The organism is Acidovorax sp. FW305-C-20-28, assembly GCF_058783375.1.
Map to the genome: position 1 here is coordinate 55,285 of NZ_JBYSYM010000021.1, position 57,282 is coordinate 112,566.

At 69.1% G+C, this 57,282-nt stretch carries 46 protein-coding genes and 1 riboswitch (2 of these 47 cut by a window edge); of the genes, 18 read left to right on the plus strand and 28 right to left on the minus strand.

Annotated features, from left to right (window positions below; translation table 11 throughout):
* The 3 genes from AC3WOH_RS22470 to ypfJ all read right to left on the minus strand — a co-directional run.
* A protein-coding gene (locus AC3WOH_RS22470; RefSeq protein WP_492231544.1) for a DEAD/DEAH box helicase crosses the window boundary here: on the minus strand, window positions 1-836 show its 5' portion. Its footprint begins 652 nt before the window's first position; 836 of the gene's 1,488 nt are visible here — the first part of the coding sequence; the start codon lies at window positions 834-836; its stop codon lies off the left edge, out of view.
* Window positions 837-1,014: 178 nt separating this feature from the next.
* Window positions 1,015-3,186 carry a SulP family inorganic anion transporter gene (locus tag AC3WOH_RS22475; RefSeq protein WP_492231545.1) on the minus strand — a complete coding sequence of 724 codons (2,172 nt, stop codon included), beginning with the start codon at window positions 3,184-3,186 and terminating at the stop codon, window positions 1,015-1,017.
* The gene (gene ypfJ / locus AC3WOH_RS22480) at window positions 3,186-4,073 is read right to left on the minus strand and encodes a KPN_02809 family neutral zinc metallopeptidase (RefSeq protein WP_184856826.1); all 888 of its coding nucleotides are present in this window, start codon (window positions 4,071-4,073) and stop codon (window positions 3,186-3,188) included. The genes AC3WOH_RS22475 and ypfJ overlap by 1 nt, the downstream gene beginning before the upstream one ends.
* Window positions 4,074-4,219: 146 nt before the next feature.
* On the opposite strand from ypfJ, the gene pcp reads away from it, so the two are divergent.
* The gene (pcp, locus tag AC3WOH_RS22485; protein WP_492231546.1) at window positions 4,220-4,894 is read left to right on the plus strand and encodes a pyroglutamyl-peptidase I; all 675 of its coding nucleotides are present in this window, start codon (window positions 4,220-4,222) and stop codon (window positions 4,892-4,894) included.
* A gap of 101 nt (window positions 4,895-4,995) precedes the next feature.
* Window positions 4,996-6,714 carry a sensor domain-containing diguanylate cyclase gene (locus tag AC3WOH_RS22490; RefSeq protein WP_492231547.1) on the plus strand — a complete coding sequence of 573 codons (1,719 nt, stop codon included), beginning with the start codon at window positions 4,996-4,998 and terminating at the stop codon, window positions 6,712-6,714.
* On the opposite strand, the gene AC3WOH_RS22495 is transcribed toward AC3WOH_RS22490, so the two are convergent.
* Both AC3WOH_RS22495 and dcd read right to left on the minus strand, forming a co-directional pair.
* Window positions 6,645-6,980: a hypothetical protein gene (locus tag AC3WOH_RS22495; RefSeq protein WP_492231548.1), complete on the minus strand. Its 336-nt coding sequence runs from the start codon at window positions 6,978-6,980 to the stop codon at window positions 6,645-6,647. The two genes, AC3WOH_RS22490 and AC3WOH_RS22495, sit on opposite strands and share 70 nt — an antisense overlap.
* 135 nt (window positions 6,981-7,115) lie before the next feature.
* Window positions 7,116-7,688 (minus strand): dCTP deaminase, encoded by a 573-nt coding sequence (gene dcd / locus AC3WOH_RS22500; protein WP_492231549.1) that lies wholly within the window; start codon window positions 7,686-7,688, stop codon window positions 7,116-7,118.
* Window positions 7,689-7,801: 113 nt separating this feature from the next.
* Here dcd and AC3WOH_RS22505 point away from each other — a divergent pair, with 113 nt between their 5' ends.
* Window positions 7,802-8,104, plus strand: coding sequence for a hypothetical protein (locus tag AC3WOH_RS22505; protein ID WP_492231550.1), 303 nt, complete (start codon window positions 7,802-7,804; stop codon window positions 8,102-8,104).
* 21 nt (window positions 8,105-8,125) lie between these two features.
* On the opposite strand, the gene AC3WOH_RS22510 is transcribed toward AC3WOH_RS22505, so the two are convergent.
* From AC3WOH_RS22510 to AC3WOH_RS22560, 11 genes are all read right to left on the minus strand, one after another.
* Window positions 8,126-10,789 carry a bifunctional diguanylate cyclase/phosphodiesterase gene (locus AC3WOH_RS22510; RefSeq protein WP_492231551.1) on the minus strand — a complete coding sequence of 888 codons (2,664 nt, stop codon included), beginning with the start codon at window positions 10,787-10,789 and terminating at the stop codon, window positions 8,126-8,128.
* The gene (locus tag AC3WOH_RS22515) at window positions 10,786-11,895 is read right to left on the minus strand and encodes a TRAP transporter substrate-binding protein (protein WP_492231552.1); all 1,110 of its coding nucleotides are present in this window, start codon (window positions 11,893-11,895) and stop codon (window positions 10,786-10,788) included. Before AC3WOH_RS22515 ends, AC3WOH_RS22510 begins: the two co-directional genes overlap by 4 nt.
* Window positions 11,896-12,172: 277 nt before the next feature.
* Window positions 12,173-12,976, minus strand: a complete 804-nt coding sequence (locus AC3WOH_RS22520; protein ID WP_492231553.1) for an SDR family oxidoreductase — start codon at window positions 12,974-12,976, stop codon at window positions 12,173-12,175.
* A 112-nt stretch (window positions 12,977-13,088) separates the two neighbouring features.
* Window positions 13,089-14,021, minus strand: coding sequence for a DMT family transporter (locus tag AC3WOH_RS22525; protein WP_492231554.1), 933 nt, complete (start codon window positions 14,019-14,021; stop codon window positions 13,089-13,091).
* Between the two features lie 149 nt (window positions 14,022-14,170).
* Window positions 14,171-15,466, minus strand: coding sequence for a DUF3422 family protein (locus AC3WOH_RS22530; RefSeq protein ID WP_492231555.1), 1,296 nt, complete (start codon window positions 15,464-15,466; stop codon window positions 14,171-14,173).
* A gap of 125 nt (window positions 15,467-15,591) precedes the next feature.
* Window positions 15,592-17,103 (minus strand): tripartite tricarboxylate transporter permease, encoded by a 1,512-nt coding sequence (locus tag AC3WOH_RS22535; RefSeq protein ID WP_492231556.1) that lies wholly within the window; start codon window positions 17,101-17,103, stop codon window positions 15,592-15,594.
* 18 nt (window positions 17,104-17,121) lie between these two features.
* On the minus strand, window positions 17,122-17,610 hold the full coding sequence (locus tag AC3WOH_RS22540; protein WP_145695535.1) for a tripartite tricarboxylate transporter TctB family protein: 489 nt from the start codon (window positions 17,608-17,610) through the stop codon (window positions 17,122-17,124).
* Between the two features lie 130 nt (window positions 17,611-17,740).
* Window positions 17,741-19,549 carry a type IV pilus assembly ATPase TfpB gene (gene tfpB / locus AC3WOH_RS22545; protein WP_492231557.1) on the minus strand — a complete coding sequence of 603 codons (1,809 nt, stop codon included), beginning with the start codon at window positions 19,547-19,549 and terminating at the stop codon, window positions 17,741-17,743.
* A gap of 55 nt (window positions 19,550-19,604) precedes the next feature.
* Window positions 19,605-20,366 carry a class I SAM-dependent methyltransferase gene (locus AC3WOH_RS22550; protein WP_492231558.1) on the minus strand — a complete coding sequence of 254 codons (762 nt, stop codon included), beginning with the start codon at window positions 20,364-20,366 and terminating at the stop codon, window positions 19,605-19,607.
* Window positions 20,367-20,918 carry a DNA-deoxyinosine glycosylase gene (locus AC3WOH_RS22555; protein WP_492231559.1) on the minus strand — a complete coding sequence of 184 codons (552 nt, stop codon included), beginning with the start codon at window positions 20,916-20,918 and terminating at the stop codon, window positions 20,367-20,369.
* A gap of 72 nt (window positions 20,919-20,990) precedes the next feature.
* Complete coding sequence (locus AC3WOH_RS22560) at window positions 20,991-21,851, minus strand: TatD family hydrolase (RefSeq protein ID WP_492231560.1); 861 nt, start codon at window positions 21,849-21,851, stop codon at window positions 20,991-20,993.
* Window positions 21,852-21,952: 101 nt separating this feature from the next.
* Between AC3WOH_RS22560 and AC3WOH_RS22565 the strand changes: the two genes are divergently transcribed.
* From AC3WOH_RS22565 to AC3WOH_RS22580, 4 genes are read left to right on the plus strand one after another with little or no spacing between them, the layout of a single operon-like run.
* Window positions 21,953-22,888: a S1C family serine protease gene (locus tag AC3WOH_RS22565; protein ID WP_492231561.1), complete on the plus strand. Its 936-nt coding sequence runs from the start codon at window positions 21,953-21,955 to the stop codon at window positions 22,886-22,888.
* Between the two features lie 33 nt (window positions 22,889-22,921).
* Complete coding sequence (locus AC3WOH_RS22570) at window positions 22,922-23,938, plus strand: AAA family ATPase (protein ID WP_492231562.1); 1,017 nt, start codon at window positions 22,922-22,924, stop codon at window positions 23,936-23,938.
* Window positions 23,919-24,926, plus strand: coding sequence for a DUF58 domain-containing protein (locus tag AC3WOH_RS22575; RefSeq protein ID WP_492231563.1), 1,008 nt, complete (start codon window positions 23,919-23,921; stop codon window positions 24,924-24,926). The genes AC3WOH_RS22570 and AC3WOH_RS22575 overlap by 20 nt, the downstream gene beginning before the upstream one ends.
* Window positions 24,927-24,946: 20 nt before the next feature.
* Window positions 24,947-25,990 carry a VWA domain-containing protein gene (locus AC3WOH_RS22580; RefSeq protein WP_492231564.1) on the plus strand — a complete coding sequence of 348 codons (1,044 nt, stop codon included), beginning with the start codon at window positions 24,947-24,949 and terminating at the stop codon, window positions 25,988-25,990.
* Window positions 25,991-26,006: 16 nt separating this feature from the next.
* Here the strand turns inward: AC3WOH_RS22580 and AC3WOH_RS22585 are convergent, their stop codons facing one another.
* The 4 genes from AC3WOH_RS22585 to AC3WOH_RS22600 all read right to left on the minus strand — a co-directional run bounded on the left by AC3WOH_RS22585 (window position 26,007) and on the right by AC3WOH_RS22600 (window position 32,265).
* The gene (locus tag AC3WOH_RS22585; protein WP_492231565.1) at window positions 26,007-28,919 is read right to left on the minus strand and encodes a sensor domain-containing diguanylate cyclase; all 2,913 of its coding nucleotides are present in this window, start codon (window positions 28,917-28,919) and stop codon (window positions 26,007-26,009) included.
* Between the two features lie 116 nt (window positions 28,920-29,035).
* Entirely contained in the window at window positions 29,036-29,752 is a 717-nt protein-coding gene (gene lolD, locus AC3WOH_RS22590; RefSeq protein WP_492231566.1) for a lipoprotein-releasing ABC transporter ATP-binding protein LolD, read from the minus strand.
* A complete protein-coding gene (locus AC3WOH_RS22595) occupies window positions 29,745-30,998 on the minus strand; it encodes a lipoprotein-releasing ABC transporter permease subunit (protein ID WP_492231567.1) in 1,254 nt (417 codons plus the stop codon). The genes lolD and AC3WOH_RS22595 overlap by 8 nt, the downstream gene beginning before the upstream one ends.
* A 16-nt stretch (window positions 30,999-31,014) precedes the next feature.
* Window positions 31,015-32,265, minus strand: coding sequence for a lipoprotein-releasing ABC transporter permease subunit (locus AC3WOH_RS22600; RefSeq protein ID WP_492231568.1), 1,251 nt, complete (start codon window positions 32,263-32,265; stop codon window positions 31,015-31,017).
* 75 nt (window positions 32,266-32,340) lie between these two features.
* Between AC3WOH_RS22600 and AC3WOH_RS22605 the strand changes: the two genes are divergently transcribed.
* Window positions 32,341-33,297 (plus strand): phosphoglycerate mutase, encoded by a 957-nt coding sequence (locus AC3WOH_RS22605; protein ID WP_492231569.1) that lies wholly within the window; start codon window positions 32,341-32,343, stop codon window positions 33,295-33,297.
* Complete coding sequence (recJ, locus tag AC3WOH_RS22610; protein ID WP_492231570.1) at window positions 33,294-35,009, plus strand: single-stranded-DNA-specific exonuclease RecJ; 1,716 nt, start codon at window positions 33,294-33,296, stop codon at window positions 35,007-35,009. The genes AC3WOH_RS22605 and recJ overlap by 4 nt, the downstream gene beginning before the upstream one ends.
* Before the next feature lie 10 nt (window positions 35,010-35,019).
* Here recJ and AC3WOH_RS22615 read toward each other — a convergent pair whose 3' ends face one another.
* The 5 genes from AC3WOH_RS22615 to AC3WOH_RS22635 all read right to left on the minus strand — a co-directional run bounded on the left by AC3WOH_RS22615 (window position 35,020) and on the right by AC3WOH_RS22635 (window position 41,722).
* On the minus strand, window positions 35,020-35,526 hold the full coding sequence (locus tag AC3WOH_RS22615) for a chemotaxis protein CheW (RefSeq protein WP_492231571.1): 507 nt from the start codon (window positions 35,524-35,526) through the stop codon (window positions 35,020-35,022).
* A complete protein-coding gene (locus tag AC3WOH_RS22620) occupies window positions 35,526-37,256 on the minus strand; it encodes a methyl-accepting chemotaxis protein (protein WP_492231572.1) in 1,731 nt (576 codons plus the stop codon). Before AC3WOH_RS22620 ends, AC3WOH_RS22615 begins: the two co-directional genes overlap by 1 nt.
* A 186-nt stretch (window positions 37,257-37,442) precedes the next feature.
* A riboswitch (cyclic di-GMP riboswitch) is annotated at window positions 37,443-37,536 on the minus strand.
* 65 nt (window positions 37,537-37,601) lie between these two features.
* Window positions 37,602-37,826: a tautomerase family protein gene (locus AC3WOH_RS22625; RefSeq protein WP_492231573.1), complete on the minus strand. Its 225-nt coding sequence runs from the start codon at window positions 37,824-37,826 to the stop codon at window positions 37,602-37,604.
* A 101-nt stretch (window positions 37,827-37,927) separates the two neighbouring features.
* Window positions 37,928-39,706 carry a methyl-accepting chemotaxis protein gene (locus AC3WOH_RS22630; RefSeq protein WP_492231574.1) on the minus strand — a complete coding sequence of 593 codons (1,779 nt, stop codon included), beginning with the start codon at window positions 39,704-39,706 and terminating at the stop codon, window positions 37,928-37,930.
* 228 nt (window positions 39,707-39,934) lie between these two features.
* On the minus strand, window positions 39,935-41,722 hold the full coding sequence (locus AC3WOH_RS22635) for a methyl-accepting chemotaxis protein (protein WP_492231575.1): 1,788 nt from the start codon (window positions 41,720-41,722) through the stop codon (window positions 39,935-39,937).
* Between the two features lie 202 nt (window positions 41,723-41,924).
* Here AC3WOH_RS22635 and AC3WOH_RS22640 point away from each other — a divergent pair, with 202 nt between their 5' ends.
* Both AC3WOH_RS22640 and AC3WOH_RS22645 read left to right on the plus strand, forming a co-directional pair.
* Entirely contained in the window at window positions 41,925-42,791 is an 867-nt protein-coding gene (locus AC3WOH_RS22640) for a 3',5'-nucleoside bisphosphate phosphatase (protein WP_492231576.1), read from the plus strand.
* A 22-nt stretch (window positions 42,792-42,813) separates the two neighbouring features.
* Window positions 42,814-43,449 (plus strand): L-threonylcarbamoyladenylate synthase, encoded by a 636-nt coding sequence (locus tag AC3WOH_RS22645; protein ID WP_492231577.1) that lies wholly within the window; start codon window positions 42,814-42,816, stop codon window positions 43,447-43,449.
* Between the two features lie 168 nt (window positions 43,450-43,617).
* Here the strand turns inward: AC3WOH_RS22645 and AC3WOH_RS22650 are convergent, their stop codons facing one another.
* On the minus strand, window positions 43,618-44,817 hold the full coding sequence (locus AC3WOH_RS22650; protein WP_492231578.1) for a methyl-accepting chemotaxis protein: 1,200 nt from the start codon (window positions 44,815-44,817) through the stop codon (window positions 43,618-43,620).
* A gap of 186 nt (window positions 44,818-45,003) precedes the next feature.
* On the opposite strand from AC3WOH_RS22650, the gene AC3WOH_RS22655 reads away from it, so the two are divergent.
* Both AC3WOH_RS22655 and AC3WOH_RS22660 read left to right on the plus strand, forming a co-directional pair.
* The gene (locus AC3WOH_RS22655; protein WP_492231579.1) at window positions 45,004-45,672 is read left to right on the plus strand and encodes a site-2 protease family protein; all 669 of its coding nucleotides are present in this window, start codon (window positions 45,004-45,006) and stop codon (window positions 45,670-45,672) included.
* Between the two features lie 43 nt (window positions 45,673-45,715).
* A complete protein-coding gene (locus AC3WOH_RS22660) occupies window positions 45,716-47,020 on the plus strand; it encodes a tryptophan--tRNA ligase (RefSeq protein WP_492231580.1) in 1,305 nt (434 codons plus the stop codon).
* A gap of 6 nt (window positions 47,021-47,026) precedes the next feature.
* On the opposite strand, the gene AC3WOH_RS22665 is transcribed toward AC3WOH_RS22660, so the two are convergent.
* A complete protein-coding gene (locus tag AC3WOH_RS22665) occupies window positions 47,027-50,434 on the minus strand; it encodes a FecR domain-containing protein (RefSeq protein WP_492231581.1) in 3,408 nt (1,135 codons plus the stop codon).
* Window positions 50,435-50,451: 17 nt separating this feature from the next.
* Entirely contained in the window at window positions 50,452-52,431 is a 1,980-nt protein-coding gene (locus tag AC3WOH_RS22670; protein ID WP_492231582.1) for a CHASE2 domain-containing protein, read from the minus strand.
* A 153-nt stretch (window positions 52,432-52,584) separates the two neighbouring features.
* On the opposite strand from AC3WOH_RS22670, the gene AC3WOH_RS22675 reads away from it, so the two are divergent.
* The 5 genes from AC3WOH_RS22675 to AC3WOH_RS22695 all read left to right on the plus strand — a co-directional run.
* Window positions 52,585-52,842 (plus strand): hypothetical protein, encoded by a 258-nt coding sequence (locus tag AC3WOH_RS22675; protein ID WP_007856660.1) that lies wholly within the window; start codon window positions 52,585-52,587, stop codon window positions 52,840-52,842.
* Window positions 52,843-52,847: 5 nt separating this feature from the next.
* Window positions 52,848-53,924, plus strand: a complete 1,077-nt coding sequence (locus AC3WOH_RS22680) for a formylglycine-generating enzyme family protein (protein ID WP_492231583.1) — start codon at window positions 52,848-52,850, stop codon at window positions 53,922-53,924.
* Window positions 53,925-54,021: 97 nt separating this feature from the next.
* Window positions 54,022-54,720 (plus strand): response regulator transcription factor, encoded by a 699-nt coding sequence (locus tag AC3WOH_RS22685; protein ID WP_184863051.1) that lies wholly within the window; start codon window positions 54,022-54,024, stop codon window positions 54,718-54,720.
* A gap of 92 nt (window positions 54,721-54,812) precedes the next feature.
* Entirely contained in the window at window positions 54,813-56,519 is a 1,707-nt protein-coding gene (locus AC3WOH_RS22690; RefSeq protein WP_492231584.1) for a FecR family protein, read from the plus strand.
* Window positions 56,520-56,533: 14 nt separating this feature from the next.
* Window positions 56,534-57,282, plus strand: partial view of a CHASE2 domain-containing protein gene (locus AC3WOH_RS22695; protein ID WP_492231585.1) — the beginning only. It continues 1,612 nt past the right edge of the window; only the first 749 of its 2,361 coding nucleotides appear in the window; the start codon lies at window positions 56,534-56,536; the stop codon falls past the right edge of the window.

Sequence of the window (57,282 nt, forward strand, 5' to 3'; positions counted from 1 at the left end):
AGGGCCGCGGTCTTGAGGCCTTCGCGCTCCAGGCTGCGCGCCAGGCGGGCGCAGCCGAGCTTGCTGTTCACGAAGATGAAGGCCTGCTTGATGCTGCGGCTCTTGAGCACCTGGTGGATGGCGCGGCGCTTGTCGTCGTCATTGGCGCTGTAGAAGCGCTGCTCCACCGTGGAGGCCGTCTCGTTGGGGCGGGCCACCTCGATGGTGATGGGGTTCTGCAGGTAGCTGCTGGCCAGACGCTTGATCTCGGGCGAGAAGGTGGCCGAGAACAGCAGCGTGGTGCGCTGCTTGGGCAGGTAGGACAGGATGCGCTGCAGGTCGGGCAGGAAGCCGATGTCCAGCATGCGGTCGGCTTCGTCGAGCACCACGTACTCGACCTGGTTGAGCACCGCATTCTTGGCCTCGATGTGGTCGAGCAGGCGGCCTGGCGTGGCCACGAGCACTTCGACGCCCTTCTTGAGTTCCAGCGTCTGCGGCTTCATGTCCATGCCGCCGAACACCACGGTGCTGCGCAGCTTGGTGTGCTTGGCGTACAGGGCGATCTGCTGGGCCACCTGGTCGGCCAGCTCGCGCGTGGGCAGCAGCACCAGGGCACGCACGGGGTGGCGGGCCGGCGAGGTGGAGGTGTTCTCGTGCTTGAGCAGGCGCTGCAGCAGGGGCAGCGAAAACGCCGCCGTCTTGCCGGTGCCCGTCTGGGCGGCACCCATCACGTCCTGGCCGGTCAGCACCACGGGGATGGCCTGGGCCTGGATGGGCGTCATGGACTCGTAGCCCATTTCGGCCACGGCACGCGCCAGCGGCTCGGCCAGCGAAAGATTGGAAAAAGAACTTGTCATTTAGCCCTCTATTGTCGCACCGGCGGACCAAACACACCATGGGGGCGGCAGGCAAGGGTGAATCCACCGAGCCATGCCGCCAGCAGGCTGGATTCGTTGCTTTTATTTTGATAGCAATAAAGCAATAACCATCAAGCCGCAGATGGCAATTTTAGGGGCCGGGGCCCATGGGCAGGCCCTACTCCAGCACGGCGCGCAGCTGCCGCGTGGTCACGGCCAGGCGGCGCGCACCGATCTGGGCGATGTTGTTCATCACCGTGAGCGCGGCCTCGGGGTAGCGCCGGGCCCAGGCATCGAACTGTGCCCGCGACAGCCGCACCAGTTGCACCGGCCCCAGTTCGGCCCCGGCGCTGGCGGTGCGCGCGGCCCCATTGAGGAAGGCCATTTCCCCGAACGCCATGCCCGGCCCCACGGTGGCCAGGCGCAGGCCGCGCTCGGGCGGCCACTGGGTCACCAGGGTGATGTGGCCCGACTGCACGACGAGCAGGTCGCGGTCGGTATCCCCGGCGTTGAACACCACCCCATGGGCCGCCATGGGCAGCGCCTCGACCACCGCCTCCAGCGCCAGCCGGGCCTCGCTGGCCAGCCCCTCGCCGATTTCACCGAGCCTGTCCTGCTCGGGGTAGACCGGCCGTTCGTTCTCGGGCCGCTCGGCCAGGATGGCGGCCTCGGCCCATTCCAGGGCCCGGTCGCCGTCGGCAAAGCTGCGCACGCCAGGCCCCACGTGCTCGGCCGCCACACGGTCGAGCGCGGCCACGGCGCAGGCCACGCCCTGCTGCGCCAGGTCGCGCACCAGGGCGCGCAGCTGCGCCAGGGCCGTGCTGTCCCAGGCCGGAACGCGGCTCGCGTCCAGAATGACCCAGCGGTGGCGCGGCTGCAGCATCAGCCGCACCTGCTCGGCCAGGTGCGCTGCCACGCCGAAAGACATCACACCCTGCAGCTCGAACACCGCGACCTGGTTCATGCGCGGGGCCAGCCAGGTGTCCGAACCCGCCCGGCGCAGGCGGCGCGAGCGCAGTTGCCCGTCCAGCCGCACATGGCGCAGTACCTTGGAGGCCGAATCGCGCAGCAACACGAAGGTGGCCACCACCAGCCCGGCCACCAGGGCCCCCACACCGCCCATGACGGCAAACACCAGCGCCACCAGCCAGCTTTGCGCCCAGGTCACGCTGGAGCGGCGCGCATAGCCCGGCGACCACAGCAGGCCGGGCACCTGCATCAGCCCAGCCAGCACCAGCCCGCCCGCCAGGCAGGCCATGGGCACCCAGTGCAGCCACCAGGCCCCCGTGAGGGCCACGGCCAGCATGATGCCGGCATGCCAGCGCGGCGCGCTGGCCGAGGCGCCGGCCTGCGCCAGCACGATGCGCGAGCGCGAAGCACTGGTGGACGCCGGGATCATGCCCGCCAGGCCGCAAACCACGCCCAGCACGCTTTCGCGCCGCAGCGCCAGGTTGGGGTTGCCGCGCAGGCCGTGGTCGAGTTCCAGCTCCTGGTTGAAGACCAGGATCTCCAGGCTGTTGACCAGGGCCATCAGCAAGGCCAGCACCACCAGGGCCGAGCCGTGGCGGTGCGCCAGCTCCAGCCAGGGGATGCCCGTCCAGTCGGGCCACAGCGGTCCGGCAAAGGCACTCGGCACAACGGCCGGTGCGAACACATGGCCCATGCCCACACCCCACAGCCCCGCCACGGCCACGGCCAGCGCCACCAGCACCACGGCGCTGAGCAGGCCCGGCATGCGCGGCCAGCGCCGGCGCAGCAGCACCGCCAGGCCCACCACGGCCAGGGCGGCCACAGCATGCCAGGCGGTGCGCGCATCCCATTGCCACCCGGCGCCCGCACCCAGGCCATTGCGCAACTGGCCCACGACCATGGACAGGCCCACGCCCGCCGCAAAGCCATGGGTGACCGAGATCGGCAGAAAACGCGCCACCGAAGCCAGCCGCAGCACGCCCAGCAGCCACTGGAAGCCGAAGGCCAGCGCCACGGTGGCGCCGCTCACGGCCAGCACCTGGCGTGGCGAAAGGCCCAGCGAGCCCGCCGCACCGTGGGCCGTGGCCACCACGGCGGCAAAGAGCAGGGCCACCACGGTGGTCGGCGCATAGACGACGCCCGGGCGCGGCGCCAGCACGGTCAGCAGCAGGCCGGGCAAGGCAGCCGACCACAGGGCCAGGGCTGCCAGTGAATAGCCACCGGCCAGGGGCGCAAAGGCCAGCAGCCCCAGGCCCACCGCATGCGGTACCGTGACCGCCGCGGCGGACCAGGCGGCCGCCGCCCCCGAAGGCGGTGACGCCGCAGGCCCGGCGCCGGCCGTCTCCAGGCGAGCCGTGGGGGAAGACGGCTCAGGACCCATCACAGGCTGCGTGCGGAAAAGGTGTCGCAGCCCTTGACGCTGCCGTTCTGCAGGCCGTTGTTGAACCAGCGCTGGCGCTGGGCGCTGCTGCCGTGGGTGAAGCTCTCGGGCACCACCCGGCCACCGCCGGCGCGCTGCAGGGCGTCGTCGCCGATCTTGGCGGCGGCGTTCATGGCCTCCTCGACATCGCCCTGCTCCAGGATCTGGCGCGCATTCTGGGCATGGTGGGCCCACACGCCGGCAAAGCAGTCGGCCTGCAGCTCCAGGCGCACGGACAGGGCGTTGTACTCGGTCTGGCTCACGCGCCCGCGCATCTGGTCCACCTTGCCGCTGATGCCCAGCAAGTTCTGCACATGGTGGCCGACCTCGTGCGCGATCACGTAGGCCTGGGCGAAATCACCGGGCGCACCCAGGCGGTTCTTGAGCGTTTCGTAGAAGCCCAGGTCGATGTAGACCTTGCGGTCGGCCGGGCAGTAGAACGGACCCATGGCCGCCTGGCCCGCACCGCAGGCCGTGGGCGTGGAGCCGCGGAACAGCACCAGGCGCGGCTCCTGGTAGGTGCCGCCGCCCTGGCGGAACACGGCCTGCCACACGTCCTCGGTATCGGCGAGCACGGTGGAAACAAAGCGCGCCATGGTGTCGTCGGCCGGCGGGCGGTGGGCGGGCCCCGGGTGTTGCTGCTGCACCTGTGCAGGCGGACCACCACCGCTGAGCAGGCCCAGGATGGTCAGCGGGTTGATGCCCAGCACCCAGCCGCCCACCAGGGCGATGACGATGGTGCCGATGCCGATGCTGCGGCCCCCGAAAATGGGCGATCCGCCCCCTCCGCCCCCCTCGTCACGGCGGTCCTCGACGTTGTCGGACTCCCGGTTGCCTTCCCATTTCATCGCAGGTTCTCCAGCACCCCCTGAACGAATGGGGGCAATGGGCAGCATGTTACGCGCGCCCGGCCCTCCCGGGAGCCGGATGCAGGTAGGAAAGCAGCGCGCTACCATGCAGGGTTTCCGCCCCTGCCGCCACCGCCCTGCGCCCCATGCTGCCCCATCCCCACCACCTGCCCTCGGGCGCCAGCAACCCCGTCATCCTGCTCACGGGCTTCGACCCCTTTGGCGGCGACGCCGTCAACCCCAGCTGGCTGCTGGCCCAGGCGCTGCAGGGCCAGGCCATCGGCGGGTACACCGTGGTCTCGGCGCAGTTGCCCACCGTGTTCGGCCAGGCACTGGATCGCCTCGCCGCCCTGCACCGGCAATTGCGCCCGGCCCTCACCGTGTGCCTGGGCCAGGCCGGCGGCCGGGCCGCGCTGTCGATCGAGCGCATCGGCATCAATGTGGACGATGCCCGCATCCCCGACAACCGCGGCGCCCAGCCCATCGACCAGGCCATCGTGCCGGCCGGCCCGGCGGCCTACTTTGCCAGCCTGCCCATCAAGGCCATGCTGCGCGCCGTGCAGCGCGCAGGCGTGCCCTGCGAGGTATCGCAGACCGCCGGCACCTTCGTCTGCAACCACGTGCTCTACGGTCTCATGCACCTGCTGGCCACCGAGGGCGCGGCTGGCATGCGCGGCGGTTTCGTGCATGTGCCCTGGCTGCCGGGCCAGGGCACACCCAGCCTTCCCCTGCGCGATGCGGTGCGCGGCCTGCACCAGGCGCTGTGGGCGGCGGTACTGGCCCGCGAGGACATTGCCCTGGGCGCAGGCGCAACCCATTGAGGGCGAACACCCGGCCCCTGCCGGCGCGCGGGGCGCAAACACGGGCTTGACGGCTCCACCAGCGCGGGCGAACATTTCCCGGCAGGAAGCTGCCCACCACCATGACCCACCCCACCCGGTTCCGCGGCCAGAGCCTGCGCACCCAGATCTCCGTGGTGTTCGCAGTGCTGGTGATCGCCCTGGCGGCGACGATGTCGCTCGGCTTTGGCGAGCTCCTCAAGCTGCGCGTGCAGCGCGACGCCAGCCAGGCCCTGCACACCGTGGCCGACAACGCCAGCCGGCAACTGGCCCAGGGCCTGTTCGAGCGCAGCCGCGTGACCCAGGTGCTGGCCGATGCGCCAGGCATCTGGGAGCGTGGCCTGGACTCGGCCGAGGTGCGCCAGTTGCTGGCGCGCAGCCAGGCCATTGACCCGCACAGTCTGTGGATCGGCGTTGCCGACGCCCAGGGCGTGGTACGGGCTGCGACCAAGGGCCTGCTGGAAGGCGAGAGCGTGCGCGAGCGCCCCTGGTTCGTTGCCGGGCTGGCCCAGTTGCACGTGGGCGATGTGCACCCGGCCAAGCTGCTGGAGAAGCTGCTGCCGCCCAATGCCTCGGGCGAGCCCTACCGCTTCGTGGACTTTGCCGCCCCCATCCGCAGCGGGCAGACGACCGTGGGCGTGCTGGGCATGCATGGCAGCTGGGAATGGACGCGCGAGGTGCTGGAAAGCCTGGCCCTCATCGGCATCCAGGGCGCCTCGGTGGACCTGTTCGTCTTCGACCGCACGGGCAAGCTGATCTTCTCGCCACCCGAGTACCGCAGCCAGCTCGAGGCCGGCGGCCAGCGCCTGCCCGTGCCGCTGACCGTCGCCACGCGGGAATCGGGCACGCCGCCTGCCGCCGTGGTGGCGTGGGCCGATGGCAAGGACTACCTCACCGCCAGCGTGCGCATGGAGGCCCGCAACGCCCCCAGCGACCTGGGCTGGCACATCGTGGCGCGCGAGCGGGTGGAGGTAGCGTTCGCGGACGCCGACCGCGCGGTGCGCCTGGCCCTGGCGATCGGCCTGCTGGCCGCCGTGCTGGCGGCAGCCCTGGCCTGGATCGCAGCCCGCCGCCTGAGCGAGGACCTCTACGTCCTGGCCGATGCCGCGAGCCGCGTGGAATCGGGCAAGCCGGGGGCCACGATTCCGCTCGTCACCCACAACCGCGACGTGCACCAGCTGTCTTCGGCGCTGAGCAGCATGACCGAGCGCCTCATCGCAGCCCATGAAGCCATGGAGGACAAGGTGCGCCTGCGCACCCTGGAGCTGGAGGCCGCCAACCGCGCCCTGGACCTGCAGGCCCGAACCGATGCCCTCACCGGCCTGCTCAACCGCCGGGGCTTCGACAGCCGCATGGAGTTTGCGCTGGCCCTGGCACGCCGCAGCGGCCGGCCGCTGAGCCTGATCTCCGTGGACGTGGACCATTTCAAGCGCGTGAACGACAGCTTTGGGCACGAGGCGGGCGACGAGGTGCTGCGCCGCATGGCGCAGACACTGCAGCAGCGCCTGCGTGCATCCGACGTGATCGCCCGGCTGGGCGGGGAAGAGTTTGCAGTGGTGCTGCCCGACACCGACCTTGAAGGCGCGCGCGCCATTGCCCAATCCATCGTGGAGAGCATGGCGGCGCACGAGGACCCGCTGGTGGGGCGGATCACGGTGAGCGCCGGCATCTCCAGCCTGCGCGCGCAGCAGGACAGCGTGCACGAGATGCTGCGCCGCAGCGATGCGGCGCTCTACGAGGCCAAGGGCCAGGGGCGCAACAGGGTGTGTGTGGAGCCCGAGACCGGGCCGGCGCTGAAATAGTCGCCCAGCCGGTCCGCCAGCCCGGCGAGCTCGCTGTCGTGGTGCAAGCGCGCGATCGCCAGCTGCTCTCGTGCATAGGCCGGGTCGCCGAGCATCATGGCCGTGTTCACGCAGTGGCCGCGCTTGGCCATGTGCAGGATGAAGGCATCGAGCACCTCGCAGGGCCAGTAATGGATCTCGGCCTCGCCGGCGTGGGCGTCGGCCACGAGGGGCAGGTCGGCACCCGCCGTGGTGCGGGGTGCGGACGGTTCAACAACGGGGACCATGTTGGACTCCTTCACACGGGACCTGCGGGGTATCCGCAGGCATGCATCCATGCTAGAAAACTTACCAACACTTGCACTTCAGCCGAAGTGCATTGCCTTTGTAGGACAGCTCCAACAGGCCTTTGGTTCCCTGGCTCAGGCCTTGGGCAGGGTCACGCCCACCTGGCCCTGGTACTTGCCGCCACGGTCCTTGTAGGAGACTTCGCAGACGTCGTCTGGATCGCTTTCGAAGAACAGCACCTGCGCACAGCCCTCGCCTGCGTAGATGCGCGCGGGCAGCGGCGTGGTGTTGGAGAACTCCAGCGTCACATAGCCCTCCCACTCGGGCTCGAAGGGCGTGACGTTGACGATGATGCCGCAGCGCGCATAGGTGCTCTTGCCCAGGCAGATGGTGAGCACATTGCGCGGGATGCGGAAGTACTCGACCGTGCGCGCCAGCGCAAAGCTGTTGGGCGGGATGATGCAGCTGTCGCCGTGGAAATCGACGAAACTCTTCTCGTCGAAGTGCTTGGGGTCCACCACCGTGCTGTGGATGTTGGTGAACACCTTGAATTCGGGCGCACAGCGGATGTCGTAGCCGTAGCTGCTGGTGCCGTAGCTGATGATCTTGCGGCCTTCGGCCTCGCGCACCTGGCCGGGCTCGAAGGGCTCGATCATGCCGTGCTCAGCCGCCATGCGGCGGATCCATTTGTCGCTTTTGATGCTCATTGACTTCACTCCTGCCCGCATTTTAGGAGTTTGCCGCGGCGCCACGGCCCTGACACCCATGTTATGCATGCTTCTTGCTATAGCCGAAAGCTCCCCCTTCTTCTTCCAATGCCATGCAGCCCACCTCCCTTCAAGCCCTGACCTCCCTGGCCCTCGCCACAGTCCTGCTGGCCTGCAGCGCCGCGCGGGCCCAGCTGGCGAGCGAGTCCCCCGCCGCCAGGCAGGCGCAGGACGCCTGCCGCACCGAGGTCTCCAAATTCGAGGAAGCCATAGGCTTCGTGCGCCGCTCGCAAGGCAACCAGGCGGCTGCCGAACTCAAGGAAAAGCTGCTGCCCGCCAAGGTGGAGAGCGACATCCTTTTCAAGGACGGTTACTGCGGCCTGGCGCGCTACATCCGCGAGAAGAAGCTTCGATGAAGCCCCTTGAGAATCCGGCCCTCAAGCGGTGAGCGCGGTGCTGCCAGCGCCGAGCAGACTTTCCAGATCGGCCACAGGCACGGGACGACCCATGAGGTAGCCCTGGAAGAACTGGCAGCCGTGCAGGGCCAGGAAGTCCTTTTGCGCCTGGGTCTCCACGCCCTCGGCGATCACATCGAGCTCCAGGTTGCGCGCCATGCCGATGATGGTCTGCACGATCACGTCGTCGGTGTGCTTGACGCCCAGGTTGCGCACGAAGGACTGGTCGATCTTGAGCTGGTCCAGCGGTAGCCGGGTGAGGTAGGCCAGCGAGGAATAGCCGGTACCGAAATCGTCCACCGAGAAGCGCACCCCCTTGGTCTTGAGCAGGCCCATCTTGGCGATGGTGTCGTCCACATTGTCGAGCACCAGGGACTCGGTGAGCTCGAGCTTGAGCAGGTGGGGCCGGGCCCCGGTTTCGCGCAGCACCTCCACCACCCGGGCCACGAAATCGCGCTGGCGGAACTGGCGCGCGCTGACGTTGACCGACAACTGCACATGCCGGTAGCGCGCATCGCCCTGCCACGCGGCCAGTTGCTCGCAGGCGGTGCGCAGCACCCAGTGGCCCATGGGCACGATGAGCTCGCTCTCCTCGGCCACGCCGATGAAGTGGCCCGGGGTGAGCAGTCCACGCTCGGGATGGCGCCAGCGGATCAGCGCCTCGGCCCCGACCATGCGGCCGTCGAGGTGGAACTGGGGCTGGTAGTGCAGCACAAACTGGCGCCCCGTGAGGGCCAGCTGCAGGTCGCTCTCCAGCTGGGCACGCTGGCTGATCGCGATCTGCATCTGCGGATCGAAGAAGCACAGCGCATTGCGGCCCTGCGACTTGACCTGGTACATGGCGATGTCGGCCTGCTTGAGCAGGTCCACCGAAGGCTGCATGGCGCCGCCCATCAGCGTGGCTCCGATGCTCGGGGTGCTGTGGTAGGTGTGGGTGCCCAGCGTGTAGGGCTGGTTGAGCTTGCGCAGGATCTTCTGGCCCACCCGGCGGGCATAGGCGGCCGCCTCGCTGCTGTGCTCCGACAGGTCGCTGAGCATCACCACGAACTCGTCCCCGCCCAGGCGGGCCACCGTGTCCTCGCGCCGCACGCAGGTCTTCAGGCGCTGCGCCACCTGGCGCAGCAGCATGTCGCCGACCTCGTGGCCCAGGGTGTCATTGAGGGTCTTGAAATGGTCCAGGTCCAGGAACAGCAGCGCGCCATGCTGGCCGCTGCGCACGCTGGCGGCCGTGGCCTGCTGCATGCGGTCCATCAGCAAGCGCCGGTTGGGCAGGTTGGTCAGGGGGTCGAAGAAGGCCAGGCTCTCGATCTCGGCACTGGCCTGGCGCAGCGCGGTCACGTCGTGGTAGGTGATGACCAGCCCCGACTCGGGCGTCATCCGCTCGGTGATCTGGATCACGCGGCCATCGGGCAGCGATTGTTCGTGCGGCCCCTGGGGCTGTGCCTGCAGCGCCAGGCGGTGCTCTATCCACAAGGCACGCTCCGCATCGGAGGCATGCGGCAAATGGTGCCGGGCCTTTTCTTCGAGCACCTTGCGGAACGACACCTGGGGCGCCAGCATGGGCTGGAGCCAGGGGAAGATCTCCTCGAAGCGCCGGTTCCACTGCACCACGCGCTGCATGCCGTCGAGCAGCACGAAGCCGCTGACCATGGATTCGAGCGCCTGGTCCAGCGTGGCCTTGCTCTGGGCAATGGCCAGGCGGGCCTGCGTCATGCGGTCGATATAGCGCAGGGCAAACCCGCCCGCTGCCAGGATCATGGCCAGGAAGGCCAGCGCGGTGAGGGCCACGGCATTGCGCTCGGTGCGCCAGGAAGCCAGGGCGTCGCGCTGTGGGATGCTGGCCGAGATGCGCAGGTCCTGGTACAGGATGGGACGGTACACCACCAGCGCGACCTCGCCGCTCAGGCGCGCCGGGGCGCGCCAGTGCGGCCCGCTGTCGTCCAGGGTGTCGAGCGGCGGCGACAGGGTGTGGGTGACGGCGTCCTCACGGCCGGGCACGCTCAGCAGCATCTGCCCACCCGCGCGCTCCAGCGTGACCTGCAGGCCGCTGATGTCCACCCCCTGCACCAGCACCGAGCTGAGCGAGGTCACAGGCAATTCGGCCAGCGCCACCACACGCGAGCTGTCGGCCATCTTGAGATGGCGCGCAAAGTACAGAACCTTCTCGGCGCTGGCGAAACTCACCACGGGCTGGCTGACCATGAGGGTGGAAACCGGCTGGTTCAGCACCTCGTCGAGGAAGCCCGCCGGCAGGTCCAGCGCCAGCCGGCTGCCCGCTGCGTCCGAGGATGCGATCACCTTGCTCTGGGCATCCACCAGGGCCACATAGCGCACCATGAGGTTCTGGCGCGCCGAGCTGCGCAGGCGCTGGCTGGCACTGTCGGAGTCGATCCAGTCGACCATGGCGGTCGACAGGCCCAATAACTCATCCATGCTGGCCAGCAGCACATCCACCGAGAGCAGCGAACGGTTGAGCGCCGCCTCGGCTCCCGCCACGAAACGCGTGGCCTGCGTGGCGCTGTCGGCCAGTGCCACCTGGCGTGCATTCCAGACCAGCGTGGCGGCCACCAGGGCCACCGACGCGAGGAAGAAGGCAACCGCCCCCGAGACGTAGATCTTGATGCGCGCTGGCGAGGATGGGTTCATTTGCCAGGCGCCGCGGCCAGGCCGCGCACGGGCCCGATGGTTCGGTTCCAGATGTCCGCGCAACGCGGGCCGCAGCGCTGCACCCAGCGCGGCAGCACCGTGGAGGCCAGGATCTCGCGGCGGCTCTTCTCGTCCTGCTCCGACACGGGCACGACGACCATGTTGCCCTTGCGCCCCCCGGTGCAGTTGGCCGCTCCGCGGTTGCAGGCCATGCCATCGGCCGTCTCGCGCTCGGCCTCCTCCCAGATGGCAGCCTCCAGCCGCGGCAGCTCGCGGCGCAGCAAGGCGCGCAGATCCGGGGGCAAGGCCTCCCAGGCTGCCTGGTTGGCGGCAAACACCGCCAGGCCCCAATTCACCGGCAGCGCGTGCAGGTGGGAGGTCATGGTGTGCAGGCCCAGCGTGTTGCCCGACATGGTGCCGGTGATCGCGCACTCGGTGTTGCCGGCAGACAGGCTGGTCACGATCTGCGCAAAGCCGGTGAGGACGGGAACGCCGCCCAGCGCCCCGACGAAATCGGCCTGACTGGACGAGGAGACGCGGATGCGCCGGCCCGACAGGTCGGCCAGGTTGCGCAAGGGCTTCTTGCAGAAGACCACCTGGGCCGGGTAGACATAGATGGCCAGGGCCTCCACCCCATGCTGGTCGCGCAGCGCTTTCTCCAGGTAGGGGCGAAAAGCCGCGACCGTGGTCTTGAGCGTGGCGATGTCGGGGTTCAGGCCCGCCAGGTCGGGCGCGGTGTACTCCGGGTACTGGGCGGAGAAGGAGCTCATGAGCGTGGTGCCAAAGGGCACCACCCCGAGCTGCAGCAGGCGCAGCATTTCGCCCCCGGGCACGCCGGCGCGGTCGAAGGGCACGATCTCGGCGTCGAACTTGCCGCCACTCAGGCGTGCCAGTTCCTTGCTCCAGAAAGGCTCTTCCTGCCGTGTGTACTGGTTGATACCGGCCAGCCCTCCCACGATGCGCAGCTTGTAGGGCACGGCGGCCTTGGCGCCCGGCCCGACCCCCGCGGCATGGGCCCAGGCCGCACCGCTGCCGCACGCCCACAGGCCGAGTCCCAGCAGGGCCAGCGCGGCGAATCGGTTCGTCAGGACACGGGACAGGTTCATGGCGATGGTATCTCCAGCCTCATTGTTCGTCCTAGATTCCCAAAGTATGGGAAAAATGTGCGCAAAACACAACGGACCCTGGCAGGGCCATCAGCCCATTGTGCCTTGGCACCCCCCACCCCAAACCGGGAAAACACGCAGAAAAGCCCCCTGCAGCCCCCTGGACGCCCTTCATTCCAGCGACCTTGAGGGATATCAAGGCCCTGCATGCCGCAGCCGAGGGCGTGTACCTACCCGCGCGGACAGTGCCGATGCGGGCAGCCCAGGCCCCTACCGCTCAGAACGTTCCCTGGTACGCGCCCCCGTCCGCCAGCACATTCTGGCCGGTCATGTAGGCTGCCTGCATGCTGCACAGAAAGGCGCAGATGGCGCCGAATTCCTCGGCCGTACCATAGCGGCCGGCCGGGATCTGGGCCTGCTGCGCCCGGCGGAACTCTTCCACGCTGACGCCGGCCTTGGCCGCCCCCGAACCGATGGTGCCGGCCAGCCGGTCGGTATCGAACTTGCCCGGCAGCAGGTTGTTGATGGTCACGCCACCGGCCGCGAGCTTGCTGCGCGCGACACCGGCGACAAAGCCCGTGAGCCCGCTGCGCGCGCCGTTGGACAGGCCCAGGATGTCGATCGGCGCCTTCACCGCACTGGAGGTGATGTTGACGATGCGGCCGAAGCCGCGCTCTGCCATGCCGTCCACCGTGGCCTTGATGAGCTCGATGGGGGTGAGCATGTTGGCATCCACCGCCTTGATCCAGGCGTCGCGGTCCCAGTTGCGGAAATCGCCGGGAGGGGGCCCGCCCGCATTCGTGACCACGATGTCAAAGGCGTGCCCGGGGCCACCGGCCGCCGAGAACACGGCAGCGCGCCCCTCGGGGGTGGTGATGTCGGCCGCCACCGCCAAGACCTGCACCTTGCCGGCGGCACCCTGTGCCTGCAGGCGCGACGCGGCCTGGGCCAGCACGTCGGCATTGCGGGCATTGATGACGACGTGGACGCCTTCGTTCACCAGCGCCTGGGCACAGCCAAAGCCCAAGCCCTTGCTCGCACCACACACCAACGCCCACTTGCCTGCAATACCCAGATCCATGTCCAACTCCGTGATTCATCGGGAAGCGCACACCGCACTCCCCCTGCGCCAAATCATAAGTGGACTTGGGCAGCCCTGCCCACGGCGGGGCACTGCCCTGCCCCAGGGCCGTTCAGGCCACCACCCTGCGGGCGGGGCGGGTGAAGACAAAGATGCCCGCGACCACCAGGGCCGTGCCGCACGCCACCCAGACCGTGAAGGGCTCCCCGAGGATCCAGATCCCCATGAGGATGGTGGACAGGGGCCCCACCATGCCGATCTGTGCCGCCATGCCCGCGCCGATGCGCTCGATCGCCATCATCACCATGAGCACCGGCACGGCCGTGCACAGTGTGGCGTTGAGCACCGACAGCCAGACCACTTCGGGCGCGACGATGGCCGCCGAAAGCGGCCTGAGCACCACGAACTGCAGCAGGCAGCACAGGCAGGCCACGGTGGTGGCCAGGCCCACCAGGCGCAAGGCGCCGATGCGCTGCACCATCTCGCCGCTATAAACCAGGTAGATGGCGTAGCTCACCGCGCTCAGGAACACCAGCAGCGCCCCCAGGGCCACATTGCTGCCCTGCAGGTTGGCCTCGTGGCCGAAGACCAGCACCACGCCGCTGTAGCTCACCAGCATGCCCAGGGCCTGGCCCCAGCGGATGCCGCGCCGGTAGAGCACCCAGCCAAGCATCATCACCAGCGTGGGGTTGAGGTAGAGGATCAGGCGCTCCAGGCTGGCACTGATGTAGGCCAGGCCGGCGAAATCGAGAAAGCTCGCCAGGTAGTAGCCCGTGATGCCCAGTCCCACGATGCCCAGCCAGTCCTTGCGCGACAGCGGCGGCTTGCCCCGACTGGCCCACCAGCCCATGGCGGCGAAGATGGGCAGCGCAAACAGCATGCGGTACATGATGAGCGTGACCGCATCGACGCCGTAGCGGTAGGCCAGCTTGACGATGATGGCCTTGCCGCTGAAGGCGATGGAACCGAACAGGGCGAGCAGGAAGCCCGAGGCGAGGTGTTGGCTGCCGGCCTTGGCGGCCGATGGTGGCTGGGGGTTCGACAAAGGCTTCTCTCGCGCCGACGGTCGGACCCCTGCGGTCTGCAGACGCCCCCGGGCAGCCCGCCAGTGTGGCACGGGAGCAATAACCCGCGCCATCGGTCCTGCGTGCGTGGGCCACCGCCATCGGCGATGGCCGCGCGCGCGCTCCGCGGTCAGTGCTTGCGAAAGATCGTGTGGTGCAGCCGGCGCAGCGACCACCACACGCCCACGGCCACCAGCGGAATCGCCAGGGCCGCCGTGGTCTCGGCCGACAGGGGCCAGCCGATCTTCTGCGCGCCCTTGGCCAGGTAGCTCACCAGGCCCACGATGTAGTAGGTGATGGCCGCCACCGAGAGGCCCTCCACCGTGGACTGCATCTTGAGCTGCAGGTCCTGGCGGTGGTTCATGGTGGCCAGCAGCGCCTGGCTGCTTTGCTGCTGCTCGATCTCCACGCGCGTGCGCAGCAGGTTGCTCATGCGCGAGACGCGCTGCGACAGCGCATCCTGGCGCCGGGCCGCCCACTCGCAGGTGCTGCGGGCCGGGGTCAGGCGCCGGTCCATGAACTCGCGGATGGTCTGCATGCCCGCCAGGCGCGATTCGGCCACGTCCTGTATGCGCCGGTCCAGCAGTTCGAAGTAGGCGCTGCTGGCCGAAAAGCGCGAATGCGTGGCCGCATACTGGCTTTCCACCTGCCCGGCCAGCCGCGTCAACCGGTCGAGCAGCACGGGTTCGGAATCGCGGTTGGCCGTGCGGATGGCATCGGCCAGTTCAGCCAGCTCGCGCTCGGCAAAGGCCAGCACGCTGGCAGCTTCGCGTGCCGCGGGCAGGCCCAGCAGCGCCGCCATGCGGTAGGTCTCGATCTCCAGCAGGCGCTGCACCAGCCGGCCCAGGCGCCGTGGCGTCATGCCCCCGGCCAGCAGCACCATGCGCGAGAAGCCGTCGGCATGGATCGCAAAGTCGGTGTACACCTCGCCATGGCCATCGGCCACGGTGGAGGCGACCAGCGTGTCCTCGTGCAGCACATGCTTGACCAGCGAGCCCGAACCAAAGGTGTGTGTGGGCAGCACCCAGAGGTTCAGGCTGCACAGGCACTGGCCGGGCAGGGCTGCCAGCCACTCCTGGGGCACGGTCTCGGTGGCACCCACGGGGTCGCGGTCGCCAAAGGCGTCTACCTGCGCCGGCACCATGAAGGTCCAGGTGACGAACTCCGTGTGCAGTTCCCAGCGCATGCGAAACGCTCCCAGGTCCATGCGCAGGTGGGTGGTATGGGCATCGGGCAGGGCCAGGTGGTGGTTGCGCAGCAACGCGGCCACATGGGCCCGGCTGGCCTCACGCCCCGCTGCATCGGCCAGCATCACGATGTGGGCGATGGCCAGCGGTGCCGCCATGGCCTCGGGCGGGCGGGCATGGATCTCGTTGTGCAGCAGGGCCCGGTGCGGGTGCTGCTGGAAGCTGGTGGGTGTGGGCATGCGCTGGATCAAGAAGCGGTCATGCCATTGTGTACTGCGCCCCTGCCAAGCCCACACCGCGGACTCGCCAAAAAACAACGGCGCCCGAAGGCGCCGTTGCGGGGAGGTCAGGGACCGCCGAGGGATCAGTCCTCGACGAAGGCCTCTTCACGCTTGCTCTTCACCGCAGGGAGCAGCACGATGATCAGCAGCAGGGCGGCGGCAGCCAGCAGGCCGGCCGACAGCGGACGCGTGACGAACACGCTCCAGTCGCCGCGCGACAGCAGCAGGGCTCGGCGCAGGTTCTCTTCCATCATCGGGCCCAGGATGAAGCCCAGCAGCAGGGGCGCAGGTTCGGTGCCCAGCTTGTGGAAGATGTAGCCCACCAGACCGAAGGCACCCACCATCCAGATGTCGAAGGTGTTGTTGTTGGTCGAGTACACACCGACCGCGCAGAACAGCACGATGGAGGGGTACAGCCAGCGGTAAGGCACGGTGAGCAGCTTGATCCAGATGCCGATCAGCGGCAGGTTCAGGATCACCAGCATCGCATTGCCGATCCACATCGAGGCGATCAGGCCCCAAAACAGCTCGGGGTTGCTCGTCATCACCTGGGGACCAGGCTGGATGTTGTGGATGGTCATGGCACCGACCATCAGCGCCATCACGGCGTTGGGAGGAATACCCAGCGTCAGCAGCGGGATGAACGAGGTCTGCGAACCGGCGTTGTTGGCCGACTCGGGCGACGCCACGCCGCGGATGTTGCCCTGGCCGAACGGCACTTCGCCGGGCTTGAGCTTGGTCTTCTTCTCGATCGTGTAGGCAGCGAAGGCCGCCAGCAGCGCACCGCCACCCGGCAGGATACCGAGGGCAGCACCCAGGGCCGTACCGCGCAGCACGGCGGGGATCATGCGCTTGAAGTCTTCCTTGGTGGGGAACAGGCCCTCGACCTTGGCAGTGAACACTTCGCGCTCGTCGTCGGGGCGCGAGAGGTTGGCAATGATTTCGCCGTAACCGAACACACCCATGGCGATGGTCACGAAGCCGATGCCATCGGTCAGTTCAGGGATGTCGAAGCTGAAGCGGGCCACGCCCGAGTTCACGTCGGTACCCACCAGACCCATGAGCAGACCCAGCACGATCATGCCCACGGCCTTGAGCAGCGAGCCCGAGGCCAGCACCACGGCACCGATCAGGCCCAGCACCATCAGCGAGAAGTATTCGGCAGGGCCGAACTTGAAGGCCACTTCGGTCAGCGGAGGCGCGAAGGCCGCCAGGATCAGCGTGCCCACGCAACCGGCGAAGAACGAACCCAGCCCGGCCGCCGCAAGCGCCGGCCCCGCTCGGCCCTTGCGCGCCATCTGGTAGCCGTCGATCACGGTCACCACCGAGGACGATTCACCCGGCAGGTTGACCAGGATGGCGGTGGTGGAGCCACCGTACTGTGCGCCGTAGTAGATACCGGCCAGCATGATCAGCGCCGCCACGGGGGGCAGGGCGTAGGTGGCAGGCAGCAGCATGGCGATGGTGGCCACGGGGCCGATGCCAGGCAACACGCCGATCAGCGTACCCAAGAGGCAGCCGATGAAACAGTAGATGAGGTTCTGGAACGTGAACGCTACGCCGAAGCCCAGCGACAGGTTGTTGATCAATTCCATGGTGTGGATGCTCCTGGCTTAACCGGAAATGAAACTGGGCCACACCGGGAACTGCAGCTTCAGCGCCCAGACGAATGCCACGTAGCTGCCGACCGCGAGCACGGTGGCGAGCACGAACACATCGCGTGCCTTGAACTCGTTGCCGGCCAGGCTGGAGATGAAGGTCAGCGCGTAGATGCCGACGATCAGACCCATGGCCGGAATCCCCAGGCTGGGCAGGCCGCCCAGCAGGATGCCGAAGGCGAAGTTGGCAGCGAGGATGAAGAACAGCGGCTTCCAGGCCCACTTGCCGATCTTGTCACCGTCCACCGTCTCGACGGTGGTGGCCTTGAAGGTGATCACGGCACCGATGATGGCCAGCAGAATGCCCAGCAGCAGCGGGAAGTAGCCAGGACCCATGCGGGCACCGTTGCCGACGTTGTAGGTGGTGGCTCCCCACGCGAACGCGACACCGACACCCATGAACATGAGGCCAGAGAAAAAGTCTTTCTGACTTTTGATTTGCACGATATGTCTCCTATGCGGATTTCACGACCGTGCGATTGTGGGGGCAGCCAAGGCCCCGCTGGATGTGGATTCCACCTACACCCGGTAACACTCGGGACTGCGCGTTTTCCCTATGTACGGGGCCTGCAAATCAGTCCATAGGAGGCGTTGCAGACATCACCTCCTCGATGGTGGTGATGCCCTCGGCCACGCGCAGGGCGCCGGCCAGGCGCAGGGGCCGCATGCCGTCGGCAATGGCCTGGCGGCGCAGCGCTTCCATCGACGGCGCCGTGGTGACCTTGTCCTTGAGGGCCTCGCTCACCGTGAGCAGTTCGTACAACCCCATGCGCCCCTGGAAGCCGGTCATGCGGCAGTCCACGCAGCCCACGGCCTTGTAGGGCTGGTAGCCGCCGCTGAGCTTCCAGGGCTTGATGAAGGCACTGAGCGCTTCGCGGTCGGCCGACTCGTCCTTTTGCTTGCACTGCTTGCAGAAGGTACGCACCAGGCGCTGCGCGAGCACCCCGAGCAGCGTGGCATTGATCAGGTAGGAGGGTACGCCCAGTTCCATCATGCGGGTGATGGCCGAGGGCGCATCGTTGGTGTGCAGCGTGGAGAACACCAGGTGGCCCGTGAGCGCGGCCTGGATGGCCATCTCGGCCGTCTCCAGGTCGCGGATTTCGCCGACCATGATGATGTCCGGGTCCTGGCGCATCAGCGCGCGCAGGCCCTCGGCAAAATTGAAGTCGAGCTGCGGCTGCACCTGGGTCTGGTTGAAGCTCGGCTCGATCATTTCGATCGGGTCCTCCACCGTGCTCACGTTGACCTCTTCCGTGGCCACGCGCTTGAGCGTGGAGTAGAGCGTGGTGGTCTTGCCCGAGCCCGTGGGCCCGGTCACCAGGATGATGCCGTGCGGGCGCTTGACCAACGACTCCCAGCGCGTGGCGTCGTGCTGCGCAAACCCCAGGGCATCGAGGTCCTTGACGGTGTTGTCGGGGTCGAAGATCCGCATCACCATCTTCTCGCCGAAGGCCGTGGGCAGCGTGGACAGGCGCATTTCCACCTCGTCGCCGCGCTGGTTGCGGGTCTTGATGCGGCCGTCCTGCGGGCGGCGCTTTTCCACCACGTCGATGCGGCCCAGCAGCTTGATGCGCGAGATCATGGCGTTGTGCACGCCCATGGGCATCTGGTAGACCGGGTGCAGCACGCCGTCGATGCGAAAGCGGATCACGCCCTGCTCGCGCCGCGGCTCCAGGTGGATGTCGCTCGCGCGCTGGTCGAAGGCGTATTGCCAGAGCCAGTCCACCACCTTGACCACGCCCTGGTCGTTGGCGTCGAGCTGCTTGTTGCTGCGCCCCAGCTCGACCAACTGCTCGAAGCTGCTGCCGCCCGATGCGCCCCCGGCCTTCTGCGCTGCGCGCACGGATTTGGCCAGGGCGAAGAACTCGGCCGTGAAGCGGTGGATGTCCTGCGGGTTGGCCACCACGCGGCGCACCGTGCGGCGCGCCTGGCGCTCGACCTCGGCCACCCAGTCGTCGACGAAGGGCTCGGCCGTGGCCACCACCACCTCCTTGGCCGTCACCTGCACCGGCAGCACCTTGTGGCGCTCGGCATAGGTGGCGCTCATGGTGTCGGCCACCCGGCCCACGTCGACCCTGAGCGGGTCGATGCGCATGTACGGCAGGCCGGCGCGCTGCGCCAGGTACTCGGTGAGCAGCTCGATGTCCAGCGGCTTGCCATCGGAGGCGCGCGTCATGGCCACTGCGGCCAGCCGGACCAGCGCCGGCTGCGAACTTTCGGCCTGCGAGCAGCGGGCAATGGTGCGCTGCGCCTCCTCATGGGAGATCACGCCGTCGGCGCTCAGCCACTCGACCATGCGGCGCCAGTCCACGGGGCCGATGTGGTTGACCGGTTTGATGGCCGCCTTGGCGGTGGGAACGGGGGGCGTGAGGGTGGTGCTCATGACTGCAGCCTATCAAAGAAGGTGGACGGGCAGGATGAAAACGGGGCGGGGTGATTCAGGCGACAGGCTTGAACACCCGCAGCCATTTGGGGGCCGGCAGGTCCCAGCGGGCCTGGATGGCTTCGGCACGGGCCAGCAGCTCGGCGCGCTTGGGGCGCGTCGGGGTGCGCTGGGCCAGCACCACGGTGTTGCCTTCGCGCGTGGGCTTGAAGGCCCACAGCGCGTCTTCGCCAAAGGCGCTGGCCATGCTTTGGAGGCTCTTTTCGTAGCTGGAGGAGCGGCCGAACAGGTTCACGGTCATGCTGCCGTCCTCGGACAGCAGGGCCCGGCAGTCGGCGTAGAAGTCGGGGCTGTCGAGCACGGGCGCGGCCGCGTCGTGGTCGTACAGGTCCACGGCGAGCGCATCGACGGTGCCCAGCCACATGGGGTTCTGGATCTCCTTGGCCGCATCGGCCAGCACCACGCGCAGCTTGGGGCCGTCGGGCGGCAGCTTGAACCACTGGCGGCACACGGCCACCACCTGCGGGTTGAGTTCGATGGCCGTGGCGCACAGGCGCAGCTTCTTGTGGCAGAACTTGGTGATGGCGCCCGCCCCCAGGCCCAATTGCATGGCGTGGCGCTTGCCCACGGAGGCCGGCTCGACGAAGAGCAGCCAGGCCATCATGCGCTGCACATATTCGAGCTCCAGCGCAAAGGGTTCATCCACGCGCATGGAGCCCTGGATCCAGGGCGTGCCCAGGTGCAGGTGGCGCACTTCGCCATCGTCGGAGACGCTGACTTCGGGCAGTTCGGCGGTGCTGGTCTTCTTGCGGGTCATTCAGGTCAATCGGTAGCGGGCCATCAGTTCGGCCCACGCGTTCAGTTTGCGCTCGAAGCTCCACGAGGCATTGGCCGGGCTGGTGGAAGGCAGTTTGTGCACCGGCACGCCCAGGGCGGCGGTGCGTGCCGCGTGCTTGAAGCTTTCACCCCCATTGTGGGCGATGGCGGCCAGGCGCGGCGCCACGGCGCGCAGCGCAGCAAAATCATTCACCACGGCATGGCGGATGTCGGCGTCCAGGCTGCCCTCACGCTCGCAGCTGGCATACACGTCCCACAGGCCCAGGCCGCGCGCCAGCAGCCATTCGCAGCGCTCGGCATAGCTGGCGGGCCCGGGTAGGGGGTGCTGCGGCCAGAGGGCCTGCAGGATGCGCCAGAAGTGGTTCTGCGGGTGGCCATAGTACTGCTGCGAGCGCAGCGAGGCCGCTCCGGGGAAGCTGCCCAGCACCAGCACGACGGTGCGGGCGGAAACCACGGCCGGCAGTCCGACCAGCCGGGGGGCAGGGTCGTCCAGTGGCGGGGCGGTGGCGATGGCGATGGCGATGGCGGGCATGCAGCAATGGTCCAGGGCCGGGGCACCCGGCTTATCACTATCAAATATATAGCTAAAAACCGAGAGCGACGGTCAAGAATCGGTAAAAGAGGGTGACGGCCCCTGCGGAACCCCCAGAAGGGGCGCCAGGCGCGGCAGGGCCGCCAGCGCATTGGCGCTGGAGGCCTCGGCCAGTGCCTGCACCGGCATGCCGCGCAGCCCGGCCACCACCTCGCCGATGCGCGGCAGCTCGCCCGGGGTGTTGCGCCCCTGGGGCCGGCCCGCCTCGCGCTCGGCGGCGGTGGTGTAGAGCCAGTGCGGCGGGATGTCCGGAGAGTCGGTCTCCATCACCAGGCAGCCAAGCGGCAACTCGGTGGCCAGGCGGCGCAGCTGCAGGGCACGGTCATAGGTGACCGCTCCGCCGAACCCCAGCTTGAAGCCCAGGTCCACGAAGGCCTGGGCCTGCTGCGCGCTGCCATTGAAGGCATGGGCGATGCCCGACAGGCCCGGGACCTCGCGCAGGCCCTTGAGCAGCTTGTCGGCCGAGCGGCGCACGTGCAGGAGCACCGGCAGCCCGAAGCGCCGTGCCAGCTTGAGCTGCTCGCGGTAGAAATGCGCCTGCCGGTCCGGGTCGAGCCCCGGCACGAAGTAGTCGAGGCCGATTTCGCCCACGGCGACCAGGCGCGGGTCGTCGCGGTGCTGCGCCAGGGCCTGGGCCAGATGCGCCAGGTCCTCGTCGGCCGCTGTGGCGGTGCACAGGGGGTGGATTCCCAGGGCGTAGCTGTCCCCATGTTGGTGCGCCAGCCGGCGCACATCGTCCCAGTTGGAGCGCTGCACCGCCGGCAGTACGCAGTGCGCCACGCCGGCTGCACGCGCCTGCGCGCGCACGGCATCCACATCGGGCGCCAGCTCGGGGGCATCGAGGTGGCAATGGGTGTCTATCCAGAAGCTCATGCGAACATGATGCACGATGATGTCCCGGGGGATGCACAAGGGCGCGATCCGTGCTACTGTGAAACCATGCACCGCGCCAAGGTGTACCGGAAGGTGACAGGATGCCCAGACCCACTGTCTACAGCAGCTCCCGCCCTGCCCGCCGCCCGTCCGGGGCCGCGGACCCGGGCGGCGCCGCGCCGTTGGAACCGGTTGCCCAGGCGGCGCCTGCCCCGGAACAGCCCGCCGCCAGGCCCCAGGCGGTCAGCCTTTCGCGCCGCAGCCTCCATGCCCTGTGGGCGGCCCTGCTGTTGCTGGCCGCCCTGCTGGTCGCCAGTGTGTGGCTGAACCAGCGCGCCACGCCACGCAAGCTCACCCAGGAAGACATCGACAAGGCGGTGTTGCGCACCCTGGAGACCACCACCCTGCCCTCGGCGGCGGCACGCGCCGTGGAAACCATCGCCCCCTCGGTGGTGCGCGTGGTGGGCTTCGGGCGCAGCAAGAACGGCAAGGAAGAGGTGGAGCGCGGCGTGGGCACGGGTGTGGTGATCGTCGACAAGGGCGTGATCCTCACCAACCTGCACGTGGTGGCGGGCTCCGACCGCATCCAGCTGACCTTCCACGACGGGCTGCAGACCACGGCCACCATCACCGGCGTGCAGCCCGAGAACGACCTGGCCGTGCTCCAGGCCCACAAGGTGCCCGACGACCTGGAAGCCGCCTCCCTGCGCTCCACCAACGACCTGCGCCCGGGAGACCAGGTCGCCGTGGTGGGTTTTCCCTTCGGCATCGGGCCCTCGGCCTCGGCCGGCGTGATCTCGGGCCTGGGGCGCCAGTTCACCTCGCCCGAGGGCAAGCGCGAGCTCGGTAACCTGATCCAGTTCGACGCGGCGGCCAACCCCGGCAACTCGGGCGGCCCGCTGGTCACCATGGACGGCGAGGTGATCGGCATCGTCACCGCCATCCTCAACCCCACGCCGGCGCGCACCTTCATCGGCATCGGCTTTGCCGTGCCCATCGAGAACGCGGCCTCGGCCGTGGGCATGTCGCCCTTCTGAATCCCCACCGTCCACCGTCCCGCAAGGAATCCCATGGAACCGACCCCGCTGACCTCCGCCTCGAACGCCGCCACCGCCACGCTGATGGAGCAGGTGCTCTACGAAGTCAAGCGCGTCGTGGTGGGGCAGGACCGCTTCCTGGAACGCGTGATGGTGGCCATGCTGGCCCAGGGCCACCTGCTGGTCGAGGGCGTGCCCGGCCTGGCCAAGACCCTGACCGTGAAGACGCTGGCCAGCACCATCCAGGGCAGTTTCAAGCGCATCCAGTTCACGCCCGACCTGGTGCCCGCCGACTTGGTGGGCACACGCATGTACAACCAGAAGACGGGCGAGTTCAGCACCTCGCTGGGCCCGGTGTTCACCCACCTGCTGCTGGCCGACGAGATCAACCGCGCCCCGGCCAAGGTGCAGAGTGCGCTGCTCGAGGTGATGCAGGAACGCCAGGTGACGATTGCCGGCGAGACGCACAAGGTGCCCTCGCCCTTCCTGGTGATGGCCACGCAGAACCCCATCGAGACCGAAGGCACCTACGCCCTGCCCGAGGCCCAGGTGGACCGCTTCATGATGAAGGTGCTGATCGACTACCCGACCGAGGAAGAGGAGTTCGTGATCGCCCAGCGCGCGCTGGCCAAGCCCGTGCAGGTGCTGCCCGTAGCCACCACGGCCCAGCTGGCCACGCTGCAGGCCGAGTGCCGGGAGGTCTATGTCGACCCCTCACTGCTGCAGTACGCTGTGAAGCTGGTGGCCGCCACGCGCGCCCCGGCGCGCCACGACCTCAAGGACCTGGCCCCCTTCATCGCCTGCGGCGCCAGCCCGCGCGCCACCATCTGCCTGGCCGAGGGTGCCCAGGCCCTGGCCATGCTGCGCGGGCGCAGCTATGTGCTGCCCGAGGACATGACCGACCTGGCGGCCGACGTGCTGCGCCACCGCCTGTCGCTGTCCTACGAAGCCCTGGCCGAAGGCCTGGATGCCGACGCGCTGATCGCGCGCATCATGGCCAAGGTACCCGCCCCCGCCAAGCCATTGCACCATGAGCAAAAAGCCGCCTGACACCACCGGGGCCGCGCCGCCGCGTACGCTCCCCACCCTGCCCGGCCAGGCCGACCGCCTGCTGCGGCAGCTGGAGTGGAGCGTCATCCGCCGGCTCGACGGGCTGCTGCAGGGCGACTACCGTACGCTGATGCGCGGCGCCGGCCTGGACCTGGCGGACCTGCGCGAGTACCAGCCCCACGACGACGTGCGCCACATCGATTGGAACGTGACGGCGCGGCTGAACCTGCCCCACGTGCGCGTGTTCACCGAGGACCGCGAGATGTCGGCCTGGTTCCTGCTGGACCTGAGCCCCTCGGTGAATTTCGGGCCCGTGGGCAATGCCAAGCGCGACATCCTGACCGGCTTCGTGGCCGTGCTCTCGCGCCTGCTCACGCGCCACGGCAACCGCGTGGGCGCCATGCTCTACGGCGCCGGCGGTGCGCCTGCGCGCGCGGTGGACACCGTGCTGCCCCCGCGCAGCAGCCGTGCCCATGTGCTGCACCTGGTGCACCAGCTGCTCAAGCCTGCCCCCCAACTGCAATCGGGCAATACCGAGCTGCACCTGCTGCTGCAGGGCGCCCTGGGCACCTTGCGCCGCCGCTCCACGGTGTTCGTGGTGTCGGACTTCATCAGCGCCCCCGGCTGGGAAAAGCCGCTGGCCCAACTGGCCCGCCGCCACGATGTGGTGAGCGTGCGCCTGCTCGACCCGCTGGAACTGGAGCTGCCCGATGTGGGCCTGGTCACGCTGCGCGACGCCGAAAGCGGCGAGCAGTTGCAGGTGGACACCCACGACAGCGGCTTTCGCCACCGCTTCGCGCGCCTGGCGGCGCAGCGCGAGGCCGTGCTGCGCGAAGGCCTGGCCAAGGCCGGCGCCGATACGCTGGAGCTGCGCACCGACGACGACCTGGTGGATGCGCTGCTGCGCTTCATGGACCTGCGCCAGCACCGCGTGCGCCCGGCCACGCACCCCTCGTTCCAATGGACGGCCGCGCAGGCCGCCGCCTGACAACCACAGGACACGCCACCATGGTCTTTCTCTGGCCCACCCTGCTCTGGCTGCTGCTGGTCGCACCGCTCCTGATACTGCTGTACTGGTGGCTGCTGCACCGGCGCAAGAAAACGGCGCTGAGCTACTCCAGCCTGGCGCTGGTGCGCGAGGCCATGGGCCCGGCCCAGCACCTGCGCCGGCACATCCCGCCCCTGCTGTTCCTGCTGGCGCTCATCGCCCTGCTCGTGGCCGCCGCGCGGCCGCTGGCCGTGATCACCCTGCCCTCGCAGGACCAGACCATCATGCTGGCCATGGACGTCTCGGGCAGCATGCGCGCCACCGACGTGCAGCCCGACCGCATCACCGCCGCGCAGGATGCGGCCAAGGCCTTCATCGCCGAACTGCCGCGCCATGTGCGCGTGGGCATCGTCGCCTTTGCCGGCAGCGCCCAGCTGGCGCAACTGCCCACGCAGAGCCGCGAGGACCTGGTCAAGGCCATCGACAGCTTCCAGCTGCAGCGCGGCACGGCCACGGGCAACGGCATCATGCTCTCGCTGGCCACCCTGTTCCCCGATGCCGGCATCGACATCTCGGCCCTGGGCGGACGCCAGGCCATGAAGCCCAAGCCCCTCGAAGACCTCAACAAGCAGGACCCTGCCAAGCCCTTCACGCCCGTGGCGCCGGGCTCCTACAACTCGGCCGCCATCATCATGCTGACCGACGGGCAGCGCACCACGGGCGTGGACCCGCTGGAGGCCGCCAAGTGGGCCGCCGACCGTGGCGTGCGCGTGTACACCGTGGGCGTGGGCACGCTGCAGGGCGAGACCATCGGCTTCGAGGGCTGGTCCATGCGCGTGCGCCTGGACGAAGAGACCCTGAAGGCCGTGGCCAGCCGAACCAATGCCGAGTACTTCCACGCCGCGACGGCGGCCGACCTCAAGAAAGTCTATGAGACCCTGAGCTCGCGCCTCACGGTGGAGAAGAAGGAGACCGAGATCTCGGCGCTGTTCGCGCTGGTCGGCGCAGCGCTGGCCCTGATGGCAGCCGGCCTGTCGGTCTGGTGGTACGGGCGGGTGATGTAGACCGGGCGAGGCGCGCCTACGCGGCCGCCCCGCCCCGGAACTGGCCCCGGCCCGAGCGCTTGGCCAGGTAGAGCTTCTCATCGGCCCGGGCCATGAGGTCGGGCCAGCCCCGGCTGGCGTCCGTGCCCAGCGCCAGGCCGGCACTGGCACCCACCGACAGCCGCAGATCGCCGATCTCGAACGGCGTGTGCGCCGCCTCCAGGATCTTGCCGGCCACGGCCTCGGCATGGGCCGGCTCGCGCACACCGGCCAGCACCACGGCGAACTCGTCGCCCCCCAGCCGCGCCACCGCATCGCTGGGCCGCACCAGGGCCAGCAGGCGCTGGGCGAACGCCTGCAGCAGCAGGTCCCCGACGGGATGGCCATGCGCGTCGTTGACCGGCTTGAAGTGGTCCAGGTCGATGTAGAGCAAGGCCAGCAGCGGCCCTTCGGCCGCCAGGTCCTTCTGGCCCACGTAGGCCTGCAGACCGGCCCGGTTGAGCAGGCCCGTGAGCGGATCGTGCTGCGCCAGGTCCAGCAGCCGGCCGGCCTCCTGGTGGTAGCTCGTGACGTCCTGCGCCATGGAGACGAAGCCATCAACCGCACCGGGCTCGGACCACAGCGGAATGAAGTGGATGGTGACGTGGCTGGCCGGCACGCGCTGGGGATGGCCCTGGTCGAAGGTGAGGGTCTCGCCACCGAGCACCTTCTGCACCATGGGCCGGGTGCGCGCGTACTCTGCCGCGCCCAGGAAATCCTCCATGTTGCGCCCCAGGATCTGCTCGCGCGGCACCCGGTGCCAGCGCTCGAAGGCGCTGTTGACGAACTGGTAGCGCTCGTCCGGCCCCACCACCGCGACCAGCGAGGGCAGCGCCTCGGTGATGGAGCGCAGGGTAGCCGTCTGCTTGAGCAGGGCCGCCCGCGCCTGCGCCGCTTCGGAGATGTCGCGCATGATGGCCGAGAAATGCTGGATGCGCCCCTCGCCGTCGCGGTGCGCAATGACCATGTGGCTCACGGGCACCACGCGCTGCCCGGCGGCATACACTGTGGTCTCCCCCACCCACATGCCCTGGGCCCGGACCACCGGCAGGATGGTCTGCACGTACAGCGCATTGGTCTCGGAAGTGTTGAACTCCGTGAACATGTGGGCGCCCACATCCTCATCGGGCGCAAAGCCGAGCGCGCGCCGTGCCGCGGGGTTCATGTAGGTGACCCGCCCCTTGAGGTCGGTCTGCACCACGAAATCGGATGTGTGCTCCAGGATGGCCGTGAGCACGCGCAGGCCGCGCTCGGCGGCCGCGCGCTGGGTGATGTCGATGCCGGTGGAGAAAAACCCGCGCACCTGGCCATCGTCGGAGACATCGGGCACGAGCTGGCTTTCGATGCGGTGCACGACCCCATCACGCAGCTCATCGGCCTCATAGCGCTGTGCGACACCTGCCAGCACCTGCTGCACGCGCTGCGCCACCTCGGGCGGTGCGGGCTCGCCCAGCAGTTCCTCGCGCGTGCGCCCGATGATTTCCTCGCGCGAGCGGCCAAAGCGCTGGCACGCGGCCTGGTTGGCAAAGCGAAAGCGCAGCTCCCGGTCCACATAGCCGATGCGGATCGGCAGGCCGTCGGTGACCAGGCGCACGAAGCGCTCGCTGCTGGCCAGTTGCTGCGCCATGCGCCGGCGCTCCGTCACGTCCTGGAAGGCGCCGAACAGGCGCACCACGGCGCTGCCTTCGTACTCGGCCTCGCCGACGGCGCGCACCCAGATGCGCTGGCCCGCGGCGGTCACCAAGGGCACCTCCAGGTCCCAGGACAGCCCGGTCGCCATCGCCTGGCGCACGGCCGCCTCCATGGTGCGCTGGGCATCGGGCGGGTAGAAGTCCAGGGCCGTGTCCAGCGTGGGCGTGAAATCCGGCGGCACCTCGTGGATGCGCCGGGTCTCGCTCGACCAGGAGACCCGGCGGCTGCGCAGGTCCAGCTCCCAGCCGCCCACACGCGCCACCCGGCCTGTGCGCTCCAGCAACTGTTGGCTGGCCAGCAGCGCACGCTCGGCCGTCTTCTGCGCCGTGATGTCGCGCCCCACGGAATGCAGGTAGGGCCGGTGCTCGCTGTCGCGCAGAAAGCTGTTGGTCCAGGCCATCCAGCGCTCGGTGCCGTCGGCGCTGAGCATGCGGTTCTCGCCCTGGGTGGTGCCCTCGGTGCGAAAGACCTCGGCAATGCGCGCCCGCACCACCTCGCGGTCGGCCACATCGACGTAGGCGAACAGGTCCTTGCCCACCATGTCGCGCGGCGCGAGGCCGAAGTGGCGCGCATAGGCCGGGTTGACGTAGAACACCTCGCCATGCGGCCAGGCCAGCGACACCATCTCGGTCTGTGCTTCCACCATGGTGCGGTAGCGCAGCTCGCTTTCGGACAAGGCCGTTTCGTACTTCTGGCGCACCGAGAACGCGCGCGCGATCAGGTCGCGGCGCATGTCCAGGGCCTGGGACACCATGGCCGAGAGCGATCGCAGCGTGGCCCGCTGCTGCGGCGTCAGCGCGCGTGTCTGGCGATCGATGACGCACAGGGTGCCCACGCGGTCGCCGCCATCGCCGGCCACCAGGGGCGCACCGGCATAGAAGCGGATGTCGGGCGCCTCGGTGACCAGGGGGTTGCGCGCAAACCGAGCGTCCTGGGTGGCGTCGCTCACCTCCATGAGTTCGTCCGAGAGCACGGCATGGGCGCAGAAGGCCACATCGCGCGGGGTCTCGTTGACCCCAGGCAGGCCGACATTGGCCTTGAACCACTGGCGCTCGGCATCGACCAGGCTGATGAGGGCGATCGGCACGCCGCAGACATCGGCCGCCATGAGGGCGATGGAATCGAACAAGGGCTCGGCGGGGGAGTCCAGCACCATGAGGGCGCGCAGGGCTTCCAGCCTGCGCGCTTCATCGGAAGGAAGGGATGCCGGAACCGTCATCGGAAGAATCTCCTGAAGCCCACTGCGCGCATCTTAAAACGGGTTCGCGCCAACACGAACCCTTCCGTGGCCGCGCCAGGCCCTGCGCTGGTAACCAGCGGTTCCCTGCCTGGGACCTACCCCAGCTTGCCCAGCACCAGGTGCACCACGCGATCGCAGCGCGCGGCCAGCGATTCGTCGTGCGTGACCATCACGAAGGCTGTGCCCTGCTCGCGTGCCAGCTGCAGCATGAGTGCGAAGACGCCATCGGCGGTATTGCGGTCCAGGTTGCCGGTGGGCTCATCGGCCAGCACGCAGGCCGGCCGCGTGACCAGGGCCCGGGCAATCGCCACGCGCTGGCGCTCGCCGCCCGACAGCTCGGCGGGGCGGTGGTGCAGGCGCTCCTTGAGGCCGACCGCAGCCAGCACGCGCGCAGCCTCCTCATGGCATTGCTGCTGCGGCATGCGGCGGATGCGCAGCGGCATGGCCACGTTGTCCAGCGCCGTGAACTCGGGCAGCAGGTGGTGGAACTGGTAGATGAAGCCCAGGTGCTCGTTGCGCAGCCGGCCCTGTTGCTCGGGCGACAGCGACGGCAGTTGGTGGCCCTTGAGGCGCACGCTGCCGGCCGTGGGCGCGTCGAGCCCGCCCAAGAGGTGCAGCAAGGTGCTCTTGCCCGAGCCCGAGGCGCCGACGATGGCCAGGGTTTCGCCCGCATGCACCTGCAGGTCCACGCCGTGCAGCACGGTCACGTCGAGCCGGCCTTCGGTGAAGCGCTTGGTCAGGCCCTGTGCCTGCAGCACCACCTCGCCACGGACAGGCGGGGATGCAGTGGAGGGTGTGTTGTTCTTATTCATAGCGAAGCGCCTCGGCAGGGTTCACACGGCTGGCGCGCCAGCTGGGGTACAGGGTGGCCACAAAGGCCAGGACCAGGGAGATGATGGCAATGGGAATGATGTCCGAGCCCTGGGGGTCGCTGGGCATCTTGCTGATGAGGTAGATGTCCTTGGGCAGGAAGCTCGCATTGAGCGCCTGCTCGATGGCCGGAACGATCACGTCGATATGGAAGGCGATCACCAGGCCCAGCAACAGGCCGGCGATGGTGCCGATCACGCCCACCATGGCGCCCTGCACCACGAAGACGCCCATGATGCTCTTGGGGCTAGCGCCCAGGGTGCGCAGGATGGCGATGTCGGCGCGCTTGTCGGTCACCGTCATCACCAGGGTGGAGACCAGGTTGAAGGCTGCCACCGCCACGATGAGGGTGAGGATGATGAACATCATGCGCTTTTCGAGCTGCACGGCGGCGAACCAGGTGCGGTTCTGCTGCGTCCAGTCGCGCACCACCAGACCGCCGCTCACCGTGCCGGCCAGCTCGGCGGCGACGGCGCGTGCCTGGTGCACGTCGGCGAGCTTCAGGCGGATGCCCGTGGGGCCCTCCAGGCGGAAGATGCGCTGGGCATCCTCATGGTGCAGCAGCACCAGGGCCGCGTCGTATTCGTAGTGGCCCGAGTCGAAGGTGCCGGCCACCGTCATCTGCTTGAGGCGCGGCACCACGCCGGCCGGCGTGACCTGGCCTGCGGGCGCAATCAGCGTCACGGTATCGCCCGTGCGCACGCCCAGGGCACGGGCCAGCTCGCCGCCCAGCACCACACGGAACTCGCCGGGCACAAGGAGCTTGAGCGTCTTCTCGTTGCCGGCCGCCAGGTCGGTCACCGAGCTTTCGAGCGCCGGGTCGATGCCACGCACGAGGGCGCCGCGCATGTCCTGCCCGCGCGAAAGCAGGGCCTGCGCAGAGACGAAGGGGGCTGCCCCGGTCACGTGGGGGTTGCGCTTCACCTCGGCCAGGGTGGTGACCACATCGGGCAGCGGCGCGCCCTGGGGCGCCAGGATCTCGATGTGCGAGACCACGCTGAGCATGCGGTCGCGCACCTCGCGCTGGAAACCGTTCATCACCGAGAGCACGATGATCAGCGCCGCCACGCCCAGGGCAATGCCCAGCATGGACACGCCCGAGATGAACGAGATGAAGCCATCGCGCCGCGTGGCACGGCCGGCGCGGGTGTAGCGCCAGCCCAGGGCCAGTTCGTAGGGGATTTGCATAGGGTTCAGGCCGCCGTCATTCGTAGCGCAGGGCTTCCGCCGGATTCACGCGGCTGGCGCGCCAGCTCGGGTACAGGGTGGCGACAAAGGCCAGCGCCAGCGAGATCAGGGCGATGGGCACGATGTCGGTACTCTGCGGCTCGCTGGGCATGCGGTCGATGAGGTAGATGTCCTTGGGCAGGAAGGAGGCGCCCAGCGCCTTCTCGATGGCCGGCACGATGACATCGATGTTGAGCGCAATACCCAGGCCCAGCACCAGGCCGGCGAGCGTGCCGATCACCCCCACCATGGCGCCCTGCACCACGAACACGCCCATGATGCTCTTGGGGCTGGCGCCCAGGGTGCGCAGGATGGCGATGTCCGCGCGCTTGTCGTTGACCGTCATCACCAGGGTCGACACCAGATTGAAGGCCGCCACGGCGACGATGAGGGCCAGGATGATGAACATCATGCGCTTTTGCAGGCGCACGGCCTCGAACCAGGTGCGGTTCTGCTGGGTCCAGTCGCGCAGCAGCAGGTCGCCGCTCACGGTGCGCGCGAGCTGGTAGGCCACGGCATTGGCCTGCTCCAGGTCCTGCAGCTTGAGGCCAATGCCCGTGGGCCCGCGCAGGCCGAAGGTGGCCATGGCATCGTCCTGGTGCATCCAGACCAGGGTGGAGTCGTACTGGAAGTGGCCCGAGTCCACCGTGCCGGCCACGGTGAGCGGCTGGTAGCGCGGGCCGCCCTGGCTGCCCCCCTGGCCGGCCGGCACCACCAGGGTCGCGGCGTCACCCGCCTTCACCCCGAGCGATTTAGCCAGCTCGCTACCCAGCACCACGCGGAACTGCCCGGGCACCAGCGTGGCCAGCACCTCGGCATTCGAGGCGGCCAGCGAGGTCACCGCGCCTTCCAGCGCCGGGTCGATGCCGCGCACCAGGGCCCCTTTCATGTCGTCGCCATGGGCGATCAGGGCCTGGGCCGCCACGTAGGGGGCGGCACCGGTGACGGCCGGGTTCTGCCGCACCTCGGCAATGGTGCGCGCCGCATCCTGCATGGCCGCGCCCTGCGGCGCGAAGACCTCGATATGGGCGACCACGCCCAGCATGCGCTCGCGCACCTCCTTCTGGAAGCCGTTCATGACGCTGAGCACCACGATCAGCGCCGCCACGCCCAGCGCGATGCCCAGCATGGACGCGCCGGAGATGAAGGAAATGAAGCCGTTGCGCCGCGCAGCCCGGCCCGAGCGGGTGTAACGCAGGCCCAAGGCCAGTTCGTAGGGAAGTTGCATGGTGGAGAAACGCCGGGGCCACAGGAAATGGCCGAACACGGCGGGAGCGATTGTGGCATCCCGGACAATAGGGGGATGTCGGACATCCCCCATTTGCTCATCCCCTACGCTGCCGGCGCCTCCGAGGGGTGCCAGCAAACCCTGGCTACGCTCGCCCTGCCCCACCTGGACCGCCTGCTGGCGCGGCTCACTGCCGACCCGGCCCGCTCCAGCACGGCCGAGGAAACCAGTTTCTCGGCCCCCCATGAACGCGCCCTGGCCCAGGCCCTGGGCCTGCCGGCCGAAGACGGCCGCACGCCCTGGGCCGCCTGGCATCGCCAGCAGCAGGGCCAGCCCACCGAAGGCCAGGCCTGGGCCTTCGTGGCGCCCTGCCAGTGGCAGGTGAGCACCGACCACGTGACCCTGCGCGACCCCGAGGCCCTGGGCCTGGACGAAGCCTCCTCGCGCGCCCTGCTGGCCATCGTCTCACCCTGGTTTGCCGAAGACGGCATCCACCTGCACTACGAGCAGCCCACGCGCTGGCTGGCCGAAAGCCCCCTGTTCGCCGACCTGGCCACGGCCTCGCTCGACCGCGTGCTGCTGCGCGACGTGCGCGCCTGGATGCCCGATGCGGCCCGGGCCCGCACCCTGCACCGCCTGCACAGCGAGATGCAAATGCTGCTGTACACCCACGCCTTCAATGACGCGCGGGCCGAGCGTGGCCTGCCGGCCGTCAACTCCTTCTGGGTGCATGGCGCGGGCGGCCTGCCCGCCACGGCCACCGGGCACGCCTCGGCGCCGTCGGTACCCCCGGACCTGCGCGATGCGGCCCTGCGCGAAGACTGGCGCGCCTGGGCCACCGCCTGTACGGCACTGGACGCGGGCCCCGTGGCCGATCTGCTGCGCCAGGCCGAGCAGGGCCGCCCCGTGCGCCTCACGCTGTGCGGCGAACGTGCCGCCCTGGCCTTCCACACCGCCCCGCGCGGCCTGGTGCAGCGCATCAAGGCCCATTTCCAGCCCCTCCGCTTCGCGCAGGTGGCAAGCCAACTATGAAAATCACGGCAAGAGACATTCCCCCGCGCGCCGCCTGGGCGCTGGAGCAGGCGGGTGTACACCCCCTGCTTGCGCGCCTGTATGCCGCGCGCGGCGTGCGCGACAAGGACGAGCTGGACGACGGGCTGGCCCGCCTGCTGCCGCCCGCCGGGCTCAAGGGCATCAGCGATGCCGCCACCCTGCTCGCCGATGCCATCGCGCAGGACCTGCGCCTGTGCGTGGTGGCCGACTACGACTGCGATGGCGCCACGGCCTGCGCCGTGGCCGTGCGCGGCCTGCGCCTGCTGGGCGCAAAGCACGTGGACTACCTGGTGCCCGACCGCGTGACCGATGGCTATGGCCTGACCCCGCCGATCGCACGCCGTGTGAAGGAGCGCGGTGCCGACATGCTGATCACCGTGGACAATGGCATCGCCAGCGTCGAGGGCGTGGCCGAAGCCCGGGCCCAGGGACTCAAGGTGCTGGTCACCGACCACCACCTGCCCGGCCCCGAGCTGCCCGCGGCCGATGCCATGGTCAACCCCAACCAGCCCGGCTGCAGCTTCGAGAGCAAGGCCCTGGCCGGCGTGGGGGTGATGTTCTATGTGCTCATGGAACTGCGCTCCGAGCTGCGCCGCCGGGGACTATTCGATACCGCCAGCCAGCCCAAGCTCGACCCGCTGCTCACCCTGGTGGCCCTGGGCACCGTGGCCGACGTGGTGCGCCTGGACGCCAACAACCGCCGCCTGGTGGCCCAGGGGCTGCGGCGCATCCGCGCAGGCGCCATGCCGGCCGGGGTGGCCGCGCTGTTCACGGCCGCGGGCCGCAAGGCGCCGGCGGCCACCACCTTCGACTTCGGCTTTGCGCTGGGCCCGCGCATCAATGCCGCTGGCCGGCTGGCCGACATGACGCTGGGCATCGAGTGCCTGCTCACCGACGACGCGGGCCGGGCCAGCCACCTGGCCGGCCAGCTCGATGCCATCAACCGCGAGCGCCGCGAGATCGAAGGCGGCATGCGCGAGCAGGCCATGCTGATGGCCGAGAACCTGTTCGACGAGAGCGAAGACCCGCCGCCCGCGATCAGCGTCTTCGACCCCGACTTCCACGAAGGCGTGGTCGGCATCGTGGCCTCGCGCATCAAGGACAAGCTGCACCGCCCGACCTTCGTGTTCGCGGCCAGCAGCGCACCGGGCAAGGAGCACGAGCTCAAGGGCTCGGGCCGCTCCATCCCGGGCTTTCACCTGCGCGATGCGCTCGACCTGGTGGCCAAGCGCCACCCGGGCGTGCTGCTCAAGTTCGGAGGCCATGCCATGGCGGCCGGCTGCACCGTGGCCGAAGAGTCCTTCGAGACCTTCGAGCAGGCCCTGGCCCAGGTGGCGCAGGAATGGCTCGATGCCTCGACGCTCACGCGCCGCATCGAGACCGATGGCCCGCTGGCGCCCGAGTACTGCCGCGCCGACCTGGTGGACACGCTGCACCGCGAGGTCTGGGGTCAGGGCTTTGCGCCGCCGACCTTCAGCGAAGAGGTGCAGGTGCTGAGCCAGCGCCTGGTGGGCGAGGCCAAGAACCACCTGTCGCTCAAGCTCATGCACCAGGGCAACCCCGTCGACGCGATCTGGTTCGGCCACACCGAACAGCTGCCGGCGCGAGTGCTGCTGGCCTTCCGCCTCGATGTCAACGAGTGGCGCGGCGAGCGCAGGGTGCAGTTCCTCGTGGAAGGCGCGGAACTCTGACGCGGCGCGCTCAGCCGACGCTCGCCACCAGCCCTTCGCCGGCCAAGGCCGGTGCCGCATCGCCCAGCAGGGCCTCGATGTCGAGCAGGATCAGCAGGCGCTCGCCCACCTGTGCCAGGCCCCGGATGCAGGCCGCATCCGGCGCGCCCGACACCCCCGGCGCAGCGTGCACCATGCCGGCCTCCAGCGTGACCACATCGCTGACGGCATCCACCACCACACCCACGACGCGGGCCCCCAGGTCGATCACGATGACCACGGTGGATGGGGTGATCCCACTGTCGGCGCAATGCAGGCGCACCCGCAGGTCGAGGATGGGAACGACCACGCCGCGCAGGTTCACCACCCCGAGCAGAAAGCCTGCGCTGTCGGGCATGCGCGTGGGCGGCTCGTAGGAGCGGATCTCCTGCACCTTCAGGATGTCGATGCCGTAGTTCTCTTCGCCCAGGCGAAAGCTCAGGTACTGGCCGGCAGCGGCCAGCGGCGTGCGGGTGGCGATCGCGTTCGGAGCATTCATCAGAAGCTCGTCCATTGGTCATCGTCCGGTGCGCTGGCGGGTTTGTCGGCCAGACGGGGCGCAGCAGCCTTTCGGGCCGGCACCGCGGCTGCCTTGGCCAGCGCCGCCTTCGGCGGCGTGGGGGTGGCGGCTGGCGGCTTGATCGCCGGGGGCACGGCAGGTGTACTGGCGTAGCCGATGGCTGCGCTGCCGACGTTGAAGATGGAGACCACCTCGGCCAAATGCTGGGCCTGGTCGCGCAAAGCGGCAGCGGCGGCTGCCGACTCTTCCACCAGCGCGGCGTTCTGCTGCGTCATCTGGTCCAGGTTGGTCACGGCCTGGTTCACCTGCCCGATGCCGTCGCGCTGTTCGCTGGCCGAGGCCGCGATCTCTGCGATCAGGTCGGTCATGCGGCGCACGCCGCCGACGATCTCGCCCATGGCCTGGCCCGCCTGGCTCACCTGGGCCGAGCCCTTTTCCACGGTTTCCACCGAGGCGCTGATCAGGGTCTTGATCTCCTTGGCCGCCTGGGCGCTGCGCTGCGCCAGGCTGCGCACCTCGCCGGCCACCACGGCGAAACCACGCCCCTGCTCACCGGCCCGGGCCGCTTCCACGGCGGCATTGAGCGCCAGGATGTTGGTCTGGAAGGCAATGCCGTCGATCACGCCGATGATGTCCGCGATGCGCCGGGAGGAGTCGCTGATCTGCTGCATGCTGACCACGACCTGGCCCACCACCTCGCCGCCATGCGTGGCTGCCTGGGCGGCCCCCACCGCGAGCTGATTCGCCTGCTGCGCCGTGTCCGAGGACTGGGACACCGTGGCCGTCAGCTGCTCCATGCTGGCCGCCGTCTCCTCCAGGTTGCTGGCCGTCTGCTCGGTGCGGCTGCTCAGGTCGTGGTTGCCATTGGCGATCTCGGTCGAGGCCGTGGACACCGAGTCCACGCCGCGGCGCACCTCCGTCACCACGCCATGCAGCTTGCCCACCATCAGCGACAGCGCCTGCAGCAGTTGGCCGAACTCGTCCTTGCGCGAGGAATGAACCTGCTGGGTCAGGTCACCGCCCGCAATCGCGCCGGCCACGGCCACCGCGCGGTCCAGCGGGCGCGTGATCGAGCGCACCAGCAGGGACGCCAGCAGGATGCCGATCACGAACACCACGGCGGCGCTGGACAGGCCCAGCAGCGTGGCGTTGCGCTGCGCATTTCCGGCCTCGATCTTGGCCGCGTCGCGCTGGGCCTCCTGTACCTTGACGAAGCCCTTGAGCGCATCGACGTAGGCCACCGAGGTCGGCAGGAATTCCTTGAGCGCAAAATCCTTGCGCGCACCGGGCTCGGCCGAAGCCTTGACCGCGGGGAGCTTCTTGAGGGTGTCGAGCAGGGTACCGCGGGCCTCGCCCACCTTGGCCAGGGCGGCCTTGTCGGTCTCCGAGATGGCGCCGGCGCGCACGCTGGACTGGACTTCGCTGATGAGGGCGGAGCCGGCATCCTGGCGGCTGGCAAAGAACTTTTCGATCACCTCGTCGGTGCTCGCCATGCTGGCCAGCGAGCGCTCGGTATTGGTCTCGGTCAGGCCCTGCCAGCGCACCGCCGCCGTGATGTTGGACTCGTAGCGCTGCACATCGGCCAGTGCCCGCTCCATGGCCAGGCTGGAGCGGTACTGGGTGAAGACAAACACGCCGAGCATCAACACCAACAGGCCCAGGATCGTGCCCCACATCTTGGTGGCCACCCGGATATCGTTCAACTTCATTGCTTTTCCCTGGGATTCATCGTGAGGACTGGAACAGGGGCGCCCAGCCCCGTCCATCCCGGGAGGGGCGCCACAAAGGCAGTCAATGCAGGGGGAAAAGAAGAAGCGGGCGCGCGATCAGCGGCGCGCCCTGATGGGGTGCCCTCGCCTGGCGGCAGGTCACCCGAGGACGCAAGTCATCCGGAAATCAGCGGCCCCGCTGCCATACCCCCTCGCGCACGAGGTCTCAGACCGGAAGCTTTGCGACCCCGACTTTCGTACGGGTGTGCCTTTGTTGCGCGCATCCTACCTGTAAGTAAATATGTCAGGAATATGGTCGGGAATAGGCCGCCGCCCGCCCCAGGCTCAGGCCTGGGTGGGGCCCTTGCTGCGCTGGCGCACCACCGTCACCTGCTCGCCGCCCACGCCCCAGTTGTCGGGGTCGATCTCGTCGATGATGACGGTCACGGTCTCGGGCTTCTTGTCCAGCACCTCCTGCATGAGGCGGGTGGCGCCGGCAATGAGCGCAGCCTTCTGGGCCGACGTCGTGGGGATGTCGCGGTTGGCAAGGCGGATGGTGACCAGGGGCATGGCAGACCTTTGGGGCAATGGAAGGGCGCCCATCTTGCATGAAAAAAGGGCAGCCTGGGCTGCCCTCGGGGGTGTCTGGGTAGAAACGCTTGGCAAGCCGGTCAGAAGCTTTCCCAGTCGTCGTCGCCGCCCTTGGCCGTTGCGCGCGGGGCCGGCGCAGGGGCCGGGCCGGCAGCCGCGGGCTTGTGGGCCGCAGCCGGCCTGGATGCCGTGAGCCGCGCCGCGGCCGGGGCGGAAGCTTTGCCGGCAACGGCCGCGCGGGCAGGGGCCGCCACCGGCCGGGCGGCTGCAGCAGCAGGGCGTGGTGGTGGCGCCACCGGTGCCCGCGCAGCCACAGCACCCACGTTGAACATCGACACCACCTCGGCCAGCTTTTGCGCCTGGTCGCGCATCGAGGCCGCCGCTGCCGTCGATTCCTCCACCAGCGCCGCGTTTTGCTGCGTCATCTGATCGAGGTGCGTCACCGCCTGGTTGACCTGGGCAATGCCATCGCGCTGCTCCGTGGACGAAGCCGTGATCTCCCCGATCAGGTCGCTCACGCGCTGCACGCTCGAGACGATCTCTTCCATGCTCTGCCCGGCCTGCGCCACCTGGGCCGAGCCCGATTCCACGTTCTCCACGCTGGCGCTGATCAGGGTCTTGATTTCCTTGGCCGCCTCGGCGCTACGCTGCGCCAGGCTGCGCACTTCGCTGGCCACCACGGCAAAACCACGGCCCTGTTCACCGGCACGCGCCGCTTCCACGGCCGCATTCAGCGCCAGGATGTTGGTCTGGAAGGCAATGCCGTCGATGGTGCCGATGATGTCGCTGATCTTGCGCGAGCTGTCGGTGATCTGCTGCATGCTGCTGACCACCTGGCCCACCACCTCGCCGCCGCGTGCCGCGGCCTGCGCTGCCGTGCCCGCCAGTTGGTTGGCCTGGCGCGCCGTGTCGGCCGATTGCGATACCGTGGCCGTCAGCTGTTCCATGCTGGCCGCCGTCTCTTCCAGGTTGGAGGCCGTCTGCTCCGTGCGCGCCGACAGGTCGTGGTTGCCGTTGGCGATCTCCACCGAGGCCGAGGACACCGAGTCCACCCCGTGGCGCACCTCGCTCACCACGCTGCGCAAGCGCGCCGACATGGCCGAGAGCGAACGCAGCATGTGGCCGAACTCGTCTTTGCGGGTGGAACTCAGCTCGCGCGTGAGGTCGCCCGCAGCGATGGCGTCGATGGTGGTCACCGCCTGGTTGAGCGGGTCGCTGATCGAATGCACCAGGCGCCAGGCCAGGAAGATGCCCACCGCCAGCAGCACCATGGAAAGGACGATGCCCGAGATGGCGTTCTGGATGCGGCGGCTCGTGGCATCGGCGCGGATGGCATCGCGGCGCTTTTCCAGCACCGCCACGAAATCGTCCTGGGCCTTGAGGTAGACCGTGACCAGGGGTGCGAACTCCCTGTCCGCAAACTGCTGGGTGGCCACGGCATCGCCCGCGCCCTTGAGCTCCCAGGTCTTGGCGGTGGCGGCCAGCACGGCCTTGCGCGCATCGAGCACCTTGTCGAGCGCGGCCTTTTCCTCGGGCGCCGTGGCCGATGCGACGATCTTCTCCTGCACCTTGTTGATGGCGCCGATGATCTCCTTGACCTTGGCACCGTACTGCTCGGCCAGCACGGCATCGGTGGTCACCGCACCGCCCATGACCATGTTGACCGCGGTCTCGGTGGCGCCGCGCCAGCGCACGGCCGAGGAGATGCGCCCCTCGATCTCGATGATGTCGTCCATCGCCGCCGCCATCGAATTGTTGCCGCGGTTCTGGGCGAAGCTGGAGAGCAGCAGCATCGCGATCATCAGCCCCAGGAATGCGCCCCACAGCTTGCGGGAGACGCGGATATTGTCGAATTGCATGCTCTTTCCTTGTGAACCTGTGGTGCATGGCGGCTCCGCACAGGCACCAGCGGAAACATTCCATTACATCCAGACAGGCCATAGCCTACGCCAGCCAATGGGCCGCCGACGGCTTCGTTTCACCGGGAAAAACCCGCATTCACGCGAGCCGGCAAGATCCTCGCCACGGGTTTGACCCCGCTCAGACCCTGGGACTGCCACCCAACAGCCTGCGAAAGGCGCGGTCTGTCAGAAGCTTTCCCAGTCGTCATCCCCACCACCAGCCGCTGCGCGCGGTGCGGCGGCCTTGGGCGCTGCCGCGGGGGCGGTTGCTGCGGGCGCTGCCTTGGCGGCGCTGCCCAAGCGGGGCGTGGAGGCCTTGGCAGCCTTGCCGGCGGTCGAGGCGCCGACAGCCGCGGGGCGTGCACCGACAGGCTTGCCGACCGCAGGCACCGGCCGTGGTGGTGGCGCAACCGGCGCCCGCGCAGCCACAGCACCCACGTTGAACATCGACACCACCTCGGCCAGCTTTTGCGCCTGGTCGCGCATCGAGGCCGCCGCTGCCGTCGATTCCTCCACCAGCGCCGCGTTTTGCTGCGTCATCTGATCGAGGTGCGTCACCGCCTGGTTGACCTGGGCAATGCCATCGCGCTGCTCCGTGGACGAAGCCGTGATCTCCCCGATCAGGTCGCTCACGCGCTGCACGCTCGAGACGATCTCTTCCATGCTCTGCCCGGCCTGCGCCACCTGGGCCGAGCCCGATTCCACGTTCTCCACGCTGGCGCTGATCAGGGTCTTGATTTCCTTGGCCGCCTCGGCGCTACGCTGCGCCAGGCTGCGCACTTCGCTGGCCACCACGGCAAAACCACGGCCCTGTTCACCGGCACGCGCCGCTTCCACGGCCGCATTCAGCGCCAGGATGTTGGTCTGGAAGGCAATGCCGTCGATGGTGCCGATGATGTCGCTGATCTTGCGCGAGCTGTCGGTGATCTGCTGCATGCTGCTGACCACCTGGCCCACCACCTCGCCGCCGCGTGCCGCGGCCTGCGCTGCCGTGCCCGCCAGTTGGTTGGCCTGGCGCGCCGTGTCGGCCGATTGCGATACCGTGGCCGTCAGCTGTTCCATGCTGGCCGCCGTCTCTTCCAGGTTGGAGGCCGTCTGCTCCGTGCGCGCCGACAGGTCGTGGTTGCCGTTGGCGATCTCCACCGAGGCCGAGGACACCGAGTCCACCCCGTGGCGCACCTCGCTCACCACGCTGCGCAGGCGGGTGGACATGCCGGACAGCGCCCGCGTCAGCACGCCCAGCTCGTCCTTGCGGTCGTCGTGGATGTTCTGCGTGAGGTCGCCAGCGGAAATGGCCTCGGCCAGCGACACAGCCCGGTCCAGCGGGCGCGTGATGGAGCGCACCAGCAGGGCTGCCAGCAGCATGCCCAGCGCCACCACGGCAACCGCGGCGACGGCACTGATCACCACCAGATTGGCGCGCGAGTCGTGGGCGGCCTGCACCGCCGCGTCACGCTGGCGCTCCTGGGCGGCCACAAACTGGTCGATGGACTCCAGGTAGGCCACGGCCTTGGGGCGGTAGACCTTGGCCAGGTAGTCCTGCTTGGCAGCGGCATCGCCCGCATCGGTCAATTCCTTGAGCTTGTCGGTCTGGCCGCGGATATCGGCGCGGGTGGCGGCCACCTTGGCCAGCGCGGCCTTGTCCTCGGGCGAGACCGAGGTCTTGCCGATCTTTTCCTGCACCGGTGTGATGCGTGCCGTGAGGGCTGCCACGCGCGCGTCGAAGTCGGCCTTGAGCGCCTGGTCGGTGGTCACGAAGCTGGACATGGACATGGTGACGGCCACTTCGGCCAGGCCGCGCCAGCTCACCGCCGTGGTGATGGCCCCCTCGTACCGGCTCACGGCCTCCTCGGTCTCGGCCGTCACCTTCCGCCCATACCACTGGGTCCAGATGGCGGTCACCAGCATCAGTGCCAGCAGGCCCAGAATCACGGTCCACATCTTGTGGGCCACGCGCAGGTTGTCGAATTTCATGGTCGATCCTTAGAACAGGTTCTTGCGCTTTGCATAAGGCAGGGTCTGCCTTCGCTTTGTAAGTTTTCGCCTCAGGAAACCGTCGTCCAAACGTCCACCGCTGCCATGCCCGTCCGGGCAGTGCAGCAGAGCCCACGCCCTCGTAACCAGTGTTGCTGGAATCCACACACCGCGTTATCGGTACAAGCCCTAAAATGGTCTGGTGACCACCCTGCTCAACGCCGACCTGCACTGCCATTCCGTGGTATCCGACGGGACCATGACCCCCGAGGAACTGGCAGCGCGCGCCAAGGCCAACGGGGTCGCGCTATGGGCCTTGACCGACCACGACGAAATTGGCGGCCAGCACCGGGCCGCCGCTGCCGCCCGGGCACAGGGCATGGCCTACCTCACGGGCGTCGAGATCTCGGTGACCTTCGCCGACACCACGGTGCACATCGTGGGCCTGGGCTTCGACCCCGACGACGCGCAACTGGCCGAGGGCCTGGTCGCCACGCGCGGCGGGCGCGGCGAACGGGCCCGGGACATGGCGCAGCAGCTGGCCCAGGTGGGCATCGAAGGCGCCTACGAGGGCGCACTGAAGTTCGTGGGCAACCCGGCACTGATCTCGCGCACGCACTTCGCGCGCTTCCTTGTGGAATCGGGGGTCTGCAAGGACACCTCCGAGGTGTTCCGCCGCTTCCTCACCGAAGGCAAGCCCGGCTACGTGCCGCACCGCTGGGCCCGCCTGGGCGACGCCGTGCGCTGGATCACCGAAGCCGGCGGCATGGCGGTGATCGCCCACCCCGCGCGTTACAAGTTCAGCGCCAATGAGGAGTTCGCGCTGTTCTCCGAATTCAAGGCCCATGGCGGGCGCGGTGTCGAGGTCGTGACCGGCAGCCACAGCCCGCCAGAGTACCTGACCTATGCCGCCATGGCGCAAGAGTTCGGTCTGGCCGCCTCGCGCGGCAGCGATTTCCACAGCCCCGACGAATCGCACACCGACCTGGGCACCCTGCCCCCCCTGCCTGCCACGCTGACCCCGGTGTGGGAGCTGCTGGCCGACCGCATCCGCCCGGCCGCCGCTTGAACCGCCCCGCCCCGCCCGCACCATGGCCCAGTATTTCGAAGTCCACCCCGACAACCCCCAACCCCGGCTGCTCAAGCAGGCCGCCACCTTGCTGCAAAAAGGCGGCATCGTCGCCGTGCCCACCGATTCGAGCTATGCCTTGGTCTGCCACCTGGACGACAAGGACGCCGTGGACCGGCTGCGCCGCATCCGCCAGGTGGACGAAAAGCACCACCTGACCCTGCTGTGCCGCGACCTCTCGGAGCTGGCCAACTACGCGCGCGTGGACAACCGCCAGTACCGCCTGCTCAAGCTGGGCACGCCCGGGCCCTACACCTTCATCCTCGAAGCGACCAAGGAAGTGCCGCGCCGCGTGAGCCACCCCTCGCGCAAGACCATCGGCCTGCGCGTGCCCGACCGCAAGGGCCTGCAGATGCTGCTGGAGTTGCATGGCGAGCCGCTCTTGGCCACCACGCTGATTCCCGCGGGAGAGAGCGAGCCCCTGAACGACCCGCAGGAGATCCGCGCGCGCTACGAAAAGCTGCTGGACGCCATCGTCGACGCAGGCGCCTGCCCGCTGGAGCCCACCACCGTGGTGGACCTCACGCCCATGGGCACCGGCGGCGACCCCGAAGTGGTGCGCGAAGGCCGCGGCAGCCTGCAGGCGCTGGGGATATAAGGGCGTTTCAAGCTCTCATCACGTGCCACTGTTCGCGGCGCATGAAACCGACGCGGCCAAGACCAGTGCCCCCGTGCAAGGGCCGCCCCGCCGCACTGGGGGCGTCCCCCTCCCGACTCGCGCAGCGGGTCGAGAGAGGGGTGAAGGCGCGAAGCGACTCAGGGGGTGTCAATCCAGCTTAAAGGCACCGACGGCGCGCTGCAGTTCCTGGGCGCGCGAGGACAGGGCCGAGGCGGCGCTGGCCGCCTGCTGCACCAAGGCCGCGTTCTGCTGCGTGGCGCTGTCCATCTGCGCCACGGCGCCGTTCACCTGCTCGATGCCCGAGCTCTGCGCGTGCAATGCCCCCGAGATCTCTCCCAGCAGCGCCGTGACCTGGCCCACGGCCCCCACGATTTCCTCCATGGTCTTGCCGGCGCGGCCCACATGGCCGGCACCGCTCTCGACCTGGTCGACCGACTGGCTGATCAGGGTCTTGATCTCGCGCGCCGCCACGGCACTGCGCTGGGCCAGGTTGCGCACCTCGCTGGCCACCACGGCGAAACCCCGGCCCTGCTCACCGGCACGGGCCGCTTCCACCGCCGCGTTCAGCGCCAGGATGTTGGTCTGGAAGGCGATGCCTTCGATGACCTGGATGATGTCCACGATCTTGCGCGAGCTGCCGCTGATCGCCTGCATGGTCTGCACCACGTCGCCCACCACGGCACCGCCACGCTCGGCGATCTGCGAGGCATTGACGGCCAGGCTGCTGGCCGAGCGCGCGCGCTCGGCGTTCTGGCGCACGGTGGAGGTCAGATCGGCCATGCTGCCGGCCGTATCGGCCAGGGAGCTGACCTGGTCTTCGGTGCGGCGCGCCAGGTCGGAATTGCCCGAATCGATGTCGGCCGCGGCTTCGGTGATCGAGTCTGTGGACTGCTTGATGCCCGAGACCAGTTCGGTCAGCGTGTCTTCCATGGTGCCCAGCGCCGTGAGCAGGCGCCCGAAGTCGCCTTCGAGTTCCGACGAAAACTCCTGGCTCAGGTCGCCCGCCGCCACCGTCTCGGCGATCAGAATGGCCTGGTTCAGCGGGTGCACGATGCCGCTGCGCAGCAGCACGAAGGACACCAGCGACACGATGAACACACCAGCCCCCAGCAGCAGCACCCACAGGCGCGCACTCTCGAGGTGTCCATGGCCGGCCCGCAGGGCCTGCTCCAGGGGCGCGCGCTGCTCCGCGGTGAGCCCGGTCGCCGAGCCCACCGCAGCGCGGTAGGCGTCGTCGGCCTGGCCGATGCCCGAACTGGCCACCACCATCAATACCGCCACCAGGAAGGCAATGGCACCAAACGCCAGAATGAGGCGCGTTCCAATCTTCAAACGATCCAGGCCCATGGAATTCATCTCCGATATCAGTGTTGTATGTGTATGGCGACCGTTGCGTTCAACAATGTAGCGCGGGCATAACCTCGCCCGAGTCTGCCACGCCTGTATCCATTTGAAACAACGGAAGCATCGTAACAATCCTGGAAAGTGACTGTGTCAAAGGGTTGTTGTCGCGTGTCTGAGACAATTGGCCGGGTGGACCCCTCCAATCTCATCCAAACCGTTCTGATCTATGCCTTGCCCGTGCTCTTTGCGATCACCGTGCACGAGGCGGCCCATGGCTACGCGGCGCGCCATTTTGGCGACAACACCGCCTACATGATGGGCCGGATCACCCTCAACCCGATCAAGCACATCGACCCCATCGGCACCATCCTGATGCCGCTGCTGCTGTACTTCGCCACCTCGGGGGCCTTCCTGTTCGGCTATGCCAAGCCGGTGCCGGTCAATTTCGGCAACCTGCGCAACCCCAAGCGGCACATGATCTGGGTGGCCCTTGCGGGCCCGGCTTCGAACTTCTTCCAGGCCATCTTCTGGGCCGTGTTGCTGGTGGTGCTGGTGGGCATGGGGGTGGACGAGCGCTTTTTCATCGAGATGGCGCGCGCCGGCATCCTGGTCAATCTGGTGATGTGGGCCTTCAACCTGTTCCCGCTGCCGCCGCTCGACGGCGGCCGCATCCTTGTCGGCCTGCTGCCCTGGAAGGCGGCCCACCTGGTCTCGCGCATCGAGCCCTTTGGCTTCTTCATCGTGATGGGCCTGGTGATTGCCGGCGTGGTGGGCACGATCTGGCTGCGCCCGCTGATGTCGCTGGGCTACAGCGCCATCAACCTGCTGCTCACGCCGCTGATGGCCTTGCTGCGCTGACCAGCCCCCTGATTTCCTCCCTTTCGCTGAATCCGTCTTTCCCATGAGCACCACGCGCTTTCTCACCGGCATCACTACCACGGGCACGCCCCACCTGGGCAACTTCGTGGGTTCCATCCGCCCCTCGGTGGCGGCCAGCCTCACGCCCGGCGTGCAGAGCTTCTATTTCCTGGCCGACTACCACGCGCTCATCAAGTGCGAAGACCCGGTGCGCATCCAGCGCTCCACGCTGGAGATCGCGGCCAGTTGGCTGGCCGCGGGCCTCGACCCCGAGAAGGTCACCTTCTACCGCCAGTCCGACATTCCCGAGATCCCCGAACTCACCTGGCTCCTGACCTGCGTGACCGGCAAGGGCGTGCTCAACCGCGCCCATGCCTACAAGGCCAGCGTTGACAAGAACACCGCGGCCGAACGCGATGCCGACGATGGCGTGACGGCCGGCCTGTTCATGTACCCCGTGCTCATGGGCGCCGACATCCTGATGTTCAAGGCGCACAAGGTGCCCGTGGGTCGCGACCAGATCCAGCACATCGAGATGGCGCGCGACATGGCATCGAGCTTCAACCACCTGTATGGCGAGTACTTCGTGCTGCCCGAGGCCGCCATTGACGACCACGTGGCCACCCTGCCAGGCCTTGACGGCCGCAAGATGAGCAAGAGCTACGACAACACCATCCCGCTGTTCAGCTCGCGCGAGCAGCTCAAGAAGCTCATCGGCGGCATCCTGACCGACTCGCGCGCGCCCGGTGAGCCCAAGGAGGTCGAAGGCTCGGCCCTGTTCCAGATCTACCAGGCCTTCGCCACCGAGGCCGAGACGGCCGCGCTGCGCCAGCAGTACGCCGACGGCATTGCCTGGGGCGATGCCAAGCAGCTGCTGCTCGAACGCGTGGACCAGGTGGTCGCGCCCATGCGCGCGCACTACGACGAACTGATCAACAACCCCGCCCGCATCGAAACCAGGCTGCTGGCCGGTGCCGAGCGCGCCCGCGCGCTGGCCACGCCCTTCATCCGCGAGCTGCGCTCGGCCGTGGGTCTGCGCACGCTGGTGCAGTCCGGCACGGCCACCAAGGCGGCCAAGGCCACCAAGGCCGCCCTGCCCGCGTTCAAGCAGTACCGCGAGGCCGATGGCAAGTTCTACTTCAAGTTCGTCGCCGCAGACGGCCGCCTGCTGCTGCAGAGCACGGGCTTCGACGCGCCCAAGGAAGCGGGCCAGGCCATTGCCCAGTTGCAGAAGGGCGGCGATGCCCTGCAGGCGCTGGCGCCGCGGCTGGCCTCGGTGGAGGGTGTCGCGCAGGCCGATGTGGTGGCCGCACTGCAGGCACTGGCCGAGGCTGCGGCAGCCAGCTGAGCCGGGTCAATCCCGGTAGCGCAACCGGGCCCACAGCGTGGGTCGGGTGTCGCCGTTGAGCGATGCCTGTACCGAGGTGATGAAGGACCAGCGCCGATCCGTTGAATCGCGCGAGTGCACCAACGCCAGGCGCCAGCCTGGCGAAAGGTTCTCGCGATTGGCCTCATCGGAAAAGCGGGAACCGCGATAGACCAGGTGGGCTGCGGACAGATCCCGGCCCCCGTGCTTCCACACGCTGGTCAGCACCGCGGTGTGCCGGGAAAAACCCGGCAGCGCATTGCCCGCAAACTGGCGGCCCAGGTTGCGTGACTGGGCCCATGTGTAGCTGCCTGACACACTCCACTGCGGCCCCAGCACCCGGTTCAGTGCCAATCCAGCCTGGTGCAAACGCCCCGCGCTGAATCGAGGGCTCTCCATGTACGGGTCCACCGTGACCTGGCCGGTCTGGATCTGCGCCCCCAGGCCGTCCACATTGTCCGTGTTCACCCCGTCCCGGGGCGGAAGCACCAGGCTGCCATTGGCAAACGTGGCGTTCACGATGTCCTGGCTGGAGAGGCTGGCAAATCCGAAGGTGCGGGCATCGAACTCCCAGTCCAGTTGCGCGGCGCGCTTGCGCCCAAAGGCACCGGGCAACTGGTAGTGGTGGTCGATGGCGATGGCCCCCAGCGCTACAGGCGACAGCGTATGCGCGCTGGGAGAGCGCAGGTTCTCGATGTAGGCCAGGTGCAGCGCACGGCCCGGCCCCATGCGGTAGGACATGCCCACGCGCGGCAAAGGGCGGCGCGGGTGACCGCCACGATCGGCCAAGGGGTCCTCCAAATCTTCACCGGTAAGGGAATCGTAGTAGCGATCACGGACGCTCACGGCCAGGCGGGGCCAGTAGGCCTCGGCGTGCCAGGTCCACGCGCCCTCCTGCCATTGGCCTGCAAGCCAGGGCATCTGGAAGTGCGCCTTGGAGTGGGAGTCCGAGGTGATGAACGGGTCGGACAAACCCGACCCGGCCAAAAAGCGCGTGCTTTCCAGCCCCAGGCTCAGGCGACGAGTGCCCCACTGCAGGGTATGGCGCAACAGCACACCATCATCGGCATCGGCAATGCGCGAATCCTGCGGCCCCCACATGGCCTGGTCGATCACCTGGGCCTGGCCAAAACGCGCCCGGTGCAGCTTGAGCCAAGTCTGCGCATCGGGCGACCAGCGCCATGAGCCCCCCAGATCAGTGCGCTCGCTGCGCTGGCGCGCGAGGCCATTGGCGACAAAGCCATTGCCATAGTCAAGCCCTCCGGGAAAGCTGTAGCGCAACTCCCCCTGCGTATGCAGCATGAACAAACCCAGGCTCTCGGTCGGGCGCATCCCCAGTGCCACGTCCAGGTCTGGTGCGGACAGGCGGTAGCTGGGAGGATCGTTCCGGTTGGGCCACATCTGCACGCCATGGGCGCGCACCTGCCAGGCCCAAGGCAGGGGCGTGGCAGCAAAGCCGTGGTGCGCCACGTCGACCGCGAAGATGTTGTGCTCCGGGTCGCGCGTGGCGCCGGCAATCCAGAGCCACTCATGGCCCTGTGTCAGCATCAGCGGTGCCTGCTTTTCGCTGGTTCCAAAAGCCACGGGATCGCTCATGTAACCTTGGAAGAGCTCGGAACTCCGGCTGAAATCGCTTTCATAGCGGTTGGCCATGAAAAAGTGGCTGCCCGCCCACAGCGGGTAGTACGACGCGCTGGCATAGGCACGCGCCCAGTGCTCCAGGCCGAAGTCGCCGAGCGCCTTGCCCAGGTTGGCCGAGCCCTGGCTGTCGCTGGTCAGCGGATCGAGCGACTTGAGGTAGGGCAGCCGGGTGAGCGCCTCGCGCGCGGCGGCGATGGCGGCCACCGGCTCGCCCTGGTCATTGCGCAGCACCGACTCGATCTGCCAGGGCAGCGGATCCTTGGGGTCGGCCAGGCGCGCGCGCGCCAGCGAATCGAGTGCCGCGGCGCGCTCGCCCAGTTGGTATTCGGCGACGGCCAGCCAGACCTGGGCGCGCGCGTAGCGCGGCTCGATCACCAGGGCCTTGAGCAATTGGGTGCGCGCTGCCCCGGGGTCGCCCTGCTGCAGCGCCAGCAGGCCGGCACCGGCCAGGCTCACATAGTCGTCACCGGCCTGGGCCAGCGCGGCGTCGAAGCCCGCCCGGGCATCGCCCAGGCGCAGGGCCTCGGCGGCCAGCGTGGCCTGCTCGCCCTGGTAGGCCGGGTGGCCCGGCGCCAACGCCACCGCACGCGCCAGGGCCTCGCGCGCACCGCGCAGATCGCCCCGCTCGCGCAGCGCACGCCCCAGGCCCCACTGGGCAGCGGCCCGGTCGGCAGCAGGCTCCTGGCGCGCCTCGGCGCCGTCCACGGCACGGCGGTACAGGGCGATGGCGTCCTCGCCCCGGCCTTCCAGGCGGTGCCAATCGGCATCGGCCAGCAGCAGCGCAGTGGCCTCGGTTGCCTGGGCTCGCGCGGCGTCGAGCCAGGCCCGCGCCTGTGCCCCCTGGTCCAGCGCCAGCAGCAGCTCGGCACGCCGCGCGGCCGTGCGCGGGTCCTGCGTGCGCCGCCAGGCGGTGGCCAGGCGCTGCTGGGCCGCATCCATGCGGTCGTCAAACACCTCCAGATCGGCCAGCAGCAACTCCGCCACGGCCCCGCCCTGGCCGCTGGCGGACAACGCCAGGAGCCGCTCGCGCGCACGCGGCCATTGGCCCGCACGCAAATCGTCGCGGATGGCGGCCAGCGGCGGCGCCACGGCATCGCCCTGCAGCTCCGCCCAGCGCATGGCATCCACCGGGTTGGCCATGACCCATTGCACGCGCTCGCGCGGGCGCACCAGCAGGCGCTTGACCGGGGCCTTGCCGGGCTCGGCATAACCCTGCTCGGCAGGCCCCAGTTCCACCCGGCCGAAGGCATTGGACAGGTCGACCTGGCCCGACAGCACGGTGAGCGTGGTACGGCCCGCCGCGTCGACCTCCACATCCCAATCGGTGCCACGCACCACGGCCAGGGCCGCCGGGGTCTGCAGCTGCAGCGCGGCCGGGGCCTTCTTGGTGCGCGCCCACAAACGCCCGGCAGCCAGCTCCAGCAGGCTGCGCTCGGGCTGCGACTCGCAAAGGCGCAATTGCGCATGGGCCGACATGCGGATCTGCGTGCGGTCGGCCAGCAGCAGGGCGGCCGAGGACAGCTCCAGCGTGCGCACGCCCGCACCCGCGCCCAGTTGCTGGGCCAGCACGGCAGGCGACCAGGGGCCCTCGCCCCCGGGCCAGGTCTGGCCCTGGCCGGCCAGGGCCACGATCTGCGCAGCCACGGCGCCGGATGCCACGCTCCCTCCCGCGCACTGGGCCCAGGCACCGGGCAGGCACAGGGTGGCAGCGGCCAGGGCCACCGGGGTCGTCATCCACGGGCGTGTCGCAGGCATGGCAGGGCCTTTCAGGGTCATTTTTCCAGCGCGTGCGCAAACACCGCAGCACCCGCCACCGCGGGCGGCCGGGCATCGGCCAGGGCCTGTACCTGCAGTTGCAGCCGGTCGGCCTGGGCTGCCCAGAGCGGGGCCAGGTGCACCGCGCGGGCACGCCACACGGCGCAGCACGCCAGAGCGTCGCCCCAGCGGCCCGCATGCACATGCTCGCGCAACGCCAGGCTGGCGGCCACCAAGGCGGCATCGCCGCAGGGGGTGTAGACATCGATGCCGCTGCTGCGGCCGGCCAGCACCACGGCATCGAGCCATGCCAGGGGCGGCGGCCGGGACGGGTCCTGCGGCAAAGCGCTGCGCGTGGCGGCCGACAGCAGGATGCCGGTGCCAAAGGCCTTGTTGGCCCCCTCCAGCCGGGCCGCGGTGTTCACTGCATCGCCCACAGCGGTGTAGGTGAAGCGCCCCTCCGAGCCCAGGTGCCCCACGGCCGCCTCGCCCGTGTGCAGGCCGATGCGCAACTGCAGCTCGGCAAAGGGGGTTCCGGCCCACTGGTTGCGCAAGGCCTGCATCTCCAGCTGCATGTCCTGCGCGCAGGCCAGGGCGCGTGCCGCATGCTGCGGTTCTGCCACGGGGGCATTCCAGAAGGCCATGACGGCATCGCCGATGAACTTGTCGAGCGTGCCGCCGTGGCGGTGCACCGCATAAGTCATGCGCGTGAAGTAGGCATTGAGCGCCTGCGCCACCGATTCCGGCGGCAGCCGCTCGCTCGCCGAGGTGAAGCCCGCCAGGTCCGAGAACAAGAGCGTGAGCACGCGCCGCTCGCCGCTCACGGCGGGAACCTCGCCGCTGGCGATCAGGGCACTGACCACGGCCGGCGGCACATAGCGCCCGAAATCCAGCCGCAGGCGCTCGCGCTGGCGCCGCTCGCGCCAGTAGCTGTCGGTCGCGCCCACGTTGAAATGCAGCACCAGCGCCACCAGCGTGGGCAGCGTGGGCCACCACACCCCCTGCAGGTAGGCGCACAGGCCGCCGATCAAAGCGAGCAGGGCCAGTGCCACACTCAGCCACACAGCCAGCCAGCCACGCCAGCGCCGCGTGAGCGCGGCCACCAGGGCAATGGCCAGGGCCGCCTGCAGCAACGGGCCCGCCGGGTGCGCCGGCACGATCCAGTCTCCGGTCAGGCCATTCATCAGCGCGGTGGCATGCAGCAGCACGCCCGACTGGGTGCCCTGGCCCAGCGCCCGCAGCGGCGTGGTGAACTGGTCGACCCCGCCCACCGGGGTGTTCTGGCCCAGCAGCAGCAAGCGCCCCTGCAGCGCACCGGGTGCCAGCAGCCGCGCCGGGTCCAGCGCCTGGGTGTAGTGCACGTAGGGCAGCGCCACCTCGGGCGCGTAGTAGCGCAGCAGCGCGCCCGCAGGCGGAGGAACCACACTGCGGCCCGTCGCCTGCGCCAGCACGCGCCACAGGGCATCGCCTTGCGCCGGCACGGCGCGCTGCACGCCATCGTCGTCGGGGCGCATGCCCACGTCGCCGTGGAGCGCCTGGCCAAAGACGGAGCGCACCGTCTGCTGGTACTGCGCCACCTGGCCGCTGTGCACCGCCACCTCGGCGCTGGCCAGCACCACCGGCATGCGCCCCTGCAAAGCGCGGGCCAGTGCCGCATCGTCCTCGGGGGACTGCGGGGTGGAAAACAGGATATCGATGCCCAGGCCCGCCGCCCCGGAGGCCGCCAGCGCATCAATGAGTTGCGCGTGCAGGCGCCGCGGCAGAGGCGGCGCGGTCTTGAGCGCAGCCAGGCTGGGTTCGTCGATGCCGACCACTACCACGCCGGCATCGGGCCGCACGGGCGCCGTCATGCTGCTGAACAGGTCGTATTCGAGCCGCTGCAAGGGCTGCCACACCGGCAGCAGGTGCAACAGGGCCAGCAGAGCCAGCGGCACCAGCAGGCGCAGCGCCCACTGGCGCGCTGCATCCCCTGCCCATGCCGTCCGGATCGTGGCCACACGCCCTCCATTACATGTAACACAATGTGTTCACGTGAGGCACTGTATCCCAGAGTGCGGGTGCAGCAAAGCGCAGGGGCCTAGTTTTACAAATGGCGTGCGGTTTTGGCCCGCGCTGTCTTAGACTGCCTTGGCATCCCTGGGGAGACCACCATGAAAGCACTGATCGCATCGGCCACCCTGCTCGCCTTGCTGGCGGGCTGCGAATCGGCCACCACCCGCCCGCCGTCGGGCCCCATGGCCTCGGGCCGGGACCGCACCTTCAGCGTGCCGGTCTATGGCAACGACGCCTCGCCGGCCTACAACGCTGCCACCCGGGAATGCCAGAAGCTGGCGCTGTTCCCCAAGCTGCTGCGCAATGAAGGATCGCGCCTGGTCTTCGAGTGCGTGAGCGACAACCCCAACCGCTGAGCCCGATGGCCCGGTGCCGAACTGCCGTCGCCGTGCTCGCGCTGGCCACCGCCCTGCCCGCGCTGGCCCAGGTGCGCCACGACCGCCCGCCCCCGGTGTGGACCAACAGCCTGGGCATGCCGTTCGTGAAGGTGCCCGCCGGCAGCTTTGTCATGGGTGGGCCCGAGGCACCCGATGTGCTGGCGCGCGCCTATCCGCAACTCGAAGCCAAGCGCTTTGCCGAACTGACCGACGAAGGCCCGGCGCACCGCGTCGTCATCCGCCAGGCCTTCTACCTGGGGCAGCACGAAGTCACGGTGGGCCAGTTCCGGCGCTTTCTGCAGGCCTCGGGCTACCAGCCCGAATCGGAGGCCGACGGTACCGGCGGCTATGGCTACAACCCGCGCTACGACCCGGCCACCACGCGGCGCGGCGACGCCTTCGAGGGGCGCGACCCGCGCTACTCCTGGCGCAACCCGGGGTTCACGCAGGGCGACGACCACCCCGTGGTGAATGTCACCTGGAACGACGCCCAGGCCCTGGCGCAATGGCTCAGCCGCACCGAAGGCCACCGCTACCGCCTGCCGACCGAGGCCGAATGGGAATACGCCTGCCGCGCCGGCACGCGCACGCGCTACCCGCACGGCGATGACCCCGAGGGGCTGCTGCGCACCGCCAATACCTTCGACCAGGAGGCCGCGCCCCAATGGCTGCGCTGGCAGCAGCATGCGCTGCGCGGCAGCGACGGCCATGCGTTCACCGCCCCCGTGGGCAGCTATGCCCCCAACGCCTTCGGCCTGCAGGACATGCTGGGCAATGCCTGGGAATGGGTGGCCGACTGGCATGGCGACCACTACTACGCCGAGTCGCCTGCCGTGGACCCGCAGGGTCCGGCCGAGGGCAGCGTGCGCGTGCGCCGCGGCGGCTCCTGGCACACCTGGTCCTTCTATGCGCGCTGCGGCTACCGCAACTGGAACAGCCCGCAGACGCGCTACACCCTGGTGGGCATGCGGCTGCTGCGCGAAATCATGCCCCCGGCGCCCGCCCGGCCGGCCCCGCGCTCCGCTACCACGCGCCGGCTCGCATCGCCCGTAGTACGGTGAACAACTGTCAAACTTGACCATCCCCAAATTCGGGCATGGAACCGAACGGCAGACATCGCGAATAATGCGGGATGAATCTAGAGGGGAATGACGAATCATGCGCATAGCGGCGTTAGACGACGACGCGCTTCAGCTGGATCTGATCAAACAGGCCACCGAAGCGATGGGCCACGTGTGCCATACCCACCTGACCGGCGCCGCGCTGATGCGCGAGATGCGCCGCGAGACCTTCGACCTGTTGATCGTGGACTGGCACCTGCCCGACACCACGGGCCCCGAGGTGGTGCGCTGGGTGCGCGAAAACGTGGGCAAGCAACTGCCCATCCTGTTCGTGACCAACCGGCAGGAAGAGCGCGACATCGTCGAGGGCCTGGGCAGCGGGGCCGATGACTTCATGGTCAAGCCCGTGCGCATCGGCGAGCTCAATGCGCGCGTGGGGGCGCTGCTGCGCCGTGCCTATCCCCAGAGCACCAGTGGCGTGCTCGATTTCGGCCGCTACCAGTTCTTCCCCGAATCGCGCTCGCTGCAGATCAACGGCAAGGTGGCCGAGCTCAAGAACCGCGAATACGACCTGGCGCTGTTCCTGTTCCAGAACATGGGGCGCCTGCTCTCGCGCGACCACCTCAAGGAGGTGATCTGGGGCCAGGGCTCGGACGTGCTCTCGCGCTCGCTCGACACCCATGTCTCGCGCCTGCGCACCCAACTGGATCTGCGCCCCGTCAACGGCTACTTCATCACCGCCGTGTATGGTGTGGGCTACCGCTTCGAAGCCGTGGAAGCCGACCGCAAGCCTTGATGTACCGCGCAAGTTCCCCTGCTTCCCTGAGCCCCGCCCAACCGCAGACAATGAAGAAGACCGCCGCTGCTGCGGCCCGTAGGAGAGTTGACGTGGCCATCCACCGCCTTGCATTGCCCCTGTCCGCAGCTGCCCTGCTCACGGCAGGCCTGGGTTGCGCGCATGCGCAAGCCACTCCTGATTCACAGACCGATGAGATCCCGCACACCGTCCAGGCCGGCGACACGCTCGAAGGCCTGGCCAACGCCTACCTGGACAACCCGCGCCAATGGCCGCTGCTGCAGCAGCGCAACAAGGTGGCCGACCCCAAGCGCCTGCAGCCGGGCTCCACCGTGTGGATCCCTGTGCGCCTGCAGCCGCAGGCCTCGGCCCAGGTGGAGTTCGTGCAGGGCAACGCCACGGCACAGGCGCCGCGTGGCGACGCGCAACCGCTCACACCAGGGGCCCGGCTGGACGAAGGTATGCGCCTGCAGGTGGGGCCGGACAGCTTTGTCGCCGTGCGCCTGGCCGATGGCACGGTGGTGCGCGTGCAACCCCAGTCCGACCTGCAACTGCGGCAACTGCGCCGGCGCGGGCGTGCGGGCAGCATCCAGTCGGTGATGGAGATGCGCGCCGGCAGCGTGGAGTCGAGCGTCACGCCCAGCGCCGATGCGCTGCGCCGTTTCGAGATCCGCACACCGCGCGCCGTGACCAGCGTGCGCGGCACCGAGTTCGGTGTGGCGCTGGCGGCGTCGGGCCAGGCCACGGCCTCGGTGCTCGAAGGCTCGGTGGCCGTGCAGGCCCGCGCCGAAAACGCGGCCCAGCCAGCCGCCGACGCCACCTTGCTGGCACGCGGCCAAGGCCTGTCGGTAGCGCCCGATGGCACGCTGGGCGCGCCGCGCCCCTTGCTCGCGCCGCCCGACCTGTCCACCGTGCCGGCACAGCTGCACGACCTGGGCGTGCTGGCCATCAACCTGCCGGCCACGCCCGGCGCCAGTGCCTATGTGGCCCAGGTGGCGCGCGATGCAGCCATGACGCAGGTGCTGCGCAGCGGCCGCTTCGCCGATGGCCAGTTGCGCTGGGCAGCACTCGACGACGGCAGCTACCACCTGGCCGTGCGCGCCGTGGACGAGGCCGGCATTGCCGGGCAGCCCGCCACGCGCCCCATCACCATCAAGACCCGGCCAGTGCCGCCGCTGTACCAACAGCCGGCCCCCGGCGCCGTGCTGCCGCGCGTGACCGGCATGCTGCGCTGTACCGAAGTGCCTGGTGCCCGCTGGTACCGCATCCAGGTGGCCGCCACGGCAGACTTCGCCACGCCGCTGCTGGACGAAGGCCGCCTCAACCCCTGCCAGCTGACACTGGCCACGCTGCCCCTGGGCAACTACTTCTGGCGTGCCGCCACCATCGCCGAACTGCCCGGTGGCGCGCTGGACCAGGGGCCGTTCGCCCCCGCCCAGCCCTTCACCGTGGCGCAGCAGCCCGCCGCCCTGGACCTGGCATCCATGCAGGCCAGCGATGGCGACACCATCGTGCGCCTGCACTGGCCCGCCCAGGCCGGCCAGCGTTTCCGCGTGCAACTGGCCTCGGACCTGGAATTCACCCGGATCCTGCAGGACACCCAACTCGACGAACCGCGCTGGACCTCGGCGGCCGATCTCTCACCGGGCCCGTACTTCGTGCGCATCCAGGTGCTGGACCCCTCGGGCCTGCAAAGCGAGTTCTCGCCGCCGCGCAGCATCCGCGTGGGCACGGGGCTGAACACCAGCTCCGGGCTGCCGCTGTCCACCATGGGCGGTGATCCGGTGCGCCGCCCCTGAGCCGGCCGCGCCCGATGCCCACGCAGCACTCCCGCACGCGCAACCAGCAGCGGCGGGTCGAATGGGCCGCCATTGCGCTGACGCTGCTGGCCCTGGTGGCCTGGCTGAGCACGCCCAGCGCTTTGCCGCGCACCAACCACCTGGTGCAGGACACCGGGCTGCGCCTGGTATCGCGCCCGCCGCAGCCCGGCATTGCCGTGATCGCGGTGGACGACCGCAGTATTGGCGTGATCGGGCGCTGGCCCTGGCGGCGCGCCCTGCATGCCCAGCTGATCCAGAACGTCTCGCGCCAGCAGCCGCTGGTGATCGGCATGGACGTGCTGTTCAACGAAGAAGACCTCGATTACCCCGAAGACGACCTGCTGCTCGCCGATGCCGTGGCCCGAAGCGGCCGGGTGGTGCTGCCGGTGATGCAGCGCCAGGGTCCGTACGACCCGGGCGATGGTGCAGACCGGCCGATTGCCGCGCTGGAGCAGGCAGCCGCCCGGCTCGGGCATGTGCATGTGGCCGCCGACGAGGACGGCGTGGTGCGCGGCCTGTACACCCGCGAAGGGCCCGCCAGCGCGCCCTGGCAGCACTTCAGCATGGCCATGCGCTGCGTGGCCACGCCCTCGCTCGGTGGCTGCCCGCCAGCCCGCTGGAGCGACCCGCCAGCCGATGGTGCGCGCTGGGAGCGTGCCGGCCGGCGCCTGATCCCGTATGCGGGCGGCCCGGGGCATTTCACCACCTACTCCTATATCGACGTGCTGCGCGGCGAGGTACC

Bases quoted from the DNA above. Each gene is read 5' to 3' on its own strand.
- AC3WOH_RS22645 (WP_492231577.1), top strand. From the start codon at position 42,814: ATGGCCCAGTATTTCGAAGTCCACCCCGACAACCCCCAACCCCGGCTG.
- AC3WOH_RS22520 (WP_492231553.1), bottom strand. From the start codon at position 12,976: ATGGATCTGGGTATTGCAGGCAAGTGGGCGTTGGTGTGTGGTGCGAGC.
- AC3WOH_RS22475 (WP_492231545.1), bottom strand. From the start codon at position 3,186: ATGGGTCCTGAGCCGTCTTCCCCCACGGCTCGCCTGGAGACGGCCGGC.
- AC3WOH_RS22530 (WP_492231555.1), bottom strand. From the start codon at position 15,466: ATGCCCACACCCACCAGCTTCCAGCAGCACCCGCACCGGGCCCTGCTG.
- AC3WOH_RS22680 (WP_492231583.1), top strand. From the start codon at position 52,848: ATGGCCCGGTGCCGAACTGCCGTCGCCGTGCTCGCGCTGGCCACCGCC.
- tfpB (WP_492231557.1), bottom strand. From the start codon at position 19,549: ATGAGCACCACCCTCACGCCCCCCGTTCCCACCGCCAAGGCGGCCATC.
- AC3WOH_RS22580 (WP_492231564.1), top strand. From the start codon at position 24,947: ATGGTCTTTCTCTGGCCCACCCTGCTCTGGCTGCTGCTGGTCGCACCG.
- AC3WOH_RS22585 (WP_492231565.1), bottom strand. From the start codon at position 28,919: ATGACGGTTCCGGCATCCCTTCCTTCCGATGAAGCGCGCAGGCTGGAA.
- AC3WOH_RS22615 (WP_492231571.1), bottom strand. From the start codon at position 35,526: ATGAATGCTCCGAACGCGATCGCCACCCGCACGCCGCTGGCCGCTGCC.
- AC3WOH_RS22620 (WP_492231572.1), bottom strand. From the start codon at position 37,256: ATGAAGTTGAACGATATCCGGGTGGCCACCAAGATGTGGGGCACGATC.
- AC3WOH_RS22550 (WP_492231558.1), bottom strand. From the start codon at position 20,366: ATGACCCGCAAGAAGACCAGCACCGCCGAACTGCCCGAAGTCAGCGTC.
- AC3WOH_RS22555 (WP_492231559.1), bottom strand. From the start codon at position 20,918: ATGCCCGCCATCGCCATCGCCATCGCCACCGCCCCGCCACTGGACGAC.
- AC3WOH_RS22495 (WP_492231548.1), bottom strand. From the start codon at position 6,980: ATGGTCCCCGTTGTTGAACCGTCCGCACCCCGCACCACGGCGGGTGCC.
- AC3WOH_RS22490 (WP_492231547.1), top strand. From the start codon at position 4,996: ATGACCCACCCCACCCGGTTCCGCGGCCAGAGCCTGCGCACCCAGATC.
- AC3WOH_RS22575 (WP_492231563.1), top strand. From the start codon at position 23,919: ATGAGCAAAAAGCCGCCTGACACCACCGGGGCCGCGCCGCCGCGTACG.
- AC3WOH_RS22510 (WP_492231551.1), bottom strand. From the start codon at position 10,789: ATGAACCCATCCTCGCCAGCGCGCATCAAGATCTACGTCTCGGGGGCG.
- AC3WOH_RS22600 (WP_492231568.1), bottom strand. From the start codon at position 32,265: ATGCAACTTCCCTACGAACTGGCCTTGGGCCTGCGTTACACCCGCTCG.
- AC3WOH_RS22595 (WP_492231567.1), bottom strand. From the start codon at position 30,998: ATGCAAATCCCCTACGAACTGGCCCTGGGCTGGCGCTACACCCGCGCC.
- AC3WOH_RS22570 (WP_492231562.1), top strand. From the start codon at position 22,922: ATGGAACCGACCCCGCTGACCTCCGCCTCGAACGCCGCCACCGCCACG.
- AC3WOH_RS22535 (WP_492231556.1), bottom strand. From the start codon at position 17,103: ATGGAATTGATCAACAACCTGTCGCTGGGCTTCGGCGTAGCGTTCACG.
- AC3WOH_RS22650 (WP_492231578.1), bottom strand. From the start codon at position 44,817: ATGGGCCTGGATCGTTTGAAGATTGGAACGCGCCTCATTCTGGCGTTT.
- lolD (WP_492231566.1), bottom strand. From the start codon at position 29,752: ATGAATAAGAACAACACACCCTCCACTGCATCCCCGCCTGTCCGTGGC.
- AC3WOH_RS22625 (WP_492231573.1), bottom strand. From the start codon at position 37,826: ATGCCCCTGGTCACCATCCGCCTTGCCAACCGCGACATCCCCACGACG.
- AC3WOH_RS22605 (WP_492231569.1), top strand. From the start codon at position 32,341: ATGTCGGACATCCCCCATTTGCTCATCCCCTACGCTGCCGGCGCCTCC.
- AC3WOH_RS22675 (WP_007856660.1), top strand. From the start codon at position 52,585: ATGAAAGCACTGATCGCATCGGCCACCCTGCTCGCCTTGCTGGCGGGC.
- AC3WOH_RS22515 (WP_492231552.1), bottom strand. From the start codon at position 11,895: ATGAACCTGTCCCGTGTCCTGACGAACCGATTCGCCGCGCTGGCCCTG.
- AC3WOH_RS22565 (WP_492231561.1), top strand. From the start codon at position 21,953: ATGCCCAGACCCACTGTCTACAGCAGCTCCCGCCCTGCCCGCCGCCCG.
- AC3WOH_RS22630 (WP_492231574.1), bottom strand. From the start codon at position 39,706: ATGCAATTCGACAATATCCGCGTCTCCCGCAAGCTGTGGGGCGCATTC.
- AC3WOH_RS22505 (WP_492231550.1), top strand. From the start codon at position 7,802: ATGCAGCCCACCTCCCTTCAAGCCCTGACCTCCCTGGCCCTCGCCACA.
- AC3WOH_RS22660 (WP_492231580.1), top strand. From the start codon at position 45,716: ATGAGCACCACGCGCTTTCTCACCGGCATCACTACCACGGGCACGCCC.
- dcd (WP_492231549.1), bottom strand. From the start codon at position 7,688: ATGAGCATCAAAAGCGACAAATGGATCCGCCGCATGGCGGCTGAGCAC.
- pcp (WP_492231546.1), top strand. From the start codon at position 4,220: ATGCTGCCCCATCCCCACCACCTGCCCTCGGGCGCCAGCAACCCCGTC.
- AC3WOH_RS22665 (WP_492231581.1), bottom strand. From the start codon at position 50,434: ATGCCTGCGACACGCCCGTGGATGACGACCCCGGTGGCCCTGGCCGCT.
- AC3WOH_RS22560 (WP_492231560.1), bottom strand. From the start codon at position 21,851: ATGAGCTTCTGGATAGACACCCATTGCCACCTCGATGCCCCCGAGCTG.
- ypfJ (WP_184856826.1), bottom strand. From the start codon at position 4,073: ATGAAATGGGAAGGCAACCGGGAGTCCGACAACGTCGAGGACCGCCGT.
- recJ (WP_492231570.1), top strand. From the start codon at position 33,294: ATGAAAATCACGGCAAGAGACATTCCCCCGCGCGCCGCCTGGGCGCTG.
- AC3WOH_RS22635 (WP_492231575.1), bottom strand. From the start codon at position 41,722: ATGAAATTCGACAACCTGCGCGTGGCCCACAAGATGTGGACCGTGATT.
- AC3WOH_RS22685 (WP_184863051.1), top strand. From the start codon at position 54,022: ATGCGCATAGCGGCGTTAGACGACGACGCGCTTCAGCTGGATCTGATC.